Origin of the sequence: uncultured Streptomyces sp., from assembly GCF_947488945.1 — a bacterium.
In the GTDB taxonomy this organism is placed as follows: Bacteria; Actinomycetota; Actinomycetes; order Streptomycetales; family Streptomycetaceae; genus Streptomyces.
Genome location: NZ_CANLBS010000010.1, coordinates 1 through 57,671, shown reverse-complemented (window position 1 = coordinate 57,671; position 57,671 = coordinate 1). Strand labels below are relative to the sequence as shown.

Genomic DNA, 57,671 nt, shown 5'->3' with positions numbered 1-57,671 from the left:
AGAACGGCCGCTCCGAACCGAAGTCGCCGCGGCTGGAGGCGTACCAGCGGCTGCTGAACGGCTGGGCCGCGAAGTACCCCGCCCATGCCGCTCCCACCGTCCCGACCGCCGTGCCGCAGCCGGCCGCCGTGCCGCAGCCGGCCGCCGTGCCGCAGCCGGCCCCGGTGCCGGACGCCTTCGCCGGTCCCGCCGCGGCCGGGGCCGGCGACAAGGCCGCCCCGGCCCCCGCCGCCGCGCCCGCCCGTCCGGTCACGCGCCGGGCGGCGTCGCGGCGACCGGCCGAGAAGAAGGCCGCGACGACGGCCGTGAAGGCGACGGCGCTGGATCCGCGATTCCCGCACGGTCCGCTCGCCGTCCTCGATGGCGACGGTTGCGCGTACGGCGTGAACGGGATCGTCCTGGACTGCCCGGCGGCCACCGTGCCGCAACTGGTGGAGTGGACGCTCAAGGAGTCCGGTCTCGGCTCGCCCCGCCTCCACCGCAACGGCAAGGACGGCGACCCGCTGATCGTGCTCACCGCGGCTGCCGCCGTGAAGCTCGGGCTGCCCGAGCGCCTGGAGGGCCACGAGCAGCGCCGCTCCTTGCGCCTGCCGGAGGACCACCCCGCGGTCAAGCAGGTCGTGAAGGCGAAGTGGCAACTCACCCAGCGCGGGTTCGGCCCATGGGCGCGTATCTACCGTAAGGCGACCGCCGGACAGCGCCAGTGCGTGCAGCTTGCGATCCTTTCCTGGGACGCCCTCGATGCCCGTTCCTGGCCCGGCGTCACGGAGATGGAGCCGGCCGAGATCGCCCGCGTCCTCGGCGTCTACGCCCAGCGTGTCATCACCCCGCGCGGCTCCACCGCCGTGTCCGGCCTTGAGCTGATGACCGCCATGCGTCCGCCGACCCGCGCCGTCCAGGACCGCGAGAACGGCAACTGGGTCTCCGGCCACAACCCCGGCAGCCTGGGCTCCCAGCCGATGGACCCGGCTCCGCCGGAGGCCACCCCCGAACACCCCGTCGTCGTCAACAGCGGCTGGACGGGCGGCTTCCTGAACGAGGAGGCCTACCAGTGGGTGCGCGACGTCGACCTGCTGTCCGACGAGGAGTGCACCCTGCCCTTCGCGGTCGGTCTGGACCTGAACACGGCGTTCCTCGCGGCAGCGGCCCGTCTGGTCGTCGGCCTCTCGGCCCCGGACCACTTCCACGCCCCGGCGTTCAACCCGAAGATTCCCGGATCCTGGCTGGTTGACCTCTCCCACATCGACGTCGACCCGCGCCTGCCGTCCCCGTTCACGCCGGACGGCACCCGCCCGACGGGACCGGCCTGGTACGAGACGCACACCGTCGCCTACGCCCAGGAGCTCGGCCACAACGTCCACCCGATCGAGGCGTACCTGCGCCGGGAGACCGGTGCCTATCTGGACCCGTGGCACGACCGCCTCAAGACCGCCTACATCGACACCCTCGCCGACCTCGGCGTCACCAAAGACCTCACCGACACCGAGTTCCTGACGGCGATGGAGCAGCACAAGCAGAACGACCCGGCGATGGCCGCCGTCCTGTCCGCGATCAAGGCCACGGTCAAGGGCGGCGTCGGAAAGCTCCGCGAGCGCCCGCAAGGCAAGGCGTACAAGGAGGGCGAACCGTGGCCGGCCCTCGCCCGGCCGACGTGGCGCCCCGACATCCGCGCCGCCGTCATCTCCAAGGCGCGGGTCAACATGCACCGCAAACTCAACAACATGGTCAAGATGACCGGCCTGTACCCACTTGCCGTGCTCTCCGACTGCGTCGTCTACCCCAGCCCCGGCGACAGCCCGCTCGACTTCCTCCCGTACGCCGCGTCCGGCAAGCCGCAGCCCGGCGGCTTCCGGCTCGGGCCCTCGCCGGGCCTGGCGAAGCTGGAGGGCGTCCAGTCGATGCTGTGGGCGGTCGACCTGATGGAGAAGGGCCTGAACCCGGCCCGCCACATCAAGGGCGGCGACGCCGTCGTGGACGAAGGGGAGTAGAGCCGTGGGGGAGATCGAGGACGCCATCGAGCGGGCCGGCCGCGAAGCGTTCACCCGGCAGCCGCCCAAAACGTTGAAGGCTCAGATCGGCTACCTGCTCAAGCAGTTCGGCAGCGCGAAGGCCGTGGCGGCGGAACTCGGGGTCACCGCCGACTCCGTGAACCGCTACCGGCGCGGTGCCCGCAAGCACGCCCGCGCCGACGTCGCCGCGAAGATCGACAACGCCGTACGGCAGCGGTGGCAGCCCCAGGTCCGCAAGCGCCGGCAGAAGCAGGCCGCCGCCACCACCGGCATCACCGTGGAGACGCGAGCCCGGTTCGGATACTCCGCAGCGGTCGGCACGACCGACGACGGCCGTTTCCGGCGTCTCACCGTGCACCTGCCCCCCGCGTACGCGCAGCGTCTCTTCGACGCCCGCGACACCGGAGCCAACGACCAGCAGATGCGCGGAATCATCGCCGACGGACTGAAAGAAGTCTATTTCCAGGACGGCGGCGGCCGCGCCATGGGGCTTTCGGACGTAGAGATCAACGACATTGATTATCTCGATCTCGACTACTGAGCGTTTTCGGAGTGGCCACCGACGGCGAGGAGCGTTTCGCTCAACTCGTCGACCGGGGTGTCGAGCGGCTGCGGCCGACCCGGGGCCGACTCGGGGACGCGCTCATCGGCGTGGCCGCGTAGTCGCGGTTTCCCGGTGCCCGGAACGGTCATCGTGATCGGCCACCTGCCCGCGATGCCTGGGAGGTGACAACATGCGGTCCTGGAAACGCCGTTGGGGGGAAGAAAGGCGGCCGGACGCCTACCGGGCCGCGGCCCGGGCCGCCACAATCCCGGTATGAGGATCACGCCGGCCCCTGCGAGCGCACTGCCGACGCGCCGCACCCTCCTCGACCTCGCCCGCGGGATCCTCACGGGCGCGGTGATCGGGAGCTCGCTCGCCGCACTCGTCGTCGGCACTGTCCTCGAACGCGTTCCCCTGCTGGTCGGCGGCTTGGCCGTCCCCATCGCCTACGGACTGCTGGTCCTCGCCGCTGGGGCGCCCGAGCGCGCACGCGAGGCGGCCATCGTCCCCCGTACCACGCTTGCCAAGATCGAGAGTCTGCGTGCCACCGGCGGGGAGACCAGCGACGTGCCCGTCCGCTTCGACCTCACCGTCGCACCGGACGGCGGACCGGCGTACCGCGTCGAGTCCACCCAGTCCGTCAATCTCGTCGACCTGCCCGACTACGAACCAGGCGGCATCGTCGTCGTCCGGTACCCACCGCACCAGCCGTGGGCGGTGAAGCTGGTGAAGCGCCCGACACCGGAATGGGAGGACCGCGCGAGCGCGGCCCGCATCGATTCAGCACCCGGCCCGGCCCTGACCGACGAGCGGCCCCCGGACAGCACCGTCGGCGGCTACCTCACCCTCCTCGCCCTGCTGCTCGGCGCGGCCGGCGTGGTCTTCTTCTTCCGGGCCGACCTCTTCGGCCCGGAAGACCTTACCGACCGGCCCCCCTCGGCCGGTGGGCCCGCCGACCCCGGCGCCCCGTCCACCACGATCGTCTCGGCCGCGTCCGGCACCGTCGCCCTCGGCCCCGGGCAGTCGCTGTTCGACGAGGGCCGGCTGCGTTCGGCGGTCGATTCGCTCGCCGAGGGCGACGACGGAGAGCGCCAGGCCCTCACCGTCGTCGTGCAGGACCGCCTGCTCACCGTCGTCTTCACTCCTGCGGGCTCGCAGGCACCCGGCTTCGACCTGGACGCGCTGCCCTACCCGCGCATCCCCGCCCTCGTCCGGGAGGCCAGAGCCACTCTCGGCGTCCACTCCCCGCAGACCTGGCAGCTCACCGCCGAGAGCCTGTCCGGCGCCCTCACCCTCAGAGTCGGGGTGGCGGGCGCCGACGGCGCCGCCTCGTTGGAGGCGAACGGCCACGGCGAGATCGTGCGGCGCGTCCCGGCGCGCTGACAGACGGACGGGACGGGCGCCCGAGGGGAACGGGTGAGCCGGGCGGGGCAGGCTATGAGGACCAGGAGGAGCATGGATGGGCCGGCATGGATATCTGGCGTTGTGGTGCATCGTCCTCGGCGCCGTCGCGCTCGTCGGATACGGACGGTCGCTGGCCGGGGTGACCCGCGGCCAGCGGGCGGTCCGCGTCATGGGCCGGATCGAACGGGTCACGGAGCCCCGGCACGGGAGCTCGGGACGCGACGGGATCGCCGTAGTCGTCACCTTCCGCGATCCCGCCACCGGGCAGGAGTTCACCGTCACCAACGACGGCGAGTGCGGCGACCGAATCAGCACGGCCTGGACGGGCCGGGAGATCGGCATCCGCTACCCTCCCGGCCGCCCGCACGCCTACCGCTTCACCACCGACCCGGACGCCGGCCGGAGCGGCCTCGGCCGGCCCAACTTCGCGGTCTTCCTCATCTACGTCGGATGGGTCGTCGTCGCCTCGATCGACTGGGGCTGGCCGTGGGCCCTCATCGGCTTCGGCGTGCCCTGGACACTGCTGGGCGCGACCTACCTGCCCGGGGCCGTACGCGATTCACGTCTACGGATCGAGGGCCTCGCCTCCGGCGCCCCGGTCCCGGGCCGCGTCATCGCCGTACTGAAGGACGTCACCGTCGACGAGGACGGCGAAACCGCCACCAGCCACACCCCGGTCGTCGCCTTCACCACCCACGACGGCACCGCCGTCATCGCCTACCGCACCGTAGGGCTGAGCGATCCCGCCCGTTCGCGCGGCCGGGACCTCACGATCCACTACCACCCCGACAACCCGGTCGTCTTCACCACAGACCTCGCCGCCGAACACCGCTCCCACGTCGGCGAGATCGCGTTCGCGGTCGGGGCCCTTCTCGTGGGGGTCGCTGCGGCCGTGGCGGGAGGGATCTTGATCGCGGGCTGACGCCCACCGCCCCTGACGAGCCGGTCCCGCGACCGGCACGACGTCAGACGACATCCGCCGCCGAATCGCCGGTCACTTGCTCGTCGCGCCGCACAGCAGACGCACGGCCCGGGCACCCGTCGAACGACGCATGGCGCGGCTGAGGTCCTGGCGGCTCTTGCGTAGATCCCGCATCGTCTCCCACCGCATGAGCGTCATCACCGAAGCCGTCCTCACCCTGGAGAGGCACCACTGAAAACGCTCCCTGAACGGGGGAACGAGCAGTGTGAGCACGTCAACTCCGTTGAGCCGAAGCAAGATAGCTGTCGCATGGGCAGGCTTCTTGTCACCGGCGGGGCCTACTGTGCTGGGCGGCTGGTCGCGCGTGCGTGAGTGCGCTCCACCGCTCCCGTTCGTCCACGTGGTTATCGACTGCTGTTGCCCGGGCCACCTCTTCGGCTTCCTTCGGTGCCGGCTCACCCTGGCGGGTGAGCAACTTCAGCGGCCAGGCGGGAGTGTCCGACTGTTCGCCGTCGAAGGGGTGCCAGTTCCAGGCCGCATCGAACCGCCAGGCGCGCCCGTCCCGGTCGGCAACCTCGTCACCCGGTTCGAGGAAGGCGTAGGGACGGAAGACCAGCTCGATGTGTATCGGTTCGCCGCCGGCCGGATCGATCGTGCAGCCCTGGTCCTCGAGGGAGGCATCGTGGGTCTCACCCTGCTGCAGGACCTCAAGGTAGGACGCGGGCCGTGGCAGCATCCCGGTGACCAGGGGCGGATCGAAGCGGTGGACTGCATGGACGTGCACCACGGTCGCTGGGATTCCCACCAGGCAGGTGTCGCCCGGCTTCAGTGCGGTCTCCGCCGGTTCCGTCCGGAAGATCTCCCACTCGCCGGCCGCGGGCGTGGGAAGCGCCCTCTGGCCGTTCCACCTGAAGTTCTCGGCCTGTGGGTCCACTTCCCACCACGGCCACTGCACGGACACGTGGGAACGGGTGATTTCGATGACGGCGGTCTCCGTGAACTGGCAATCCAGCGACAGCACGTCACCGGGCCTGAAGTCGTGGCTCATGAACGCATTCTGCATGCCGTCACTGACCGTGGTCGATCGCCTTGGCCAGGCGCTCGGCGTGGTCTTCGAGCAGTGGTGGGAAGGCGCCGTAGTAAGACCGGTGGTCGGTGGTGCGGAGCCAGTGGAAGACGGTGTGTCGCTCCCGGGTCCAGACGGCACGTAGTCCCCATGTGCGGTGGGCAGGGTGCGACGTCGGGCTCGCCTTCGGTGACGCGGGTCCAGATGTGGGCGCTGACGGCCAGGCGCCGCGGTCGTCGATGAGGGGCTTTCGGCGGCTGGTGAGGTCCGGTAGCCGGGTGAGCATGTGCTGCCGGTTCTCGGGTTCCAGCGTCCAGGTGGCGAGAACCTCGCGTCGGTGTTGGTGGTCGACGGCCGGGCCTTCGGGGGGGTCGGCGGTGATGGCGTCTAGGGCCTGTTCGCATGCGCGGGCCGTGCCGCCGGTGCGGAGGCGGCGGTTCGGCAACTGCGTGTAGCCGAGCCTCTTGTTCTCGGGCTCGACCCCGAGGAACTGGAGGCTGATCGCGGAGGTGCGCCGATCGCGTACGAGAACCCACCGGCCGAGACGTTCGAGTGACGTGCCCCACAGTGGGACGAACGTGCGAACACGCAGCGGACTGCGGGCCATACTGACGGTCATGACACCGACGGCACATCCGTGGGCGCCTGCTGTTCGCTGCCGAGCGCAGGCCCCGAGCGCCCGGCCGAGATGTCGCGTTCGTCCGGCCTCCCGGTGCTCGTCGACGCCGGGGGCGGGCTGGTGGACCGTGTCCGTGCCGTCCTCGCCGACGCGGAACTCGCCCACCAGGAGCGGACCCGTGCGTCGGCCCGGTTCCGCGCCCGTCCCGACTCGTGCCCACACTGCCGCACCCTGCGTCGCCGTGCCGCTCGCTCCTCGCCCCGCGGTCGCACCCGTACCGGCCACGGTGGGTCCTGCGGCCTGGCCGACGGGCTGGTGAGCCCGCCACAGTCGGACCATCCCGAGTCGTCGGGCACCACCGCGAGGGATCCGGTCGAGGCGCTGGACATCGCATCGTCACCCCTGGACCTCCGGGCCCCCGGACGATCCGGAGCCGGTCCCGCTGCGGGAACCGCCCAAAGACACGGTCTGGTGCCGGACGCGCTGTCCGGCGACCATGCTCGGGGGACGGTCGTCGTCGGCCGGGTGCGCGAGCGGAAGTGGAAGCACCGCGGCAAGCCCGCTCCGAGCGGGCTCGGGCAGGGCCCCGGCGTTCGCCCGCGATCTTCTGCCACTGCGTCATGCCTGGCCGGTGTGGCAGGAAGGAATCCGTCATGAACCTCCACACGCTCGCCCGCATGTATGCCGACGGCGAGATATCGACGACGGGGATACTGACCGAGCTCGGCAGACGCGTGGACATTCCCCTCTCCGAGGGGCAGCGCGGCCTGTGGGCGCTCGCCACGATGGAACCGGAGACGTACGCGTACAACGTTCCCGTGTGCTTGTCGTTCGCGGAGGTGGATACCGCGGCGCTGCAGTCCGCATTCCGCGACACGCTTTCCCGGCATCCCCTTCTCTCGGCCCGGGTGCGCGAGACGGATGACGGGCCCGTTCTGTCCCACGGAGATACGGACGGTTTCCTCGTCGAGCACGTGGACATCTCCGACGTGCCGTCCGGCCGGGTGCTGAGCCTGTTGAGGGAAAGGGCGAGGTTACCGTTCGACCTGGCCGGTGATTCCCTGATCAGGCTGGCTGTCCTGCGTCGCTCCGCCTCCGAGGCGTACGTTCTGCTGGTCGTCCATCACCTCGTGATCGACGGGGTGTCGGGGCGTCTCGTCATCGACACGCTGCTCCGTTCGTACCGGGCGCGGGTCGAAGGGCGGGACGTGCCGATCGAGGTGGGCTCCGCCTCGTTCGGTGAGTTCGTCGCATGGGAGCGGGACGGACTCACCGGCGAGCGCGCTCACCAGGACCGCGACTTCTGGGTGCGGGAGCTCGCCGGTGCGGACGTCCTCACAGGGTTGCCCTCGCAGGTGGCTCTGCCGCCGGACGCGCCGCACGTGGGCGAGGTACACACCAGCCGGCTGTCGAAGGAGCGGGCCGCCGCCATCGCGGCCTTCACCGCCGCACAGGGAATCAGCCCGGGAATCTTCTTCCTGACGGCCTTCCTGACTCTGCTGCACCGGTACACCGACAACGAGGACCTCGTCATCGGGATGCCGGTGGCCGGGCGCCCGACGGAACACTTCGACCCGGTCGTCGGCTACTTCGTCAACACACTGCCCGTCCGGAGCAGACCGGACGCCTCCGAGGAGTTCACGTCCTTCGCCCGGCGCGTACGGTCCACGGTGCTCGACGTACTCGAGCACGGGAGCTACCCGTTCCACCGCATCGTGGACGATCTCGGTGCCCGGGGCGTCAATCCGCGGTCACCTCTCTATCAGATCGTGTACAACTACCAGGATTCCGCTCTCTCCGGCTACCTGGGCGAGCGGGCCCGCGCCACCGGCGAGACGGACTTCGAGCTCGTCGACGGGCTGTACCAGCTGGGTGAGTACGACCTCACGGTGGACGTGGCTCCCGGTGACGGGTTCCTGGTGAACTGGAAGTACCATCCCGACGCCTTCTCGGCCCGGGCCGTCGCGGGCATGGCGGAACACTTCGCCACCCTGGTGGACAGCATCCTCGACTCGGACGGGCAGGCGCCGACAGGCAGTCTGAACCTGCTCGGTGACGAGGAACGGCACCTCGTCACCGAGGCGTGGAACCGCACCGAGGCCGACTTTCCCGCGGATCGGACGTGCTGGCATCTCTTCGCTGAGCAGGCGGAGGCGAACCCGGACGCCCCGGCGGTCACCTGCGGGGAGGGGACGCTCACCTATCGCGAACTCGCCGACCGGAGCTCGGCGCTGGCGCAGGCGTTGACGCGTCGGGGCATCGGCCCCGGGGACGTGGTGGGGGTCTGCTACGAACGGTCGCTCGACCTTGTCGTGGCCCTTCTCGCCGTGATGAAACTCGGCGCGGTGTACCTGCCCCTGGACGGCCGGCTGCCCGCCGACCGCCTCTCCTCCATGGTCGAGGACAGCGGTGCGCAACTCGTCCTCTGCCACGAGGCGGTGATGGACGGGCTGGCGGCCCTGGCCACGCCGGAGGCGAGACTGTACCCGACGGACCGCCCGGATGATCAGGCCGGCGGGGCGGGGCCGGCGACGGGGGAGACGAGCGCCGATACGCCGGACTCGCGTGCCTCGGCACCGTCGGCCGCCTACATCATCTACACCTCGGGCAGCACGGGGAAGCCCAAGGGTGTCGTGGTTCCGCACACGGCACTGACCAACTTCCTGCTGGCCATGGCGCACACGCTGGGAGTGACCTCCAGTGACCGGCTGCTGGCCATCACCACGCACAGCTTCGACATCGCCGCCCTGGAGCTCTACCTCCCCCTGATCACCGGCGGGCAGGTCTACGTCTGTGAATCGGCCACGGCCGCCGACGCGACCCTGCTGGCCGACAAGGTCGCCGAATGGCGGCCCACCCTCCTGCAGGCCACGCCGGCGACCTGGGCCATGCTGGTACGCGTCGGCTGGCAGAACACCGAGGGCGTCACGATGCTGTGCGGCGGCGAGGCGTTGCCCGACGGCCTGAAGGACCAACTCGTGGCGCGCGGCGAGGCATGGAACCTGTACGGGCCCACGGAGACGACCATCTGGTCGGCGGCCAAGCGGCTGCGCCGTGAGGAGCCGGTGACCATCGGCAGCCCCCTCGCGAACACCCAACTGTACGTCCTCGACCAGAACGTGAGCCCTCTGCCCATCGGCGTGACCGGCGAGCTGCACATCGCCGGCGACGGGGTCGCCCTCGGCTACCACCGGAAGCCGGAGCTGACGGCCGAACGCTTCCTGGACAACCCGTTCGGGCCGGGACGGCTCTACCGGACCGGCGACCGCGCGCGCCGGCTGCCGAACGGCGAGATCGTCGTCCTGGGCCGGACGGACAACCAGGTCAAACTGCGCGGCCACCGCATCGAACCCGGTGAGATCGAGGCGGTCCTGGAGGCACGTCCGGACATCGGCCGAAGTGTCGTCCTGCTCGAACACGCCGGCCTGTCGGACCGCCTCACCGCCTACTACACCAGGAACGGGGACGCGCCGGTCGACTCCGCGCTGCTGCGCGCGGAACTCGCCAAGACCCTCCCCGCCTACATGCTGCCCGCCGCATTCGTGGCCCTGGACGCCTTTCCGCTCACGCCGCACGGCAAGGTCGACCGGGCGAAGCTGGCCGGTGCCGCCCGGACGGCACCGCTCGCGGCCACCGAAGGTCCGGTGGCCGCGCCCGACATCGAGCGGACGGTGCGCGGGATCTTCGAAGAGGTGCTGGGCGCGCGCGACATCGACCGCGCCGCAGGCTTCTTCGACATCGGCGGGGACTCCTTCGCGGCCATCGAAGCGGTGGCGCGGATCAACCGCGAGTTCGGCTGCTCACTGCGACCCACCAGCGTTTTCGCGCACCCCTCCGTCGCGGCGATGGCCCGGCACCTGACGGGCCTGCTGCCTGCCGGGCACACACCTGCGGCGCAGCCGGTCGGGCCCGAGCAGCACCCTGATCCGCACCAGACTTCTCCGGCATCCGACGACGCCTCGCTCGACGCCTCGTTCGACGACTCGATCGCGGTCATCGGCATCTCCTGCCGGTTCCCGGGAGCCATCGACCACCGGGCCTTCTGGTCCGCCCTCGTGGAAGGACGCAGCGGTGGCACGTCGTGGTCGGCCGAGGAACTGCGTGCGCTCGGAGTGCCGGAAGAACTGATCACCCGGCCCGGCTATGTGCCGCAGCGGTCGGTCGTGGACGGCAGGGCGGAATTCGACGCGGCGTTCTTCGACATCTCCCCCCGTGACGCCGAGTTCATGGACCCCCAGGCACGCCTGCTGCTGCAGCACGCCTGGCAGGCGCTGGAGGACGCCGGTTACCGCCCGGAGGACGTTCCCGATACCAGCGTCACCACGTCCACGAGCACGAACTTCTACCAGGCACTGCTCCCCGCTCTGATGGCCAACGCGTCGGGCCCCCGAGTCCTGGCCGACTCCGAAACCTACGCCGCGTGGCTGTTCGCCCAAGGCGGCACGGTGCCCACGATGATCTCCACCAAGCTGGGCCTGCACGGTCCCAGCATGGCGGTGAGCACCAACTGCTCTTCGGCGCTGAGCGCGGTGCACGTCGCCTGCCAGGGACTCCTGGCCGGCGATGCCCAGCAGGCGATCGTCGGCGCGGCCAGCCTGTTCTCCGCGGGGGAACTGGGCTACGTGCACCAGCCCGGCCTGAACTTCTCGAGCGACGGGCGCAGCCGTGCGTTCGCCGACGGCGCCGACGGCATGTCCGGCGGTGAAGGTGTCGGAGTGGTCGTCCTCAAGCGCGCCAGTGAGGCGATCGCTGCCGGCGATCACATCTACTGCCTGATCCGCGGTATCGCGGTGAACAACGACGGCGGAGACAAAGCGGGCTTCTACGCGCCCGGTGTGCGCGGCCAGGCCGAAGTGATCCGCAAGGCGCTGGACAAGGCGGGCACGGACCCGTCGACGATCAGCTACGTCGAAGCCCACGGCACGGGCACGAGGCTCGGCGATCCCATCGAGGTCGCGGCCCTGACCGAGGCGTACCGCCACTACACGGAACGCAGCCAGTACTGCGGCATCGGCTCGGTCAAGAGCAACATAGGCCACCTGGACGCGGCTGCCGGCATCGCCGGCCTCATCAAGGTGGCACTGGCTCTTCAGCACGGAGAGGTGCCGCGGACCCTGCACTGCGACGCGCCGAGCTCGGAGATCGACTGGGAGGAGTCGCCGTTCTTCGTGGCCGACCGGAATCTTCCGCTGGACGGCGACGGGCCCGCGCGGGCGGGACTGAGCTCCTTCGGGATCGGCGGCACCAACGTGCACGCGGTACTGGAGCAGGCGCCGACCGGTGCGCGCGCCGCCGGACGTCCCGGCCCCCACGCCGTGATCCTCTCGGCCCGCGACGGGGAGCGGCTCGGCGCCCTCGTCCGGCAGCTTCTGGAATTCCTGCCGGGATACCGGGACGCGCACGGCGATCTCGCGTCGCTCGCCCACACGCTGCAGGTCGGGCGGCGGCCGATGGCCGAACGAGTGGTCTTCCTGGCGAACGACGTCGACGGGCTGATCGCCACCCTCCAGGCGTACGTCGAGCGCGGGGCGCGCGGAACGGTGTTCGAAGGTACGGCCCGCCGGCCCGAGGACGAGCTGCTCGGCCTCTTCGCCCGCCCCGGGGAGCTGCGGGACCTGGCCGCCCGGTGGGTCGAACGCGGGGAGTGGGACAAGGTCGCGCCGCTCTGGGTCAACGGCGTCGACATCGAGTGGCACGCCCACCGCGGCTCGAATCCGCCGGTGCGGGTGAGTCTGCCGACGTATCCGTTCGCCGGAAAGCGGTACTGGCCGGCGGCCGGGGCGGCGTCGGCCGCTCGCACCGCCGACCCGCTCGACGCGACGTCGTTGCTCGTGGCCGCGGCCGGGCCCGGGAGCGTCGAGACGTACCTGTCCGGTCGCACGTCCGCCGCGGACGAGATGGACAGCCTCTCGCGCCCACTCGTGCTCGCACAGCTCGTGGCGGCGGGACTCTTCGACGCGCCCGTTCGCCGCGACCTGATCGGGCAGGGGATCACGCCGTCCTTCGCCCAGTGGCTCGACCACACGGTGACCGTGCTGCTGAGCCACGGAGAACTCGTTCGTGAGGGCGGTTTCGTGGCGCCCAGGAGGAACGCGCCGGGCCTCGAACAGGCGTGGCGTGCCTGGCGCGCGTGGAAGGACGCCCATGCCGACGATCGGGAGCTGGCGGCCAAGACCGGCCTGACCGAGCGCATGGTCGATGCCCTGCCCGCGATCCTGTCCGGGCGGACGAAGGCCACGGCGGTCATGTTCCCGGGCGGCTCGTTCGAGCTGGTCGAACCGGCGTACCGGGGGAACGCGACGGCCGACTACTTCAACGACGTGACCGCCGGCGTGGTGCGCGCGGAGGTGGACGCCCGGCGCGGCACGGTCCGGCTGCTGGAGATCGGCGCGGGCACCGGCAGCACGAGCGAACGCGTTTTCGACCGGCTGAAGGGCCGCGACCTCGCCGAGTACTGCTATACCGACGTGTCGAAGGCGTTCCTGATCGAGGCGGAGCGGCGGTTCGCCGGCCACGTGCCGTACGTGTCCTTCACGACCTTCGACGTGGAGCGGGAACCCGGCGCACAGGGACTCGCCGAGGGCCACTACGACATCGTCGTCGCCAACAACGTCCTGCACGCCACCAAGGACATCGTGCAGGCGGTGCGTCATGCCGGAGCACTGCTGCGGCCCGGCGGAGTCCTCGTACTCAACGAACTGGCCCGCAACGACTGGTGGTCGCACCTGACCTTCGGGCTCCTCGAAGGGTGGTGGCGGTTCGCGGACGGAAGGCGCATCCGGGGCGGACCGGCGCTGTCCCCGGACACCTGGCGCGAGGTGTTGCGGGAGTGCGGATTCGACACGGTGGAGCTGCTGGCGGAGCCCGCGCGCGACCTGGGCCAGCAGGTACTGCTGGCGCGCGCCGGTTCGCCCGTCCCGCGCCGGGATCCGGGGCCCGCCGCGTCCCGTTCGCCCGAGGAGCACGTCCGCGCGACCGTCGAGCGGACCCTCGCCGAAACCCTGAAGCTGACCGCGGACGAACTCGCGGGCGACAAACCCTTCGCCGACTACGGACTGGACTCGCTCACCGGCGTCTCCCTGGTGCACCGGCTCAACGAGTCGCTGAACACCGACCTCGATCCGAGCGTGCTGTTCGAGAACCCGTCGATCAGGCGGCTGACGCGTTTCATCGTCGACGAGGAAGGTACCGCCCTCGTGACCGCGGTACCCGAGCTGCCTGTGACAGTGCCCGAGCCGCCCGTCGCCTCCGAGCTGCCCGTCGCCTCCGGGCCGTCCGTCACCTCCCCGCCGTCCGCGGTGTCCGGGCCGTCGGGCGGTGGCCGGGAGCCCGTCGCGATCGTCGGCATGAGCGGCCGGTTCCCGGGCGCCCGTGATGCCGACGAGTTCTGGGACCTGCTGGTCTCCGGCCGTGACGCCGTCTCGAAGGTGTCGCGCTGGGACCTCGCGTCGCTGGGCAGCGTCTGCCTGGACGGAGGTCTCCTGGACGGCGTCGACGAGTTCGACCCGCTCTTCTTCGGGATCTCCGGTGCGGAAGCCCTCTACATGGAGCCGCAGCAGCGGTTGTTCCTCCAGGAAGCGTGGCGGGCGCTCGAGGACGCGGGCCACGCGGGTGAGTCGCTCGACCGCGACCGGTGCGGCGTCTACGTGGGCTGCGCCGCGGGCGACTACCTGGACCTGACGGGGCCGGCCCACTACCCGGGCCAGGCGCTGTGGGGCAACATGAACTCGCTGGTGCCGTCCCGCATCGCCTACTACCTGGATCTGCACGGGCCGGCGATCGCGGTCGACACCGCCTGCTCCAGCTCGCTGGTCTCCCTCTACCTCGCGTGTCAGGCGCTGTGGGCGGGCGAGGTCACCACGGCGATCGCGGGCGGGGTCTACGTCCAGAACTCGCCCCGGCTGTATCTGGCGGCGTCGCGGGCCGGGATGCTCTCCCCGACGGGCCGGTGCCGTTCGTTCGACCAGGCGGCCGACGGATTCGTGCCGGCCGAGGGGGTCGGTGCGCTGGTCCTCAAACGGCTCTCGGACGCCGAGGCGGACGGCGACCACATCCATGGCGTGATCCGTGGAATCGGGATCAACCAGAACGGCACCACGAACGGCATCGCCGCGCCGAACGGGACGGCGCAGGAACGGCTGATCCGGCAGATCTACCGGGACTTCGCCATAGACCCCGCGGGGATCAGGCTGGTCGAGGCACACGGCACCGGCACCAAGCTCGGCGACCCGGTGGAATTCCGGGCGCTCGACCGGGCGTTCCGCGGCTTCACGGACGCCGAGCGGTTCTGCTCGCTCGGCTCGACCAAGGCATCCATCGGCCACGCGCAGGCCGCGGCCGGCGTGATCGGCGTCATCAAGGCACTGCTGGCGATGAGGCACGAGGTGATTCCCGGTCTTCCCCACCACACCGCGACGAACCCCAGCGTCACGCTGGCCGGCAGCCCGTTCTTCGTGCACACGGAGCCGAAGCGGTGGGACGCGCCCGACGGCGGCAGCCGGCGCGCCGCGGTCACGTCGCTCGGCGCGAGCGGAACCAACGCCCACGCCGTCATCGAGCAGCCGTCGGTGCCGCGCACACCGCCGCGGGACAGGCAGGACGGGGCCCGGTTGGTCGTGCTGTCCGCGGCGACGGAGCACGCCCTGCGCGAACAGGTGACCCGGCTCGCGCGCCACTGCGGCGAGCATCCGGACCTCGACATCGGCGACGTGAGCCACACACTTCTGCTCGGCCGCAGGCACCTGCGGCATCGATGGGCGAGTGTGGTCCGGGACGTCGCTGAACTGGAGAGCCGGTGCACCACCTGGCTTTCGGGTCCGGAGATCCCGGCACCGAGCGCGGACTCGGCATCGCGGGACTCCGCGCTGCGGGCACTCGCCCAGCGGTTCCTCGACGGCGAGGTACCCGACTTCGCCGGGTTGTTCCGCGACAGCCGCTACCGCCGCGTCCCGCTGCCCGGCTACCCCTTCGAAGCCGAACGCTACGCACTGCCGGACCGCGCGGCGGCGGACGACGGGCCGCGGCGCGACGGAGAAGTCCTCACCGATCACGAGCTCTACCTGCGTGAACACCAGGTACGGGGAACCGGGATCGTCCCGGGGGCCCTGTACCTGCAGTGGGTCGCGGCGGCGGCGGGGGAGAACGCGGGCGACGCGGTTCGCCTGCACGACATCGCCTTCCTGCGGCCCCTCTCGGTGTCGGGGGCGCCGCGTGCGGTGCGGGTGGTTCTCCGCGCCGACGGCGACGTCACCCGGTTCACGGTGTCCTCCACGGAGTCCGCCGGGGACGAGCCCGTTCTCCACTGTCAGGGCGAGGTGTCCACCGCGAGGCCGACGGCTGCACGGGCGCTCGATCTGCCCGCGTTGCTCCGGGACTTCCGGTCCACGGCGTTCGACCCCCAGCGGTTCTACGCCGAGTGGCGGGACCGCGGCATCACCTACGGCCCCACGTTCCAGGGGGTCGTGGCCGTGCACCGCGGCGACGACGCGGTGCTCGCCCAACTGCGTCTGCCCGGCGGGTCGTCGGGAATCCCGGACGGACCCGCGCCGCACCCGGCGCTGGTGGACTCGGCGATGCAGTGCATGCGACTGCTCGACGGTGACGAACGGGGCGGGTTGGTGTTCGGCATCAAGTCGGCCGAGATCCTCGCCCCCGGCGCGAGCACGATGTGGGCCCTGGTCCGCCGTGCCGAGGACGCGCGCGGCGCGGACCGGATCGACATCGACCTCGCGACCGACGACGGCACGGTGTGCCTGCGTCTGCGAGGCATCGCAGGCCGTCGAACCGAGCAGAGGCCCGATCCGGTGGACGGTGCCGCCACGCTGGTGCCGGTCTGGGATCCCCTTCCGCGGACGGCATCCACGACATGGCCGCGAAGTTCCGAGTCCGTGGGCGTCATCGCCTCGCCGGGTCAGGCGCGGGACGCTCTCCTCGCGCGACTGCCGGGCGCGCACGTGGTAGCGGACCCGTCGCAGGGTTCTCACGACGAGCTGGGGAGGTCCGTCCGGTCGGCCCCGCGACTCGACCATCTGATCTGGGTGGCGCCCGGCGCCGTGGACGACCGGTCCGGTGCGAGCGTCGTCGAAGGCCAGTCCACCGGATCGCTGCACGCCTTCCGCACGGTGAAAGCACTTCTGGCCGCAGGGTACGGCGATCGCTCCCTGGGCCTGACCCTGATCACCGAACGGGCGCACGCCGCCCATGAGGGCGAGGCCGTCGATCCGGCGCACGCCGGTGTCGCCGGCCTGGCGGGGTCGGTCGCGAAGGAGTACCCGAACTGGCGGGTCCGGGTGGCGGACGTCGAGGACTACGGAGCGCCGTCCCTCGCCGCCGTGCTCGGCCTGGCCGCGGACCCGGACGGCAACCTGCGCGTCCACCGCGACGGCCGGTGGCACGAGCAGCGGCTGATGACCGTTCAGCCGGCCGCGCCGACGTCGTCCCGGCTGCGGCAGGGCGGCACCTACGTCATCATCGGCGGGGCGGGCGCCCTGGGCACGGTCATCAGCGAGTACATGATCCGCAGGTACCGCGCCCAGGTGGTGTGGCTCGGACGCAGGCCGCAGGACGCCCGCATCGAAGCCGCTGTCGCCCGGGCGGCCGGCGCGGACGGGCCCCCGCCGCTGTACCTGCGGTGCGACGCCACCGACCTCGCGTCCCTGCGGGCGGCGAAGGACGGGATCGTCCGACGGTTCGGCGCGGTGCACGGCGTCATCCACGCGGGCCTGGTGTTCTCGGGGGCGAGCGTGGCCCGGATGAGCGAGGCGCAGTTCGAGGACGTGCTGCGCGGCAAGGTCGACGCAAGCGTCCGGTGCATGCAGGTGTTCGGCGGTGAAGCGCTCGACTTCGCACTGTTCCTGTCCTCGATCAACTCCTACCTCAAAGCCATCAAGCAGGCGAACTACGCGGCCGCCTGCACCTTCCTCGATTCGTTCGCCCTGACGGTGCGACGCCGCTACGGCGCCGCCGGGAAAGTGCTGAACCTGGGCTACTGCTTCAACAACGCGCCCACCGAAGGGGAACGGGGCGCCGTGGTCGGAGCGCAGGCGCCGCTCATCCAGCCGGACGAGCTGACGGCGACGATCGAACGACTGTGCGCGGCGCCGGTCAGCAGGCTGACGGTGATGAAATTCAGTCCCGCGCTGAGCAACCGGGGCATCGTTCTGGGCGACGACGAAGTGGTCCTGCCCACGGCCGTGCCGCCCGACACCGTCCCCACCGACGTCCAGGAACCGGCGGCCGCGCCGGCCGGCGAACTGGAGCGGCTGCGCGCCCGCACCGCAGAGCTGACCGCGCTCGCGATCTGACCGCGGCCTTCGAAGGGACTCCCCGTGAAACAGCTCCTGCTCGACTTCCTCTGGTCCCATCTGCGCACACTCGGCGCGTTCCGTGAATCCGGGCAGACTCCCGAGGCCGCACGGGAGTCCGCCGGCCTCGCGCCGGGATACGGCGCCTGGTTCGAAGAATGCCTGCGCCTGTTCGAGGCAGCCGGCCACCTCGACCGGCGGGACGGCAGGATCCTGCTCGACGACGCCACGCGCCATCGTCCGATCGAGCAGTTGTGGCGCGAGTGGGAGACGGAAAAGCCCCGGTGGCGGGAGAACCCCGACCTCGCGGCCACCCACCTCCTGGTGGAGACCGCCCTGCGTGCCTTACCCGACATTCTCACCGGACGGCGACCGGCCACCGAGGTCATCTTCCCCGGAGGATCGCTGGAACTGGTGCAGAACGCCTACGCGACCAACCCGGCATCAGCGTTCTTCAACCAGGTGCTGGCGGCCGACCTGGTGACCCGACTGCGAAGGCGGGCACGGTCCCTGACGGCGGACGCCGCGCGGATCCTGGAGATCGGCGCCGGCACGGGTGCCACGAGCGCCGTCGTCCTGGAGGCGCTGCGGTCCGCGCGACTGGACGTGCGCGAGTACTGCTACACCGACATATCAAAAGCCTTCCTGCACCACGCGGAGCGTTCGTTCGCCGCAGAGAATCCTTCACTGACCTGCAGAATCCTGGACATCGAGCGTCCGGTCACGGATCAGGGCCTCGCCCTCGGCGGGTACGACGCCGTGGTGGCCGCCAATGTCCTGCACGCCACCCGGGACATCCGCCACACCCTGCGCAACGCCAAGGCGCTGCTCAGGCCCGGCGGACTGCTCGTCCTGAACGAGCTGACCGCGAACAACCTGCTCAGCCAGTTCTCGTTCGGCCTCCTGGACGGATGGTGGCGCTACGAGGACCCGCACCTGCGCATCCAGGGCAGCCCGCTGCTCTCCACGGCCCGCTGGCGGCACGTCCTGACGCAGGAGGGGTTCCGCGCGATCGCCCTGCCCGCGCAGGATGCCGAGGATCTGGGACAGCAGATCATCGTGGCCGAGAGCGACGGCGTCGTACGGCGCACGACGGCCCTGCCGCGTCCGCCCGCGACGCAGACCGAGCCGGTGCGCGAGAGTCCGGCGCGGGCCGTGGCCGGTCACAGCTCCCGGAGCGGGCCCGCGGACCGGCTGCGCGCCCGAACCGAGGCCGTCGCGCTCGACGTACTGGCAGAGGCGTTGGACATCCCGCGGACGAGAATCGGGCGGGACGAGCCCTTCTCGGACTACGGGCTCGATTCGATCTTCGCGGTGAACGTGGCCCGGACCCTCGGCGGGACGCTCGGCATCGACCTCGACATCACGGTGCTGTTCGAGCACAACACCCTGGCCGAGCTGTCCGAGTTCATCGTCTCCGCATACGCCGAGGAGCTGCGGGAGACGCTCGTGCCGGAGCCCGCACCGCCGGACCGGGCGCCCGATACCGCCCAGCCGCACCCGCGGCCGCAGCCCGAGCCGGACGAGGCCGCACTCGACGCCATGGCGATCGTCGGCATGTCCGCGCGCTTCCCCGGGGCCGACGACACCGATGAGTTCTGGCGGGTCGTCGAGGAAGGCCGACGGTGCATCACCGCACCGCCGCAGAAGCGTGCCGACTGGGCGTGCCACGGCGACGAGGCAGCCGCATTACGAGGCGGATTCCTCGACGGGGCGCATGAATTCGACCCTCTCTTCTTCCGCATGTCGATGACCGAGGCGCGCCAGGTGACGCCGGAGCTGCGCCTGCTGCTGATGACGTCGTGGAACGCCGTCGAGGACGCGGGCTACCGGCCGGCCGAACTGCGCAAGCGGCCCACGGGCGTGTTCGTCGCCACGACGCAGAGCGAATACCGGCCCGCGGCCACGGACCTGATGAGCCTGCCGTCGCCCGCGATGGTGCCCAACCGGATCTCGTACCTGCTCGACCTCAACGGCCCCAGCGAGCAGAGCGACACGACGTGCTCGTCCTCCTTCGTCGCCCTGCACCGGGCGATCCGGTCCATCCGCGACGGCGAGTGCGAGCAGGCGCTCGTCGGCGGCGTGAACCTGGTGATGTCGCCCGCGGGTTTCGACGGGATGCGGGCCGCGGGAATGCTCAGCCCGAGCGGCGACGTCCGGCCGTTTCAGCAGGGTGCCGACGGAACGGCGCGCAGCGAGGGCGTCGCCGCCGTCCTGATCAAACCACTGAGGCGGGCCATCGAGGACGGGGACTTCGTCCACTGCGTCGTGCGCGGCACCGGCGTGGCCCACGGCGGCAGAGGCGTGTCCTTCACGGCACCGAACATCAAGGGCATGAAGGCGGCCGTCGCGCACGCCTACGCCGACGCCGCGATCGATCCGGGCGCCGTGGACTACATCGAGACCCACGGCATGAGCTCGATGCTGGCGGACAGCGCGGAACTGGCGGCGCTCGGCGCCGGACTCCGCAGCGAGGACGACAGCGAAGACGTGACGTACCTGGGCAGCGTGAAGCCCTGCATCGGGCACACGGAGGTGGTCTCCGGCCTGGCCGCGCTGGTGAAGACCGCGCAGGCCATGCGGCACGGCGTGATCCCGGCGCTCCCGGGCTTCGGGCGGCTGCACCCCGACCTCTCCCTCACGGGGACGCGCCTGCGCATCACCGCACAGAACCTGCCCTGGCCCGAGCGCACCGACGACGCCGGCCGGCCGCTGCCGCGCCGCGCCGGCATGCACAGCTTCGGGATCGGCGGCGTGAACGCCCATGTCGTACTGGAGCACCACCTCGCCTCCCCGACCCCGGACGAGGACCCGGGTGCCCAGGTCCTCGTGCTCTCGGCGCAGAGCGTCGACGCTCTCCGCGAGCGGGCGCGACGGCTGATCCATCGGCTGGCCGAGGCGGACCCGCGCTCCTGGGCGGACATCGCGTACACGTTGCAGGTCGGCCGCGAGGCGATGAGCTGCCGGCTGGCCTTCGTGGCGCGGAGCACGGACGAGGCCGCCCGCCTTCTGGGCGGTTGGCTCGGCGGAGACCCGGACCCGCTCGCCCGCGTGGCGTTCGCCGACGGCATCGATCCCGCGGCAGCCGCCGCCGAGTACGACGGGGAGCCGACCCAGCTCGACCACGTCGCACAACAGTGGGCTTCGGGCACGTCCATCGACTGGGATTCGATGCACCGCGGCGCCCGACGCCGGCGGATCGCCCTGCCCGGGTACCCCTTCGCACGCCGGGAGTGCTTCGCCGAGCAGGCCCCGCGGCCGGACCGGACCCCGCACACGGGCGTCGGCGCTCCGGACGGCGAAGCCTTCGTCGCCGACCTCGTCGCCTCGGTGCTGGGCCTGCCGCGCCACGAGATCGACGCCACGAGGTCGCTCGCCGACTACGGTCTCAACTCCCTGCTCCTGGTCGCGATGCTGGGCCGGATCAGCAACGCGTTTCCGGGGTTCCGGCCCGAATGGTGGCAGCCGCACGACACCTTGAACGACGTGGTGGCACGGCTGCCCGAGGCGGCGGCCCACCCCACCCGCGTGCCGCCCCCGGAGCTGGTGCGCCTCAACGGAGCGACCCGGGGCAGGCCGGTCTTCTGGATCCACGGCGCCCTCGCCGGCGTCGAGTCCTACCGCACGATCGCCGAGCGCATCGACCGCCCGTTCTACGGCATCCAGGCCCGTGGCCTGCTGACCGACAACGCGCCCGTCGAGGGCGTCACGGCCATGGCCGAGTACTACACCGAGGTCATCCGTTCGGTGCAGCCCGAAGGGCCGTACGACGTCGGCGGGTTCTGCCTCGGCGGCATCGTCGCCTACGAGGTGACCCGGCTGCTCCAGACACAGGACCAGGACGTGGCCTCGCTGACGATGGTCGACTCACCCGACGCGACCGGCCTGGCGAAATCGAACGCGAACGGGTTCCAGTCCGCGCGGAGCGCGGCTCTCCAGGTCGTCAATTCCCTGCTCTGGCCGACGGGGGAGAAGGACCCGGCGGTCCTGCGTGCTCGTCTCGTCCACCGGGACGAGGTCGCGGAGCACCTGGACGAGGACGCGTTCGTACAGCAGCTCGCGGAGCTGGCGGCCGGGCGCGGACTCGCCATGAGCCCCGCCCAGACCGCTCGGTTCGTCCGGCGCAACATGGCCATCCAGCTCGCCTACCAGCTCGGCGAGCACACCATCAGCCCTCTGCCACGTCCGGAAGCCGTGGTCGCCACCTACTTCCGCAACCGGCGCGGGCTCTTCCTGGGCGAGGCCGAACCCTACTTCCAGGTCACCGGCGAGACCTTCTCCCTCGACCACGTGAACTACCAGCAGGACTGGCGACGAGAACTGCCGGGCCTGCGCCTGGTGGACATCGACGCCGCGAACCACATGACGATCCTGAACGACGCGGAACCGCTCGCCGCGATCGAGCAGACATGCCTGGCGCTCTACGCGTCCGACGAGATCGGGGCTTCCCGTGACTGACCAGACTCCCGCCCGGACCGACGACCGCCACGAGCCGGTGGCGATCGTCGGCATCGGCTGCCGACTGCCGGCCCTGATCGAGGATCCGACCGCACTCTGGCAGGCTCTGCTCCAGGGGGTCGACGCGGTACGGCAGGTGCCGGCCGACCGGTGGAACGCCACCGCGTGGGCCGACGCGGAGGCGTCCGGCCGGGCGGCGAACCGCCGAGGCGGATTCCTCGACGACGTCACCGGATTCGACGCGGAGTACTTCGGCATCCCACCGGCCGAGGCCCGGCAGATGGACCCGCAGCAGCGCATCGCCCTGGAGGTGGCGTGCGCCGCGGTCGAGGACGCGCGGCGTTCCACCGCGAGTCTCGCGGGCACACGCACCGGCGTCTTCATGGGCGCGATGTGGCAGGAGTACCCGCTGTTCACGCAGGGCGCCGCCGAGGCGATCCACGCCCACTCGGCCATCGGCTGGGACAACTCGGTGATCCCGTCCCGCATCGCCTACGCGCTCGGGCTGCGCGGCCCCGCGATGGGCGTGGCGACCGCGTCGAGCTCCTCCCTGGTCGCCGTCCACCTCGCCGTGCAGAGCCTGCGCTCCGGCGAGTCGGACTTCGCACTGGCCGGCGGCGTCAACCTGATGCTGCACCCGAACACCTCGGTGGCCTTGACGAAACTCGGCACGCAGAGCCCCGCCGGCCTCAGCCGGGCCTTCGACGGCGACGGCGACGGTTACGCCCGAGGCGAGGGCTGCGCGGTCGTCGTGCTGCGCCGGCTGTCCGACGCGCTCGCCGACGGCGACCGCGTCTACGCGCTGGTGCACGGCAGCGCCGTCAACAACGACGGCGCGACGGACGGACTGACCGCCCCCAGCCGCGAGGCGCAGACGGAGGTGCTGCGGTCGGCGTGGCAGGACGCAGGCGTCGCGCCGCGTGCGGTGTCGTACGTCGAGGCGCACGGCACGGGCACGTCGCTGGGCGACGTGACGGAGGCGGGCGCGCTCGGCGCCGTGTTCGGGCCCGACCGGCCAGCGCCGCTGCGCATCGGCTCGGCGAAGACGAACTTCGGCCATCTCGAACCGGCGGCCGGCGTGCTCGGGCTCGTCAAGACCGCGCTGGCGGTGCACCACGGCGTCATCCCGCCGAGCCTGCACTTCCACACACCGAACCCGCGCATCGACTTCTCCGCCGAACGCCTGGACGTGGTCACCGAGGCGGCCGCGTGGCCCGCCGGGCCGCGGTTCGCCGGAGTGAGCAGCTTCGGATACGGCGGCACCAACGCGCACGTCGCCCTCGGCGAGGCACCCGGGGGCACGCCGGAACGGGACGCACCGGGCGCGGACGGTGCCGTCTGCCTGACGGTGTCCGGCACGAGCACGCAGTCGCTCGCGCGCAACGCCGAACGGCTGGCGACCCATCTCGGACAGGCACCCGGGACGAGACTGTCCGACGTCGCCCACTCGCTGGCGACGACCCGCACACAGCACCCCGTGCGCGGCGCGGTGATCGCCGGCACGACCGACGAGGCGGTGGCCGGCCTGCGGGCGCTCGCCGCGGACGAGAGCCACGACGCGGTGGTGACGGGTGCGGTGGCCGATCGCGGCCGCGTCGCGTTCGTCTTCCCCGGTCAGGGGGCCCAGTGGTGGGGGATGGGCCGGTCCCTGTGGGAGCAGAACGACGCGTTCCGCGAGGCCGTTGCCGCCTGCGACGAGGCACTCTCCCCGCACACCGGGTTCTCGGTCGCCGCCGTCGTGCGGGGGCAGGACGGTCTCGCGCCGACGTTCACGCGCACGGACGTGGTGCAGCCCGCGTTGTTCGCCATGTACGTCGGTCTCGCCGCGATGTGGCGCGCCTGGGGCGTCGAACCCTCGGCGGTCGTCGGCCACAGCCAGGGCGAGGTCGCCGCGGCGGTCGTCAGCGGGGCGTTGAGCCTGGCGGACGGCGCTCGCATCGTGGCGTTGCGCGCCCGCGCCGTGCACGACCGTGCGCCGGACGGGGCGATGGGACTGGTGGAACGCCCGGTGGGTGAAGTCGTCGAGGAACTGGCGGCCTACGGCGAGGCGCTGTCCGTCGCCGTGGTGAACACCCCGCGCTCGACCGTCGTGGCCGGCGACAGCGGGGCGGTGGACCGCTTCCTCGCGCAGATGGAGGCCACCGGCGCGTACTGCCAGCGCGTGGATGTGGACTACGCCTCGCACAGCCCGCACATGGACGTGCTGCTGCCCGAACTGCGCGAACAGCTCACGGGTCTTGTCCCCGCGGAGGCGGGGATCGCCTTCTACTCGAGCGTGACGGGGGAGCGGGCGACCGGGCCGGAGCTCGACGCGGACTACTGGTGCCGCAACCTGCGCGAGCCGGTGCGCTTCGACCGCGCGCTCGAACGCCTGAGAGCGGACGGGTTCGGAACCTTCGTCGAGGTGAGCCCGCATCCGGTGCTCCAGATAGCACTGGCGCAGGGGACCGGATCCGACGGGGCCGCCGTCGTGGTCGGCAGCCTGCGCCGCGGCCACGGAGGGCTCGAACAGGCGCTGCGAGGACCGGCGGAGCTGCACACCCAAGGGGTCCCGATCCCCTGGCAGCGTGTGTTCGCCCCGGACACACGCAGGGCGGACCTTCCGGCGTACGCCTTCGACCGCCGCAGTTACTGGCTGGACGAACACGACGACGCGATCCCGGTCCTCGCCGGTGCTTCGTGGCGCACGGACGTGAGGGCACTGCCCGAACCCGAACGTCCCGGAGCAGTGGTCGCACTCGTCACCAAGGAGGCCGCGGCCCTGCTCGGCCGGCCCGCGGCCGACGTGCGCCCCGACCTCCCCCTGCGCGAACAGGGTTTCGACTCCCTGATGGTGGTCGAGCTGCGAAACCGGCTCAGCGCACGGACACGGGTCCCGCTGCCCACCGTGCTCGCCTTCGACTACCCCACACCGCGGGCGATCGCGACCCTGCTGCTGACACACGTCGACGCGCAGCACGAGGCCCCGCACGCGCCGCCCGCCACCGACGCGGTGCCCGCGCGGCCCGACGACGACGACCCCGTCGTGATCGTGTCCATGGCCTGCCGGCTTCCGGACGGAATCGACACGCCCGAAGCGTTCTGGAGACTGCTCGTCGACGGCCGCGAAGCCTCCTCCCCGTTCCCACGCCGCTGGGACGGGTGGGACCTCAGCACGATCGAGGAGGCGGAGCACGCCGCCACCGGCAGGCGCTTCGCGCGCAAGGGCGGCTTCGTACGCGACGTCGAGGACTTCGACGCGGCGTTCTTCGGGCTCAGCCCGCGCGAAGCGCTGTCCCTGGACCCGCAGCAGCGACTCGTCCTGGAAGTCGTGTGGGAGGCACTCGAGCGGGCCAATCTGCGCACCGCTTCCCTCGAAGGCAGCAACACGGGCGTCTACCTCGGCGCCATGAGCTCGGACTACGACGTCGCCCGGCGCTGGGACGTCGGAAGCAGCGACGGCTACAAGATCACCGGCAACGGATCGAGCCTGATCTCCGGCCGGGTGTCCTACACCCTCGGCCTCTCCGGGCCGGCGCTCACCATCGACACCGCGTGCAGCTCCTCACTCGTGGCCCTGCGCCTGGCGTGCGAGGCGCTGCGCAGCGGCGAGTGCGATCTGGCGCTCGCCGGCGGAGTGACCGTGATGAGCACCCCGCAGATCTTCGTCGAGTTCAGCCGCCTCGACGGGCTCGCGGCCGACGGCCGCTGCAAGAGCTTCGCCGACGACGCCGACGGGACGAGCTGGGCGGAAGGCTGCGGCGTCCTGGTGCTCAAGCGGCTCTCGGACGCGACGCGCGACGGCGACCGTGTGCTGGCCGTCGTGCGGGGCACCGCCATGAACCAGGACGGCCGCAGCCAGGGGCTCACCGCGCCGAACGGCCTCGCGCAGCAGCGCGTGCTCCGCAGTGCCCTCGCCGACGGGGGACTGACCCCGGCCGACATCGACGCCGTCGAAGCGCACGCCACCGGCACCGTGCTCGGCGATCCCATCGAGGCCGGCGCCCTCGCCGCGGTCTTCTCGGGCCGCGTGCGGCCCCTGCACCTGGGATCGGCCAAGTCCAACATCGGCCACGCCCAGGCGGCCTCCGGCGTCATCGGCGTCATCAAGATGGTGATGGCGCTTCAGCACGAGTGGCTGCCCCGCACGCTCCACGCGGAGAAGCCGAACACCCGCATCAAGTGGACCGGCGGCGAACTGGAGCTCCTGCGGCAGGCGAGGCCGTGGCCGCGGACACGGCGGGTGCGCCGCGCCGGCATCAGCTCATTCGGCATCAGCGGCACGAACACGCACGTCATCATCGAAGAAGCACCACAGGCCGCGCCCGCGGACCGGCCCGGCGACGATCCGGTCCACCCGCCGGCCCACCCGCTGGTCGTCTCGGGCCCCGACGCGGACGCGCTGCGCGCGCAGGCCCGGCACTGGGCCGAATGGCTCGACGCACGGCCCACCGGGTCGATGCGGGACATCGCCCACACCTCCGCCGTCGGCCGTACGCACTTCGACGCGCGCGCCGTGGTCTTCGCGGACAACGCCGTCGATGCCGCCCGAGCCCTGCGGGCGATCTCCCCCGGCTCCGGCACGGCGCTGGGGGAGATCGCCTTCGTGTTCGCCGACCAGGACCCGCGGCCACCAGGCACCGACGGTCAACTGCTGGAGCAGAGCGCGGTGTTCCACGACGCCGTGGCGGAGTGCGACGCGGTCCTCTCGCCCCTGACCGGCTGGTCCGTGCTGAAGGTGCTGCGCGGTGAGGAGGACGTGGACAGCCCCGATGTGCTGCCGTGCACACGGTTCGCGGCCCACCTCGGACGTGCGGCGCTGTGGCGCAGCTGGGGTGTGGAGCCGGCTGCGGTGGTGGGCGACGCACAGGGCGAGGTCGCCGCCGCCGTCGTGAGCGGGGCGTTGAGCTTGGAGGACGGCGCCCGCGTCGTCGCCCTCCGGGCACGCGCGCGCTCGGGGGACACGATTCCCGGTGCGCTTTCGGGGATCGTCCCCGCCCGGACCTCCATCCCCTTCCGTTCGCGTCTGACGGGCGAGACCGTGCCGGGCCCGGAGCTCGGCGGCGACTTCTGGCTCCGCGACCTGCCGGAGACGGAACCCACGAGGCCCGACCGCGCGTTGGAGCGGCTGCGCCACGAGGGGATCGGAGCGTTCGTCGAGCTCGGCACACCGCCCGAGGGGGCCTCGGGCGGCCTGGACCAGCTCTGGCGAGCGGCCGCCACACTGTTCGAGCAGGGCTTCCCGCTGGACTGGGAACGCGTCCTCGGGTCCTGCGGCGCCGGCAAGACCGACGTCCCGACGTACGCGTTCCAGCGCCAACGCTTCTGGCTCGGCGACCTTCCGGCCGGGCCCGCCGCGGTGACGGCAGACCGGTCCGCCGACGGGCACCCGTGGTTCGACGCGGTCACGACGCTCGCCGCCGGCGGCGGTCACCTGTTCACCGGCCGGCTGTCCCTCGACGACGGCCCGTGGCTGGCCGATCACGTCGTCGGCGGGCAGGTCTACGTGCCGGGCGCGGGCCTGGCCGACGCGGCGCTCTTCGCCGCCCGGATTGCGGGTGCCGACGCCGTGGCAGACCTGACACTGCTGGAGCCGGTCGTCCTCCTCCCGGGCCGCGCGCTGCGGATCCAGGCCACCGTCGGCGATCCGGACGCGCACGGGCGGCGCGCTTACGCGTTCCACAGCCAGCCCGAGGACACCGGCGAGCCGCTGGTCTGGCAGCAGCACGTGACCGCAGAGTGCGTGACCCGCGCGGGCGCCGGAGCCACGATGCCGCCGGACCTCGCCGACCGGCCGGTGCGCGGGGCCCGGACCCTCGACGTCGAAGCCTTCTACGGACGCGCCCTCGCCAACGGCCTCGACTACGGCCCGGCCTTCCGCGGACTGCGCGAACTCGCCCGCCACGACGGCGTCTACCACGCGCGGGTATCACTCCCGGAGGCGCTGGATCCGGCCGGCCACGGCCTGCATCCGTCGCTGTTCGACGCGGCACTGCAGGTCGTCGTCGCGGGCCTGATGGAAGCGGGCGCCGCTCCTGGGCCGCTCGTCCCGTTCATCTGGTCGGACGTCGAGCTGTTCCGTGCCGCGGGCAGAGAACTGACCGTTCGCGTGTCGTTCGAATCCGGCGGCGACGAGGATCTCGCGCCGGCCACCGTGTGGCTGGCCGACCCGGCAGGCCACCCGGTGGCCCGGATCGGCGGGTTGCGGTTCCAGCCCGGCAGGCGTCGCGGACACCCGTTCGCCGAGCACCTCTACCGCGTCGCCTTCGAACCCGTACACCCCGCGGCCGAAGCCCTCGACCCCGCGGGCACCCTCGTGGTCGGCGACGCGGAGTGGGGCGCGGGGCTCGGCGCCGACGTCGTACCCGACCTGGACGCCCTCGTGAAGCGGCTCGACATCGGGGCGGACACGCCTCGGCGACTGCTGTTCGCGCCGCCCGACCGCGCGTCCGACCAGTGGTACGACGCGGAACGGAGCGCGGCCGAAGCGCTGCGGGCCCTCCAGACGTGCTTCGGCGAGGCCCGGCTCCAGGACGCGGAACTCCTCTGGATCACCCGTGACGCCGTGTCAGCGAGCCCCGACGACCAGGTGGGGAACTGGGCCCAGGCCGCGGTGTGGGGCATGGTGCGCACGGCCCGCACGGAACAGCCCGAGCGGGTCCTGCGCCTGATCGACCTCGATCCCGGCACCCCGGACTTCCGGCTCCTGGCGCACGTCATCGAGACCACCGGCGAGCCGGAGTGCGTGCTGCGCGACGGGACCGCCCACGTGCCACGGGCGAAACCGACCGTCGAGGAGGCCGATGCGCTCGTCCTGCCGGACGAAGACGGCTGGCACCTGCACCAGGGGGAGGACGGCCACCTGGGCGTCATCGCCGCCACGCACGACGGGGGCGCCCCGGAGCCGGTCGCACCGGGTGAGGTCCGCGTCGAGGTGCGCGCCGCCGGGATGCCCCCGGAGCACGCTGAGGTACTGGCGTTCGCCGGGACCGTCGTGGAGACCGGCAGCGCCGTCACCTCCGTACACGCGGGCGACCGGGTCATGGGCCATGCGGCAGTCGCGCTCGCCCCTCACGTCCGCGTCGAGGGCGCCACCCTCGGGCCGATGCCCGCCGGGCTCACCTTCGCACAGGCGGCCGCTGATCCGTCCGCCCCCGACGCGGGGCAGGACACGGTGCCGTTCACCGCCTTCGACGTACGCGACGCGCCGTACGCCCTGCACCACGCGCGGCAGAACGCCGGGCACAGGACCGTGCTGACCCTCCCACGCGCCCTCGACCCGGACGGCACGGTGCTGATCACCGGCGGTTCCGGCGAACTCGGCAGCGTGCTTGCCGCACACCTGGTCCGCGCGCACGGGGCGCGGCGGTTCGTGCTGCTGTCGCGGCGGGGTGACGGCACCCCCGGAGCCGGCCCGTTCCTGCGGGGACTCGAAACCGCGGGCGCGGAGCAGGTGGACCTGGTCGCGGGCGACGTCACGGACCGGGCCGCGGTGGCCGCGGTACTCGAAGGGATCGACCCGGACCATCCCCTCACGGCCGTCTTCCACCTCGCCGGCGTGCTCGACGACGGCCTGGTGGAGGGCTTCACCGCGGAGCGGCTGCACCGGGTGATGGCACCCAAGGTCCAAGGGGCGCGCCTGCTCGACGAGTTGACCGAGCACCTGGACCTGGCCGCGTTCGTACTCTTCTCCTCGGCGGCCGGAACACTGGGCACCGCGGGACAAGGCGGGTACGCCGCGGCGAACGCGACGCTGGACGCCCTGGCGGCGAACCGACGCAAGCGGGGCCTGACCGGACTCAGCCTCGCTTTCGGGCTCTGGGAACAGGCCGGAGTGGGTATGACCGCCCACCTCGGCAAGGCCGAGCTGGGACGCCTGCGGCGCCAGGGGGTCGGTGCCCTGACCCTGACGGAGGGCTTGCACGCCCTGGACGTCGCACTCGCGCGGCCCGAGCCCCAGTTGCTGCCCGTGCACCTGGAACTGGGATCGTTGCGACACGCGCTCGGCGCCGCGCAAGCCCCGCCCTTGCTGCGCGGCCTGCTGCGACGCACCACCACGGAGCACAGCACCGAGGCTTCCGGGACCGCGCAGTCCCTCGACACGCGGATGGCGGGCGCCTCCGAAGCCGAGCGGCCGGCTCTGCTGCTGGAACTCGTCCGCAGCGAAGTCGCCGACGTCCTCGGCCTGCCCGGGCCCGACAGCGTGCCGTCCGACCGAGCACTGCGTTCCCTCGGGATCGACTCGCTCACCATGGTCCAGTTGCGCAAGCGCCTCGCCCAGCGGCTGAACACCACGCTGCCCGCCACCCTGGTGTTCGACTACCCGACCGCCCAGGCCATCGCCGGGCACCTGCTCCACGACGCCACCACCCTGAGAGGGAACGAGAAGTGAAGACAGAGGCCCTGTTCATCGCGGGTACCGCGACCTACCTGCCCCCGGCGACCAAGGTCGAACAAGCCGTAGCCGACGGCCGGTTCGACGCCCAGGACGCCGAGGACACGCAGCTCGAGTCGGTCTGCGAGGCCACGGACGAAGCTCCGCCCGAGATGGCCGTGGCCGCTGCCCGAGCAGCCCTGCACAGGTCGGGCCACCGGGCCGAGGACATCGCGCTGCTGCTGCACGCCTGCGTGTACTTCCAAGGCCTCGAGCTCTACCCCACGGCCTCCTACATCCACCGCGAAGTACTCGGGGACCACTCGGCGCTCGCCTTCGAGGTCAAGAACGCGTCCAACGGCTGCATGACCGCGCTGGACATCGCGGCGCGCTCCCTCGTGGCCACCGACGACGTGGCGGCGCTGGTGACCACCGCCGACAAGGTCGGTCCGCCGGCGATCGACCGCTGGAACAGCGACATCGGCATCGTCCCCGGCGACGGTGCGTCGGCGATGGTGCTCAGCAGGAGGTCCGGGTTCGCCCAGGTGCTGAGCACCTCCACGGTGTCGGACCCGACCCTGGAGCGTCTGCACCGCGGCGACGCGCCCTTCACGCCTCACCACGACCCCACGGTCCCCATCGACCTGCGTCTGCGCAAACTGCAGTACCTGGGAGACGTGGAGCTCGACGAGTTCACCCGCCGGTTCCGGGCCGGACTCAGCGCCTGCGTCGACCGGGCCCTGCACGACGCGGACATTCGCCTGGGCGACGTCGCCCGGTTCGTCGTTCCGCACTTCGGGCGCATCGTGCTCCAGCGCGAGGTCCTCACCGCGCTCGACATCGACCTCGACCTCACGACCTGGTCCTGGGGGCGCACCGTCGGCCACCTCGGCGCGGGCGACCAGATCGCCGGACTCGACCACCTCGTGGCGGAGCGCGCCGTGGACGTCGGTGACCTCTGCATGCTGCTCGGCGTCGGCGCCGGCTTCACCTGGACCAGCGCCGTGGTCCGGATCACCGAGCTGCCCGAGAGGCCCACGCCGCCGGCCGGATTCGACCTCGGGGGCGGACGGATCTGATGCGCTGCTACGTGTTCCCGGGCCAGGGCACCCAGAAGAAGGGCATGGGGCGAAGCCTGTTCGGCAGGTTCCCCGACCTCCGTCGACGCGCCGACCGGGTGCTCGGATACCCGATCGAAGAACTCTGTCTGGAAAACCCGGAACGACGGCTGTCCGAGACCGCGTACGCGCAGCCCGCGATCTACGTCGTCAACGCGCTGCACTGGGCGGCGGCCGAGGAGGACCTGCCGCCCGCGGACTTCTTCGCGGGCCACAGCCTCGGCGAGTACAGCGCCCTGTTCGCGGCCGGCGCCTTCGACTTCGAAACCGGCCTGACCCTCGTGCAGCACCGTGCGGAACTGATGAGCCAGGTCGGCGGCGGTGCGATGGCCGCGGTCGTCGGTGTCTGCGAGCAGATCGTCCAGGACACCCTGAAGCAGCACGACGCCACCGGCGTCGTCATCGCCAACCACAACGCCCCCGAGCAGTTCGTGCTCTCCGGCAGCCGCGAGGAACTGGCCCGGATCAAGCCGGTCTTCGAGAAGGTGGAGGGCGTCCGGGGCTTCGTCCCGGTCCGGGTCAGCGGACCCTTCCACTCGCCGGCGATGGCACCGGCCGCCGCGCGCTTCCGTTCCCTGCTGGCCTCGGTCGATGTGGGCGAACCACGGACGCCGGTCATCTCCAACGTGACCGGCCGGCCGTTCGGCCCCGATGCGCAGGACGTCCGCACACTGCTCGCCGAGCAGATCGTCCAGCCCGTCCGCTGGACCGACTGCATCCGGTATCTGCGGGACGCGGGCGTGTCGGACTTCACGGAACTGGGCGAATCGCAGATGCTCACCCGGCTCATCGACCGGATCACCACCGCACCGGAGCCCGCACCCGATCCGCGCCGGGACCTGATCGAGCGCATCAGGCGCGAGATCCTCCAGCCGGAGATCGGCGACGAGGCGCTGGACTTCGACGCGGACGCGTCGTTCCGGCAGCTCGGTCTGAACTCGATCATCTACGTGCGCCTGGCCCGCCGCGTCGGGACGGCCCTCGGCATTCAGGTCAAGCCGGACATCATCTTCCAGCACCGTTCCTGCGCCGCCCTGGCGGACTACCTCCTGACCCGCGAGGACGTCGCCCGAGACGCCGCGCCCGAAGCTCCGCCCATAACTCTGCGGGAATACCAGGACGAACGGGTGACGGCCCTGCTGCGCGACTGCGCGGACGGGAACCTCAGCGTGGACCGGACCCTCGAGGCCATCCGCGCCCTCGCGTGACGAGCGCCGCATGCGCCACCACTTCGTCCTGCCGTAGGGGAGGCGCAGCGCCCACCATGGGCTGCACGGGCGTCAAGGGCGCCGCGGTGGCCACCAGCCCTCTCGCGATCGCCGTCCCGGCCGTCGGCCGCGCCCCGCTCCTCCCGGACATGGCGACGGCCCTCTCGCCCTCGGCAAGACGCGGTTCCACCCGCCACTCCGGCCGCGCCCGGCGGAACTCGGCGGCGACCTCGTGGACGGCACCCACGGCGCCTGCGTCCAGGAAACACAGGCGAAGCACTCGCGCCACCCGGCCGGATGTCCGTCGTGCTCCACAACCTTGCGTTTCCGGGTTTCTGCTTCGCCACCGCCGTGGTCTCGATGGTCACGATCTTGTCCTCCTGACGGCGGCATCGGCATCGGCATCGCAGAGCGTTCGACGAACGGGAAGGGGCGGGCCGGGCCTCGCCGCGCGCCAAGGCGTTGCGGTCGAGGAGGTGCCTGGCCGGCTCGCCGGCGGGGTGCGCCCGATCAGGGTCCCGCGCAGGTCCACGGTGACGGGCCCCGCTGCGTCTACCGGTAGGTGTTGATGCCCGCCGCCGGGTGGGTCGTGACCCAGGTCCAGTGCTCGTCGACCGTTCCGTGCGCCGGACCCGTGGAGGTCGTCGCAGGCCGGCCGAGGTGGTCGGCGGGCCGGGGGACGGTCTCGGCGAGAACGGCATGCTCGGCCCCCGTGTCGTCCCAGGGGACGGTCGGGAAGATGTAGGCGTGGCCCGTGTGCAAGGGGGGATCCTCGGGCAGCTGGGTGACGGACACGGTGCCGGTGAGGTTGCCCTTGTAGGCGTGGGTGACGCGCACTTCGTAGATCTCGGACGGGACGTTCCGGATGGTGCGCGCCCCGGCGCGCCGCTCGACGGTGGCACGGAAGACGTCGCGGGCCGCGGTGGCGACCTCCTGGTCGTCGTCCGGGTTGTGGAGTGTGACCGCTTCGAACTCGGTCCGTCCTGTGGGGGAGAGGTAGGAGTAGGCGGTCCAGGCGGATGCCGCGAGAACCAGCGCGGCGGCCGAGGCGACGGCGCCGGTCCGGGTGGAATTCATGTTCAGCCCCGAGCTTGTGGTAGTCGGTCCGGTCTTGTCGGGTGGGCAGGCCGTTGCGCGGCTGGTCGACGAGCCGCTTCTTCATCAGCGACGCCGGCCCCGCGTCGGCTCTGTGGCAGAAACCCAGCGCGTGGCCGAGCTCGTGGGCGGCCACCCGGCGCCGGCCGGTCGTCGTGCCCTGCGCTTTGTCTTTTCCGAGGTAGGCGCTGTTCATGCGGATCCAGTCGGTGCCCGGTCCGCCGCTCCACGCGCCCCCGACGTTGAACCACTTGCCGCCGCTTTCCTTGATGTCCGACCACTCGAGATCCGCGATGCTCGAGGCGTCGTCCCTCGGGAATCGCACCCGGTCGAGTCCACCGGCTGTCCACGCGCGCACGGCGAACCGGCGTGCGTCGTCGTACTGCGTTTCGTCCTCCCACGCGATCTCCGAACCGTCGACCGAGGAACGGCCGCGGGAATCGGACCACCCGTCGACGCACTTCGCCGGCGACACGGCTGCTGCTGCGGAGACCACGTGGTTCATCGTCGTCGCGAGGACCAGGCACGTCGTCAGAGAGGCCCACGGCAGCACCCGGGCCCGGGAGCGCTTCCCGCGAACGCCGGCGTCATGCTGGAATTCGCATACACGCCGCCAGGTCCTGACCGAGTGCTCCGGATCGTCCGGAAGCCGAGCGGAGGACCGGCGCCCGCCGGAAACAGGCGCAGCGTCGCTTCCGGCGCGTAACCATCTCGACGCATTCATGCTGATCCCACTTCGGAGGCGCACCAGGTCACGCCCCCTTCGTACGTCTGATCTCCTCGGGGCGCTGCCGGAACACCGCGAGGTTCACCCGCAGGACGGGAAAGTCGCACAGCGGCGGACATCGCTTCTCCCTCAGGGTGGGGGATCGGCATCAGGGCTCGTCCGGCTACTGCGCCGCGCCGCAAGGAACGTGCGGATCGCCGCAGTGAGGTCGTGCACGTCCTCCCCTGTCGCGTGCACCGTGTCGGCCGCGAACTGCCGTTTCTGCGGCACAGGGTGATCAGTGGTCACTGGTCTCCGGACGTGCCACACGCCGCCTCGACCGTGTCCACGCGGGCGCCGGTGACTGCGGCGCGGTGGCCGAGGAGGTCATGGCCGCCGTCGACGACCGTGGGACGCCTCCCCGCAGGCCGGTGGCCCGGGGGTGGGTCCGATCGAGGGTCAGAACGTCTCGCCGAGGGGATACGCGCCCCGGATCTCGCGCAAGGCGTCACAGACCTCTCCCACGTTCGCGCCGACCGACAGGGCGTCCTTCATCGGGTACAGCACGCTGTCGTCCCCGGCCGGCTTCCGCACGTCGGCGAGGTGACGGTCCACCCGGTCCTGGTCCCTCCAGGCTCGGAGCTTGGCCAGACGTTAGGCCTGCCGGGTCTCGATGGACGGGGCGACGCCGAAGGATTCGTACGGTTCTTCCACGTCGAGCCGGAAGCGGTCGACGCCGACGACCCGCTCGCCGGAGTCGGTCTCCTCGGCGATGCGTCAGGCGTTGTCCTCGATCTGCGGTGCTGGCCCACCTCAACGCGTGAGTGCCGGCTGTCGCCCCGGGCCCGGAGGCGGTACGGGGTGTGGGCCGCCGGCGCCGCCGGCGGGCGGGGTGCGTTTCCGGCCTCATGTCACGGCAGGTGCATGATCAAGGTGCGATCGCGGCATGGTTCTTGCGGACCCCGGGGAGAGCGGCGAACGCCCGTCGCGGCCACTCGGCTTACTTCCCGTAGGCCGACCGCCCTCCCGCTCGTCCGGCTCCCCGTGGAGCCGACCCCCCATGAGTGAAGGGACGAACGATGCTGGATTCGAGATGGTTCAAGACGGCCGGAGTCGCCGCCGCGATCACCCTGGCCACGACGACGGCCTCGCACGCGGCTCCCGCGCCGGCCCCGACAGCGGCTGAGGGTACGGCAGCCACGGTGACGCTCCGCTACGACGACAGCCGTGCCGGCGGCTGGGAGGCGGCGATCGCCGCGGGCGTCGCTTCCTGGAACGCGAACGTCGCCAACGTCAAACTCGTCGAAGCCGCCCCCGGCACACGCGGCGAGGTACAGATCGTGGCCACCAGCGGCTGGCCGCAGGCCGCCCTCGGCCCGGTCCGCCCCGGCGGCTCGGTCAGGGTGGAACTGGGCAGCCAGGCGGTCGCCCAGGGGTACGACAAGATCCGCATCGTCGCCCATGAACTCGGCCACAGCCTGGGGCTGCCGGACACCAAGCCCGGCCCCTGCTCCCAGTTGATGTCGGGCTCCACCGGTGGCACGAGCTGCACCAACGCGGTGCCGAACGCGGTCGAGCGGTCCCGCGTGGAGTCCGCCTACGCGCGCGGTCTGGCGTTCCCCACCCCGACGGACGGCCGTGTCCTGGTGGACGCTCCGTAACCGGACGGAAAAGCGAGGGGCGGGAGCCGGGCGCCTACCGAGGATCGAGCAGCGCACCGCCGCCGAACCCCGGATCGGTCAGTTCGGCCCCGCCGCCGGAGCGGGCCGGGCGCCGGTCGGGGGCATCGCGTGGGAGCCGTGGCTGAGGCAGCTGCCGCGGTGCAGTCAGACACCTCTTCCGGGCGGCCCCGCCCGTGATCGGCTGACCGCGCCAAGAGAAGGGAGCCCGGTACCGCGCTCTCGATTATGCTCGCGCCCGGGTGGAGACGACCGGAGGAACGGGGCAGCATGACCGGGCAGCGCGGCCGTTGGGCGGAACCGACGGGGGGCCGGGCGGGGGAGGAGTACGTGCAGCGCTTCGCCCGGCTCGCCGCAGCGGGCCATGACGTCCACGGCGAACCCGCCTTCTGCGCCGCGTCGGTGGAGCCCGCCGCGAAGGTGCGGCAGCGGTACGCGGCCTGGAGCGGCGACCCCTACCGCGAAGGCGGCGGTTACGCGGTCGGCGTGCACGCCGCCCCCACCAGGTGAACCCGCGCCGTCCCGGGCGCAGCCGGACCGGGGCGGGACCTCGCCGCGGCCCCGGCCCCTCTCCCTCCTTCATCCCTCTCCCAGAGCCTGGAGACACGGCATGCCACGCGTCGTCCTTGTCGAAGACGACCCGTCCGTACGGGACGGCGTCGAGATGGGGCTCCGGCGACGCGGCCACCAGGTCCTCGCCACCGCGACCGGCGAGGACGGCCTGGAAGCACTGGACGCGTTCCGTCCCGATCTCCTGCTGCTCGACCTGATGCTGCCCGAGATGGATGGTGTCGAGGTGTGCCGCCGGGTACGCAGGACCAGCCAGTTGCCGATCATCATGCTCACCGCGCGCGGTGACGACGTGGACATCGTCGTCGGTCTGGAGGCAGGAGCGGACGACTACGTCGTCAAGCCCGCCCGCACCGAGGTCATCGAAGCCCGCATACGAGCCGTGCTGCGCAGTATCGAAGCCCCCGCCGGGGTGCGGCCCGCCGTCGAACACCACGGCGACCTCGGTATCGACCGTGCCGGACACACCGTCCTCCGAGGGGGCGAGCCGGTCGCCCTCGCGCCGTCCGAACTGAAGCTGCTGCTGTTCCTGTCCGCCGGACCGGGCCGGGTCTTCAGCCGCCAGCAACTCCTGGAAGAGGTCTGGGACCACAGCTACCACAGCGACGTACGCCTGGTGGACGCCTGCGTACGCCGACTGCGCGTCAAGATGGAGGACCGGTCCGAGAGCCCCCGGTACATCCAGACCGTGCGGGGGTTCGGCTACCGTTTCGGACCGCTGTGAAGATACCCCCAGTGGCCGCCGCGTTCGGCGTACGCACCCGGCTGGTACTCGCGTTCCTGCTGGTGGCCGCCGTCAGCGCGGTGACGACCGCCGCCCTGACCTACCGCGAGGCGCGCAGCGCCGTCCTGGAACGCGCGCAGGACACGGCCGTCGCCTCGTTCCGTGAGGAGGCCGAGCGGTTCGTACCGGGCCTGCCCCTGGACCCCGCGGCGGTCAGATGGGAGCTGTTCGACATTGCGGCACGCGCCAAACCCCATCCGTGGGTCGTGTTCGCCGAGTACGGATCGACCCGCGTCTCCTCGGGCGACCGCCCCGCTTCGGGGGTCCTGACCGCAGAACTGCGCCGTTCCACGCGCACGGCGCCGCACGGCGCCTTCCAGCGGGTCGTCAAGGACGGGGAGGCGTATCTGACGATCGGGATGCCGGTGATGACACGGGTCGTCGCGGGCGGCCGCGCGGTGCCCAGCGGTCTTGTCCTCTACGCCGTGATGCCCATGGCGGACGAGGAGACCGACATCGACGCCCTGGTGACCGCCGCCCGCGACGGCGCGCTGCCGGGGCTGGCCGTGGCCCTCGTGCCGGCGCTCTTCGCGGCACGCAGCGTGCTGCGGCCCGTCCGTGAACTGCGGCGGGCCGCGCACTCCATGGGCGGCGGGCAGCTCGACACCCGGATCGCCGTACGCGGCAGGGACGAGATGGCCGACCTCGCCCGGACGTTCAACGCCTCGGCGGCCCGGCTCGAACACTCCGTGCAGGAGCTGAAGGACGCCGGGGCGCGCGCCCGGCGCTTCGCGTCGGACGTCTCGCACGAACTGCGCACCCCGCTCGCCGGGATGCTCGCCGTCACGGACGTGCTGGACGAGGACGCCGGGAGGCTCGACCCGGACACCGCGCGGGCGGTGCGCCTGATCAGCGCTGAGACGGGCAAGCTGGCCCTGCTGGTGGAGGACCTGATGGAGATGTCCCGGTTCGACGCCCGGGTGGCTGAGCTGAACACCGACGAGGTGGACGCGGCGGAGGCCGTGCGCAGGAGCCTGTCCGGCCGGCAGTGGCACGACCGGGTCGTCACGGAGCTTCCCGAAGGCGCCCGCATCCGCCTCGACCCGCGCCGCTTCGACGTCATCGTGGCCAACCTCGTCGGCAACGCCCTGCGCCACGGCGCCGAACCGGTCACCGTACGGCTGTCGCCGCGGGCGGACACCCTGGTGATCGAGGTGCGGGACCACGGCCCCGGTATCGCGGAAGCCGCCCTGCCGCACGTCTTCGACCGCTTCTACAAGGCGGACGCTGCGCGGTCCCGCTCGTCGGGCAGCGGGCTCGGCCTGGCGATCACCCGGGAGAACGTACGCCTCCACGGCGGCACCGTCCACGCGCGGAACGCGCCCGGCGGCGGCGCGCTGTTCACCGTGGAACTGCCCCTCGACGGGCTCGCCCCCCACGCGGGGCGCTCTCAGAACGGACCGGACCGGACCGAGGTCACCGCGTGAGGGCGCGAAGGTCCCGCGCGGGCGGGGCGGCCCGGCTCGCCGTACTTCTGGCACTCGCCCACGGGCCGCTCACCGGCTGCGGCATCCAGGAGACCGAGGTCGTCGCGGCCGGGAGGCCGGCCGTCGGCGACCTGCTGCCGCCGCGGGAAACGCGGTTGCTGCTGTTCTTCTACGCCCCGGACGGTGAACTGCTGCCCGTGCCCCGCGTCCTGGACGTCCCGTGGCACGGCGGCAACACGCCCTCGAACGGCGAGGAGGAGGAAGAGGCGCTCTCTCCGCTTGCCGCCGTCACCGCCCAGCTCACCGGACCGAACAAGGACGAGCGGCGGTCCGGTCTCCGCAACGCCCCCTCCCTGCCGGGCAGGGCGTCCGCCGCGGACCGGGTCGTGACCGGTGGCTCCACCGTCGAGGTCGAACTGGACACGGATGTCCGGCCGTTGACCGCACGCGCCCGCGATCAGCTCGTCTGTACGGCCGCGTACGCGGCACACCCGCAGGGAGCCGAGCCGGTCAGCCTGGTCGGCCGCGACGGGCGCCTGCCCCCGGCCGACTGCTCCGTCCGCCCCGTACCGGCCCCGGCGCGCTGACCACCGGGTCAGCCGTCCACGACGACGCGGCAGCGGCCCGCCGGAATCGCTCTCCGGCGGGCCGCGCTCATGCCCCGCTCACTCCGGGCCGTGCCCCGCAAAGGGCGGGTTCAGCCTCGCGGACCGTGCGCTCTCACCGGCCGAAGAAGGCGTTGTGGACCGTGACCGTCGACTCGTTGCCGCCCTTGTCGGAGACGACGGCCCGCAGCGAGACCGCCCTGTCCTTTTCCGGACCGAGCACCGTGACGTTCCCCGCCACGACCGGCGCGGGCTGCCACGTCGCACCGTCGTACGAGACCAGGACACGCAGCGACTTCAGGTTGCCGCCGGCCGCCGCGCCCTGCACCCGGACCGGGAAGGTATGCACGCCGCCGGCCGGAACGGTGGAGTCCGGCGCGAGTTTCGGCAGGAACCGGACCGTGGATACCGGCAGCTGCGTCGGACTCTCAGCGGTGGCGGAAGTGAACGTCCAGGACGCGTCGATCCGGGTGCCGGTGCGGTTGACCGACGGGTCCCGGTGGACCGTGGTCTCCACCTTGTACACGGCGGACTCGGGCGTCAGCGTGAAGACATCCTGGTCGATGGCGGCCTCCTTCTGGAGGAACGGCTTGCCGTTGCGGTGGATCGTGGTCCTCGCGTCGGTGTACCGGGCGTACCCGGCGTGGTCCGCTCCGTCGCTGACCATCGGGAACGCGCCGTAGATGTCGTCGCCGTCGCGCACGATCCCCTCGTCCGCGCCCATCCGGGGCCCGTGCGCACCGACGTTGAAGGTCTCGGTGTACGTCCTGCCCGCCGCGAACCGCCGGTGCCCGCCGAGTTCGAAGGCCGAGTCGAAGGCGCGGTTGCCGTCCGCGTCCGCCGCGCCCAGAACACCCGCGACGATGTTCCAGGACGCGCCGCCCTCCGTGGACAGGTACACCTTGCGTGTCTCCGGAGCGGGACGCACGGTGTAGAGGGCGTCGACCCCGCCTCCGTAGTCGAGCAGGCCGTGCGCCGCGAGAGCGCCGTCGGCGCCCGGCACCGAGGACCCGATGGTCGCCTTCACCAGCGCCATGTCCGTGGCCGCGTAGGTCTTCGTGAAGCCCGTGGCCAGCTCACGGACCGGGCCGCCGGTGAGGACGTTGTACTCGGTGCCGTTGCGCTCCCAGTGCGCCGACCACTGCTGGGCGAGGACGCCCTCGGCCGTCTTCGGGCCCTGGTAGGCGGTGCGGAGGTTGTCGAAGCTGCTGAACTCGCTGCCCTCCATGAGGAACACGTCGTCCGTGTTCAGCGTGTACATCATCCCCGCACGGGTGAAACGCGCGTCCGGGTCCGGCACCTTGACGGCCACGGGACGGGTGGTCCGGGCGTCGAGCGTGACGGTGGTGGGCCCGGTCACCGAGAGCTCGGGAACGCTGATCAGATCGGCACCCTTCCTCGGGGCCGCCGGGTCGATCAGCATGTCCGCCGCGAGGCTGTAGGTACCGCGCGGGAGGCGGACCGTGGTGCTGCCCGACGACAGGTCGGGGAAGAACCGCAGGCCGGACGCGGAGTCACGGTAACCCTTGAGGTCGGCCTGCCAGCCGGTCGAGACGGCACCGCTGCGGTCGAGGGTATGGAACGTGACGTCGTACGACTCGCTCTCCCGTTCCACCGCGGCAGGGGTGCGGACGCTCCGGCCGGAGCCGGACGCGACGACCGTGACCGCGTACGAACCGTCGACCGTGCCGCCGAGACGGGTGTCGGCCGTCAGGCCCACCGCGGCGGTGCCGCCCGCGGGCACGGTGACACGCTGCGCGTCCAGGGAGAAGAACCCGGCCGGGGCAGGCTTTCCGTCCCCGCCGGCGGGCGCCGCCAGCTCCAGGTCCAGCGTCACCTCGGTGCTGCCGGTGTTGCGGTACGTCACCTGCCGGGTGACCGGGGTGTCGTCGGTGTGGGGCCAGGCCTGGCTGCCCAGGTTGACGGAGCCCGGCTCGGAGACGACGGTCTGGTCGATCGCCCGGCCGACGGCGAGGCGGCCCGCACCCTGCTGGAACACGGTGGGGGAGCCGCCCTCCGCCGACCCCGTCAGGGCGGCCTTGAGCTGCGCGCCGGTCCAGTCCGGGTTCTTCTGCTTGAGGATCGCGGCGGCGCCCGCGACATGCGGGGTCGCCATCGAGGTGCCGTCCTTGGTGCTGTACCCGGCGGGGTTCTGTCCGGCCGTGCCCGCCGCGGCGGCCGCCGTGATCGCCACGCCCGGCGCGGTGATGTCGGGCTTGACCGCGCCGTCCCCGATCCGGGGACCGGCGCTGGAGAAGTCGGCGATCAGGTCGCCGTCGTCCACGGCGCCCACCGTCAGCGCCGCGTCGGCGCTGCCCGGCGACGCGACCGTTCCCCGCCCCGGTCCGCTGTTGCCCGACGCCACGGCGAACAGGACGCCCTTCTCCGCGGAGACCCGGTTCACCTGGGCCTCCAGCGGATCGATTCCGGGGGAGTCGGTGTTCCCCAGGCTCATGTTGACGACGTCCGCGCCCTGGGCGACGGCCCAGTCCACCCCGGCGATGATGCCGGAGTCGTCACCGACGCCCTGGTCGTCCAGCACCTTGGCGTTGATCAGCTGGGCCCCGGGCGCCACCCCCTTGAACCGGGCGTCCTTCGCTCCCGTACCGGCCGCGGTGGAGGCCACGTGCGTGCCGTGTCCGTTGCGGTCCTTGGCGTCCGGTGATCCGCTGAAGTCCTGCTCGGCCACCACCTTGCCCGCGAGATCCGGGTGAGTGGCGTCGATCCCGGTGTCCACGATGGCGATCTTCACGCCGGAGCCGTCGTACGAACGGTCCCAGGCGGCCGGAGCGCCGACCTGCCCCGTGCTGCGGTCGAGCGTCGCCTTCCGTACGCCGTCCAGCCAGATCCGCGCGACGCCGGACGACACGGCCGCCGACCCGTCCTCGCGCGGGCGGGTCAGGGCCTCCCACAGCGCGCCCGTGCTCTCCGTCGCACTGTCGGCGCCGGTGACGGCATCGGCGTCGAGGGCCGAGAGGGTCCGGCGGAGCGTGGTGCCTTCCGAGGAACGCACCTCGGCACGCGCGGTCGTGGCGTTCGCGCCCCGGTAGCCGACGATCACCTTCAGCCCGGCCCGATGGGCCTTGCGGCTCTGTGCCGTGGCGAGTTCGGTGATGTCGAACAACCGGCGGTCCAGTGTTCCCTCGGCCACCAGCCGCCGGGCGTCGCGCGGCACCACGTAGGTGCGGCCGTTCAGGGTCTCGGTGAAGAACGGCATGTCCTCCCGGCCCTTCGCCCGCTGGACACCGCCGGCCCGGCCGCGGGAATCCACGAAGACCCGGTCGCCGGTGATCAGGGTGACGGTCTCGCCGGACCGGCCGCCCGGCCTCCCGTCCTTGGCCGTGCCCGGGAACGCCGTGCCCGGAAACGCCGTGCCCGGAAGTCCGGTGTCCGGTCCGCCGGTGCCCGCCGACGCCGGGCCGGTCATGCCCGCCGTGAGGGCGACCGTGGCCGCAGCGACGAGGGCACACGTCCTCGTTGATCGTTTTCGCAAGATGGTCCCTGCTCAGGAGTGGTTCGACGGGCGAAAGCCCAGCCGCACGGGGTGCGTTCGGATACGCGTTCGGCCCCGGGCTCCTGAGTATGCCGAGGCCGGTCCGACGCACTCAATGATCGTTGTGTAACAGCGGACCAGTGCGTCGGGCCTGCTCGCAGAGCATGCGCAACCGGATCAGGCGGTCGGCGCGGGCGGGCTCCACGGGCCGGACCACTGCTCGGCGCCGTACTCCTCGAACCGCGCGACCCCGGTGAACCCCAGCGTGTGTGCGAGGCGCAGCGACCGGGCGTCGGCGACCTGGCCGCGCGCCCGGAGCGTACGGGCCCTGCCCGCTCCCGCTCCACCGCCACGACGGCCGCGCCGGCGGTGGTGGCCGCGCCCCGGCCCCGGCGGAGCCCGCTGCGCCCGCCCACGGTCGGCAGGTTGCCGCCCGCGCGCCGCACCGGCCGTAGGCACTTGATCGGCGCTGTCCCTGTGCTCCCTCCTGGACGAGGATGCCGAGGCCCGGTCCGGAGCGTTGGCCGCTCAGTCCTTGCGCCTGCCACGTCCGAACTGGTCGAGTGGGCGCAGCACGCAGCGCTTCAGCAGCAGTGAGGGGCTGATGAGGGTGGAGCCGACCTCGTAGCTCTCCTTGACGCACGTGTACGGGGAGCTGTGCACCACCGTGTCGCTGCCGATTGCCGTCACCTGGGCGGCCAGCGCGGATTTTTTCGCGCAGACGACCGCGGGGCCCAGGACCTCGTCCGTGAGCCGTCCCGCCCGCGCACGGCGGATCCACAGCAGTTCGAGGACCAGCAGCCCGTTCACCGAGTAGCCGCCGACGGGAGTGCCCAGTAACCAGCCGTCGCCCATCTGCCGCAGGAGTTCCGGCGATGAGTACGGCCCCGGCTCGACCTCCAGCACACTGCATCGGGGCACCGCGGTCCCGGCCGCGCCCCGGCCGTGCCCCGTGCTCTGCCCTCCGCTCAGTCGACGGGTGGCTCGGTGGGTCAGCAGGCCCGTCCAGCGGCCCTCCGTCAGCAGGGTGACCGTGCGGGACGGGGTTCCCTCGTCGTCCTCGTCGTAGCTGCCCGCATAGGGACGGGCTCGGGGAAGGTCCCGGACCGTCACCGGGGCCGTGGTCCAGCGATCCCCGAGGACCCGGTCGGCCGAGGTTTCCCGGGCCAGGTAGTTGTCGGCCTCGCTGGTGTGGCCGAAGCACTCGTGGACGAACACCCCGGCTGCGGCGGGCGAGAGGAGGGCCGCGCCCGACAGCGGACGCGTGAGCGGTGCGCGTCCGGCCAGCAGAGCCCGGTCGGTCTGCAACTGGCTGACCCCGCGACGCAGTTCCGCGAGCACGAAACCGCGGTCGTAGGCCGCGACCCCCCACTGGGGGGTGTGGCCGTGGCGCGCGGGACCGAGCGTCACATGGACCCGTACCAGCCCGTCGTCCCCTTCTCCCCAGGAGACTCTGGCGGTCGGGCCGAGTGCCTGCCTCGTCTCCGCGAGCGCCTCGGCGAGCGCGTCACTCACGGTTCAGCCTGCTGATCGCCTCTCGGCAGCCCGCGATGAGCCGTTCACCGGCCGGCGTCGGCTCGGCCACCTCCAACAGGTTCTTCTCAGCGGTCCGCAGTTGTCCCGTCTTCCGGAGCAGGTAGCGTTCCAGTCGGGCGAGTTCGACGGGGTCGCTCTCCGTCGACTCGTAACGCCGGGCGGCGTACGTGTCGTTGATGAACGACAGGATGCCGTGGAGGATGTGGCCGAGGGGCCGTTCGGCGTCGACGAATGGCGAGTAGTGGGTGGCCTTGGGATTGCGTACGAGTGACACGCAGTCCAGCACTCCGCTGAAGCGCTGGTGGGTGGCCTCGTGCACGAGCGTCTGCGCGAGCATGTACGCGGGGCGTTCGCTGGTCAGGACGAGTCCGCGGAGCCCGTGGACACTGAAGTTCAGGGGTTGCAGCCCGCGGTGGCCGCCCAGCGCGGCGAACGCACGGATGTCGGTCGCCGCCATGGCCAGACCTTCGGGCCACACGGCGGCCAGGATGTCGGCCGCTTCCTGCAGTCGGGATGCGAACGCGTGTGCATGCGCCGGGTCGAGCCGGAGGGCCTTCTCGTCGCCTTCCGAAGCCCACTGGAGCAGGAGCGAGCCCTGGTCGGGGCCGGTGCCGGTGATCACCGGCACCGGGGCACCGGGGGATCGCCGGCCGGCTGCTGTCTTCGGTCCGTCCAGCCGTACCGAAGCGGCTGCCGCGGCGGGGTCGTACGCCGTGATGTCGGCGAGCAGGCGCAGGAGCCGCGCGGGATCCGCCGTGGCCGCCTCGCTGCGCCATGTCCAGCCGGTCACCTCGGGCCGCAGCGCCCAGCGCAGGGCGGCATCCACGTCCATGCTGTCCAGCAGGTCCCGGACGGCTGCCGGCGCCGGATCCTGCGGGTGCTCCTTGCTCAGCTTCTGGACGGCGCGCAGGGTGCGCACCAGGTACTGCCTGGCGACGACCCGGTTCAACTGCTCGTTGGCCGCCACGGCTTCGGGGTCCTGGGCGAGGACGATCAGCGAAAGGTCCGGCAGTCCCGCCGCCGACCGGTCCGATGCCAGATCCTTCACGCGCATGGTTCTCCCTCCGAGGCCACGTCCCGCAACGCCCGAAGGAGCGTCTCTTCCAGCACCTTGAGGTCGCCACCACCGGCCGGCAGCGGTTCCCACCAGGTTTCCTCCTGCGACAGCCGGCGCAGCAGCGGCCGGACGTACCGCGTCAAGGCGCTCTCCGCGTTGTACGAGAAGGACACACTCACCGATCCGCCGTCCCGCGCCCCCTCGCTCCCCTCGTGCGGGGCGAAGATGGGGAGGTACAGCACGTCGCCCGGCATCAGTTCGACCCGGAACGGTGTCTCCGGCAGGCGGCCCGAGGGCACGAAACCCTTCGTCTCCAGCATCCGCTTGCGCCGGCGCTCCCGCGAGGTGTGCGCCGGAAGGCCGACCAGCCAGTCCTTGGACCCCTGCTGCTGGACGACGAAGTTGTCGCTGTGATCGAAGTGGCAGCCGATCCCCGCTCCCTGACCCCGGGTCACGGAGAGGTCGGCGGAGCACTGGTCCCAGCCGAACCGTTTGGCCAGAGTTGCGCATGCCTCGGTGAGTTCGGGCATCACACGCTGTGCCTGGTTGACGAACAGCACCTGACCGTCCTCGCGCCGGTGGACGTCCGCCGCCTGCTGAGGCGTGTCCGCCAGCTTCCGCTCCAGGGCCTCGATATCGGTCCAGTCGAGGGCGGGGGAGAGGAAGGCGTCCGCGCATCCCCGCCACACCACGGGCCGGCGGCGCCAGAACTCGCGGTGGAACAGCTCGATGTCCAGCTCCCGGAGTTCCACGAGACCGACCGCCGTCTCCTCATTCCCGCTCATCGCAACCCCCACGTGCGCAACCGGTCGCCGAGCGACTCACGGACCTGCGGCGTCAGCCCGGAGTCTTCTCCGGCGAGTACCGCGACGAGGGCGTCGAAGACCGCCCGGCTGCCGCGGCCGACCACACAGCGGCCGGGTGCGGCGAGGTACATCGTGGGCACCAGATCCCATGCGGCGGGAGCCTCGGCGTAGTCCCGGAACGTGCACACCACCCCGCCGTGCACCGACGAGCCGGTCAGCCCCACGTCGAAGGTCGCCCCGGCCCCGGTGGCGATCGCCTGGGCCACGGCCACGGCGGCTTCGTGGTGGACGAGCGGCTCCACCTCGGCTGCCTCGCCCAGTTCGCCGCCGGGTCCGAACACCGGGGATGCGGACACGAACCGGTGGAAGCACTCCGGAAGCAGCCGCCCACGTCCGGCCTGTGAGAAGGGCACGTCCCTGAAATCCTGGAACTGCGGCGAGGCCACGAAGAGTTCGGCGACTTCATTGGGCGTACGGCCGGTCCGGTCGCGGACGGCCTCCAGCGAGCGGGAGAAGATCCGGCCCAGTCCGAGCCCCGTCCCGGTGCCGCCGCTGACCACCTTGGAGCGGATGTTCCGCCCCACCAGCACGAGTTCACGTACGTCCACCCGCTCGAACGCGGTGATCAGGTCGGCGTCGAGGGCGAGCTGCGGATGGGACGGTCCGCCTTCGACGAAGGCGGTACGCGCGGTCTTGTCGTGCAGCAGCCGGTCCAGTACGTGCAGGATCCGCTCGTGCCGCTCGGCTTCCGTCAGGTGTTCCCGCAGGCCGGGCGGCGAGCCGGGTGTGAGGTCAGGCGGCATGGGCCTCTTCCTTCCAGGCGCGGACAAGGGCGAAGAGCCGCTCGGCATTCGGCCGCGACTTCGGAACGAGCATCCCGGCCGCGTCGAAGTTCGGGTCCTCGTAGGTGACACCGGCCAGCCGGGGCATCCTGGGCAGCAGATGTTCCAGCAGGGTCAGTTGTTCGTCGAGCAGTACCCCGTGGTGCAGGTCGCGGAAGCGTCCGTCCACGATCTGGCAACCCGACAGGTGCACCTCGTGGCAGTGCTCCAGCGGCAGGGCCTCCAGTCCTTCGAACATGCGGTCTCCGGTGCGCCCCATGAGCCACTGGTAGGCGAGGATGTGACCGATGTCGATCGTCGCGAGTGCACCCGTCTCCCGGATCACCGTGTCGAAGAACGCGAACGCGTCCATGGTCCCCACCAGGAAGCTGCCGCCCTCGGTGAAACCCGGGAACTCCACCGACAGCGGTGCGTCCAGCCGCTCGACCCACTCGCCGACATGGCTGACGCAGCGCCGCAGCCCTTCGGCGGTCAGTACGGGCGGCATGGGATACGGCAGACTCCTGCCGCCCAGGGACCAGATGCCGAGGTCTTCGATGACCCAGCGGAATCCGTAGCGCTCGATCAGAGCGTTGGTGAAGTCGGCCACGGCGGCCTTCTCGTAGTCCTCAGGGCTGCCGGTGTTGAGCATGGTGTGGTGGAACGCACGCGGGCGGTCCGCTCCGAACAGCCCGAAGAGCCGGTCGTACGCCGGGAAGTAGCGTTCCGGTTCAAGGGGCCCGTAATCGATGGGCTGGAAGGCGACGAACATGTAGTCGTACTCCTGCGCGCTCCGCCCCAGGAACGCCGACACCTGCTCGGTGGGGCGTCCCTCGTCCGCCTTGTCGAAGCCGATCCGTTCGCCCCAGACGAGGTCCATTCCCAGACCCAGCCCCAGTTTCTCCATCAGGTAGCCCTCTCCAGTCCCGGTTGCTCCCATACGAGCAGTCGTTTTTCCACCATGCGTGAGAGCCAGCTGCGGGCCTGCGGGTCCTCTGCGGTGAGCCGGCCGTCGGCGGTGCGCTCCACCCCCGGAGGCAGGACCGCCATCCGGGGCCACACGACGTCGACCAGGAACCACTGGGCCTTCACCGCGTCCAGGGCGACACCGAACCGCGGCCTCGCTCGCGCGCCGGCCGTCACCGGGGCGGCCGCGGGGGCGCTCACGCCCGTCGCCCCGGGGCGCAGCGCGAGGTCGGGCCGGGTCGAGCGTTCCGCGTCGGGGACGGCCTCGACCGTCATCCGCAGCAGCCGCTGCCGGGCCTCCTCGGTCGCCGGCTCGTCGAGCAGGGCGCCGCCCACGCGCCCGGCGGCGAAGGCGAGGCCCTCGTTGGTGATCAGGTACTCGCCGCCGGACTGCCGGCGCCGGCTCTCCCACAGGTGGCTTCCCGGCTCGGCGACGAGCAATTGCATGGTGTCGAGACCCATGTGCTCCGCGTGCCGCTGGATCACCTCGACGGTGTCGCGGTGGCCCTCGGCGGCGGCCGGATGGGCATAACCATCCATGAAGGACAGGTTGGTGGTGATGCCGGCCGCGGTCATGTTGCGCACCGCCAGTTCCGCGTGCCGCGAGTCCTGGCCCTTGCGGAGGGAGTCGAGGATGTCCTGCTGGGCCGTCTCGTATCCGGCCGACACCTGCACACAGCCCAGTTCGTACAGCTGCTCGCAGAACTCGGGATCGGCCAGCTCGGGTTCGAGCCGGGCCCGGACACGGAAGGTCAACGATGCGCCCCGCTCGCGTACCGCCCGCATCACCCGGAGCAGATGCCGCAGTCCGGTGTTCTCGTCCGCGACCGCCACGTCCGTGATGCCCAGCCGGGACGCGAGCGCGACCAGGTGCGTGGCGGCGACCTCGGGGGAGATCTGCTGGAACGCACGGGCGTCGTAGTAGCGGTTGCCGTACGAGCAGAACGTGCATTTTCCCCAGAAGCAGCCCACCGTCAGCCGGTAGGGGAACTGGTGCGCCTGGTTGCTGTAGTCGGCGAAGTCGAACGGGCCGAAATCCGGCATCGGCTGCTCGCTCAGGACGAAGCCGTCCGAGAGCCCCGCCGCCTCGGCGGCGCGAGCCGGGCCGCGTTGCCGTTCCGAGGGCGGTGGCCGCAGACCGGGGGCCGCCGGTCCGTCGAGAATTTCCCGGAGACGGTCCTCCCCGTGCCCGAGGCACCAGTGGTCCACGAACCGTGCCGCTGCGACCTCGGCGCGCAGGGTCTTCTCCCACATCTGCACCGTGGGTCCGCCGACCGCGATGCGCAGTCCGGGGCGCCGCTGCTTGAGCAGCCGGCACAGGACGAGCGTCGGGACGAGCTGGCTGAAGAAGGGTATGGAGAACGCCAGCACCCTGGGGCGGTGTTCGTTCAGCAGCGCGTCGAGGCGCTCGGCGCCCCAGTGGGCCGACCAGCCTGTGGAACCGGCCAGGACCAGGTCGTCCAGGCGGGACATCGGGACGGGGCCGGGCAGCGCCCAGCCGTCCTGGGTGGCCTGCTGGGTGACGTAGCGGACCATCGCCCGGATCGCCACCTCCTGGTCGAAGCCGGAGGTGCGGTCGCGGGACCGTTCCAGCAGCCGTCGGCCGTGCGTCTGCCGGTAGTGTTCCGAGACATGGCGGAAGACCTCCTTGGCCACGGGCCGCTGTCCTGCGCCGCCGTGCCCGGACCGCTCGGGGCGCTCACGGTCCCCGACGGGTGCGTCCGCCCGGACTCCGGCGGCCGGCTGCCGGCGCAGGACCGCGGTGACGTACTCGAGGTTCAGGTCGGAGCAGACCACCCGGTAGCCCTGAGCCGTCCATGCCGCGGTGAGCTGCGGCAGCGAAAGGTACGGGAACTGCACGGCCTCGCTCACCGGCGGCATCACCAGCAGTACGTCGCTGCCCGGCCCGGCCGTCATACCTGCCCCCCACCCGGCCCCGCCGCGTGCGGGACACCGGGGCGCGGAGCCGTCAGCCCCTGGATCAACTCCAGCTGCCGCCGGGCCCCGGCCGCGACCTCCCGGTCGCCCGTGTGCTCCGCGAGCAGTCGCATCGTGCGCCACACCCCGGCCCGCAGGGGCAATTGGGCCGCGATGCCGTGGAGTTCCTCCAGAGCCGTCCGGGGACCTTCGAGCCGTGTGGTGGCACGTACGGACATGATGCGCGCGTGCATCGCCAAGGTGTCCCGGCCGTCGATGCCGATCGCCTCGCGGAGCCAGTCCCGCGCGATCCGGTGCCCGCCCCGCGCGTAGTGCGCGATACCGATCTTGTACGCGAGCCAGCTCGACCGGTATCCGCGGGCGGCCGCCCGCTCGTAGCACTCCTGGGCCGCGCCGGGGCTGTCCTGGGCAAGTGACAGGCCACGCAGTGCGACGACCACACCGGGCGCAGCCGTCCCGTCGGCATCGTCGTCCGCCTGCAGCGCGCGGCCCCGGTGAACGTTGAGCAGGAGGTCCTCCGGCCACGGAGTCGAGGGAAGGAAGGAGGAGGTGCGGGCGCGCATACCCAGCCGCGCGGCGACGTCGGCGCCGACCCGGCGGAACTCGTGGGGCAGGAAACCCGACCGGGTCGACCAGGTCATCGCCGACAGCTCGCCCCCGCACGCGCCGACCAGCCCGGCCAGTTCGTCCACCGTGTGGTCCGCCCGCCCGTGCTCGTCCATCAGCCAGTCCAGGTCGATGTCGACCACGACCTCGCCGGACACGTGCGCCGTGAGATGACGGGAGAGCAGATCGGCGGGTACGACGGCCAGCCGCACCCCGCACAGCCGAACGGTCAGGCAGCAGTCACTCACGCAGGGGTCGGCCGCCGTGCCGCCGGTGGCGATGAGCGAGACGCAGTCCACGGCTGTCGCCTGCCAGCCCGGGTGGGAGGTCCAGCTGGGCACCCACACCAGTTCCGTCAGCTCCGCGGCGATCGCGGCAGCCGACCAGAAATCGTCCAGCCCGAAGGCACCGGGAACTCCCCGCACCGGGAGTTCCCGCAGCAGTCCGGCCGGGTTCTCACCCCGTGCGGCCGACAGGCTCAGGGCCTCCTCGCCGCCCGGGGCGAGCGGCTTGAGGTCGAGGTGGCGGTCGAAGCAGACGACCGTGCGGCCCCGGTACGGGCCCTCGGGCCAGAGGGCCGCCACCTCGCCGTGCTCCTCGAAGAGGTCAACGTGTCCGGACATCTTGCGCCCGTTCCGCGGAGATCGTCTCCGCTGAGTCCTCTGGCTGTTTCCGCTCCCCGTGCCCGTCCGAGCGGTCGTCCGCAGCCGGGATCGCACCGGAGGCGAAGCGGCGGGTGTCCTGGCTCAGCATCGCGAGAGCGGTGGTCACCAGGACCAGCACGCCGCCCCACAACATGATCGTTTCGACGGCGAGGAACCGGAGCAGCGCCGCGCCCAGCAGCTGGCCGAGCGGCAGGGAGGCGAAGGAGAAGAAGAAGTCCGCGGAGAACGCGCGGCCGTGCAGCCGCTCGGGCACCTCCCGGCGCAGCCCGGCCATCTTCACGACGTCGAACGCCTGCTGGCCGACCCCGCCGACCACGAAGGCGGCCATCAGCAGCAGCACCGAGTCCGTCACTACGGGTGCCAGGACGGTCAGGCCGAACAGGCCGAGCAGCCCCAGCGCGTACAGGCCGCGCCTGCGTCCACGGACGCGGCCGCCCAGGAAGGCGCCGACGACCGTACCGACGGCGAAGGAGCCGAGGACGAAGGCGTAGACGCCGGCGCTGTGTCCCCGCTCGATGAGGAGCACCGGCAGTGCCACCATCCACGGTCCGACGGCGAACAGGACGTGCACCACGGCCAGTACCTGGACATTGCGCAGCCACTGCACCCGCCACAGCACCGCCAGGCCGCCGAGCGCGGAGCGCAGCAGCGGCTCCTGACGCTTCTCCTCGTCCGACTCGTCCGACTGGTGCTGCTCGTCCGACTTGCCCGGTGCTGTGTCGGCCTTCGGTGTGCTGGAGTGCGACGCCGCGTACCGGCCGCCGGCCCAGCGCGTGGCGCACGCGGAGAGGCCGAAGGCCAGGGCGGCGGCCACGGCGCCCGCCGACGGGCTGATCAGAGAGACGAGCGCGGCCGCCAAGGTGGGGCCCGCGATGCCCGAGGTGTTCCGCATGCCTTCGAGCAGCCCGTAGACGGCGGTGATCCGGCTCTCCGCCGCCTCTTCGTCCGCCGCGGAGCCCGGATGCGGAGCCGCGACGACACGAGGGGCGATGACGAGCAGTGCCGGCTCGCTCACCGCTTCGCAGAGTCCGACGACGATGGCGACGGCCAGGACGACCGCGTCCAGGTTCCCGTCCCAGAACAGAGCCAGGCCGATCAGGGCCAGCACGCGTGTGGCGTCGGCGCCCACAGCGGCGATGACCGGATTGATACGGTCCAGAAGTGCGCCGCTGAAGAGGACCACGCCGCCCAGCGCGAGAAAACGAGCAGCGAATGCGGCCCCGATCGTCTCCGCCGGAGTTCCCGCCTGTGCGGCGGATACCACGATGATGATGGGGAAAAGTGCATCGCCCAGCAGGGAGACCGCCTGCCCGAAACAGAGTGCCGCAAACCGTTTCTGGCCGAGCAATTGGAGATAGATTCTCACGGGCGGCAGGAAGCCTTTCTCACGCAGAAGGCGGCCGCCGGCCCCGGCGGCCTGAACGGCGAACAGCGACGTCAGGTCCGTTACGGGGCCGACGGGTTGATCAGGCTGTCGCGAAGCGGAACGCGTGGAACGCGACGCCCTCGTCCAGGTCCTCCGCCTCGAGCACCTCGAGGCTGTCGAGGGACTCGATGTCCTCGACGAGATTCTGTTCGTTCACGGACTCGCCCATAATTCCTCCAAATAAGGAAGATGGAATCGATAAGCGGATGCCTATCGCATGGAGCAGTCCTGATTCTATGGAGCCCGGCTTCGCGCCAGGAAGAGGGCAAGGTCAAATTGGCCGGAAACGCGTCACAAGCGTTGTTCCAACCTTCACATACGGGTCTGACCTGCGCCGACGATCAACGGGATCGAAGTATTCTTTTCGGACCGGCAGTGTGGGTTGGCTCGTTCGCTCTAGTGCACCGAGGGCTCGGGCGTCTGAATCTCGGTCACTCGGCTTCCGTGTGCCGCGGGCTCAGGGGTCCGGTTCACGGGTTGCAGAGGGCCGCTCGCCGGGCTACCTCAGCTGGAACGGGTCTCGGCGTCGGCCCGGCTGCGAGTGGCGTGGGGCCGGTCCCGTGACTGCGGCAGTGGTTGTCCCCGTGGCAGCGGGCCCAGGTCGAGCAGGACGCGGAAGCGGAACCCGGTCGGCTCGGGGGCTGGGCGGGTCAGCGAGCCGCCGCCAGTCCGTCGAGGAGGACCGTGCCGCCACCCGCGGGCGGTCAGAGCTGGCGCGCCCGGGCCGTCGCGCCCCCCGCTGCCGCGACGAGGATCTCCACCACCACGCGAGACCGTGTCGCGATGCAGGGCGGCCGACCGTGCCTGTCCGCCCGCCGTTCCCAGGCCTGCTTCCCAGTCCGGGAGGCCCGCCCCCTGTTTTCCCTGAGTACGTCGGTATCCGGTTCCGAGCCCGTCTACTTCCGGGGTCCGGGGGCGGGAACGGGTGAAGGCTCCCTCGCGGGGGGCGAGGGAGCCTTCCGGGGGAGCGGTGGGATGTCAGACGGTGGCGGCGAGCCGGCCGATGGACTCGGTGGTGTGCTTGCCGTCGCTCTCGGCCGTGCCGGCGTCCACCTCGTTCAGGCGGATGAGAGAACGGTGTTCATGACGTCGTGGATGCGGATGCCGGGCGTTTCCGGGCCGTTGAAGGTCTGGGTCAGCGGGAGGACCACGACGCGAACATCGCGCCTCAAGCCGCCTTCCAGCTTGGTCCGAGCTTCCGCACAGGGGGCGCGGGATGTGACGCGGGGGCGTGGGCCGGTGATGTACGCAGCACGGTCAGGTGTCCTCTCAGCGGAAGTACAGATCCGCCTTCTCCAGCACGTGTCTGGTGAACAGGCCGCCCACGGAGGCCTGACCCCGGTACATCGTGACGCGCACTCCGCCCGGCCGGGTCTCGACCGTGACGGGCCGGCCGATCAGTGTCGCGCCGACGGCCCGGGCGTCCTGGGCGGCCCACCGAGCCGCTTCCGGCTGGACGCGCGCGCTGATCAGGGCGGGGAGCACCATGGCCGCGTTGCGGGCCCCCGGAATGCCTCTGCGCAGGCTCTTGGCGTGGGCCATGGACCACGCGGTGAAGTCCGCCAGGGTCGATAAGTCGATCTCGGGCACGGCTGCCGCGAAGACGAACAGCTCGGTCTTCGTCCCGAACCAGCGGGCCTTTCGGTCGGCGCGGTGGCCGATCACCACCGAGCGGTCCTTCCTCTGCGGCGAGGTCACCGCGCAGCCGTCACGGGTCAGTCGTTCCTGGAGTGCTGTCAGGTATGCGGTCGCCGCGTCTGCGGTCGGCCCGGTTGCGTTCGGATTCATGCGTGCATCGTCCAGCACTCCCGCCGCACGGAGGAAGAGGCGGCACCGCCCGCGTCACCGTGCCGGGCCCGCGTCGGCCGCGTCCCGCCGCCTGCTCCCGCACCGGCCCTCCGCAGCGACGCGTTCCGGCGCCGGCTGCTTGGCCTGGGTGGCCCGGGGTGCGCGGTCGCCGGCGTGGTGGAGCGCACCGCTGTTGTCCAGCGGAGGATGAGGGACCAGCGTGCTGGTCTCGGCTCGTCAGCAGGCATCGGGGAGCGATCATGTGCTGACTGGGCTGCCTCTGGAAACGGAACCCGCAGTTCAACGGGCGCGAGGGCGTGAACCGCAGCACCTCGTCGCTACGGGTCGGCAGAGCATGTGGTCACGGGGGAGCGCGGACTGCTGTGCACCCAGCAGCCGGCGCACAGGCACGCCTCCGCCTCCCATCCTCTGTCGAAGGCCCGCAGCTCAGCAGCAAGGCCGGGTATGGGGGACCGCGACGGGTGGGGGGCGCACGGCCGACCGGAGGGCCTCCACCCGTGCGCGCGGAATCCCTACCGGATGTTCACACCCGCCTCACGAATGCGGTTCGTGATTCTGTGCGCCTCTGGCGGCGGTGCGGTGTCACATCCACGATGGCTCCCGGTTCAGACCGCCCGTACCTGGCGGCGTACACGGGCCGGGGTCCACCCGGTCTTCTTCGCGCGCCAGGTCTGCCGTCGGCGGCCCTGGGCGCTCCTGTGGAAGGACGTCCATGTTCGGCAGACCCAGAGCCCTGCTCCGCCTGTTAGTACCGGCGTTGCTCGCCGCCGGCGTCATCGTGCCGCTGTCGGCAGGCACCGCCTCCGCCGCGTCCCCGATCTGCGCCAGCGGCACGCTGCAGTTCGACTACCAGTCCGCCGAGGCGGGCACCACGAAACCGACCCTGACCCGGGGCGCCCGCAATGCCTCGGTCGAACTCTGGGGCCGGGAGCTGGCGACCGACACCGACCACAAGCTGAACACCGGCACACAGCTCACCGGTGCGGCCGACGGCTCGTTCAACCTCTGCTACACCCCCGTCAACACCACCTCGCTCAACCACCTGTTCGTGCGGTTCGCCACCCGCAGCAACCAGGTGTGGCAGGTCGCCAACTCCTCCGGAACCGTCTACACCCACGACACGCCGACGCTGACGAACGTATCGGCGAACGTCGCTCTCGGCGCCGTCAACCCCACCGTTTCGGACCGGGCCTGGCACGCCTTCGACACCGTCAACCTGCTCTGGTCGCAACGCGCCAACTCGACCACACCGTGCTGGACGACCGCCGAGATCAACGCCGCGACGTGCACCACACTGACGCTGCGCTGGCAGACCGGCTCCAACAGCGGCCCGTACTACAACCTGGCCAACACCATTTACCTGGCCGAAGACAATCCTGACTCCGAGCACACCGTGCTGCACGAGGCGGGACACTTCTTCCAGCACCGGCTCTACAACAGCACCTGGCCCCTCGCCACCAACTGCAACCCGCACTACATCCATCTGGCGTCGTCCGCCACCTGCGCCTGGACCGAGGGCTTCGGTGACGCGGTGGCCGCCTACCTCCTGGGCGACCAGCGCTACGTGTTCCCGAACGGCGACTCCACCTCGTTCACCCACAGCGCGGGCTGGCAGACCGGCGACCATGTGCAGGGGAACGTGGCCGCCTCGCTGCTCCAGCTGTGGAACCAGGTGGACGGCAGCTGGAACCGCAGCATCGCCACCCTGGCCGCGAACACACCCTCCACCTTCGCCGACTGGTTCAAAAACGTCCGCCCGACGGCCGTACCGCCGCTGTCCACCACCGGCACCGCGCTGACCGCCGTGGACTCTCACGCCATCAACTACGGTCCCACGGTCGTCGGCGACAACGCCTACCACGCGCTCAGCAACGGCGGGGGAGTCGCCCTCCAGCGAGGAACCGGCTGCAGCGTCGCACTCTCCGCAGTGGCCCAGTTCGCCGCCCTGGACACCTCCCGGGCATCCCAACGCTGGAAGTTCACCGCCAACAGCGACGGCACCGTACGCGTCTTCGACAGCTGCCCGATCCCGCTGACCCTGACCGCACCTACCACGGCCGGCGGTCAGATCTCCCTCCAGGCCGTCAGCCTCGGTGCCAACAACCAGCGCTGGCAGGTGACGCAGAACGCGGTCGGCACCTACACCCTGACCAACCCGGCCACCGGCTTCGTCCTGGACGGCACCGCGACCGCGGGCCAGGCGGTCACCGCCAACACCGCATCCGCCGGCTCGGCCAGCCAGAAGTGGGCGTCGGTCTACTCCATCTCCTGACACCGGCCACACCCTGGTGACCCCGACCACCGGACCGGGTAGCCGCCGTACGGTGTGTGTCCGTTGGCCGGTTCGCTCGTCCGAGGTGTTGCCGGACCCGGTCCGGACGCGCGGTGTTGTGCGGTTGCCCGGCCTCTCCCTTGCGGGGCCGGGCTGCTCCGGTCACCGCCCGCACGTCGCCGGGCCAGCCCGCCGCTTCCGCCCCCGTGCCGGTCGCGGCGGTGCCGTCCCTGGTCGGGGTGGTGCCGGCAACTGACCGTTGCCTGTGGCGCGTCGCCCTTGGCTTCCGGGCACGCCCGGTGCGTCGCCGGTCTGTCCGGCGGTGAGGACTAGGGCGTGTCCGGCGGATCATGGGCGGAGCCATAAGCGGACTGCCGCTGCGGTGACCGTGCCGTGGAAGACGTAG

27 protein-coding genes and 5 pseudogenes (1 of these 32 running past the window's edge) are annotated in these 57,671 nt (G+C 71.7%); 16 read left to right on the top strand and 16 right to left on the bottom strand.

From position 1 onward, the window contains the following. The 5 genes and pseudogenes from Q0994_RS17800 to Q0994_RS17780 all read left to right on the top strand — a co-directional run. A protein-coding gene (locus Q0994_RS17800; protein ID WP_299535828.1) for a telomere-associated protein Tap crosses the window boundary here: on the top strand, nucleotides 1-1,988 show its 3' portion. It extends 166 nt beyond the left edge of the window; 1,988 of the gene's 2,154 nt are visible here — the last part of the coding sequence; its start codon lies beyond the left edge, outside the window; the stop codon is at nucleotides 1,986-1,988. Nucleotides 1,989-1,992: 4 nt separating this feature from the next. Next, a complete protein-coding gene (locus Q0994_RS17795; RefSeq protein WP_299535826.1) occupies nucleotides 1,993-2,550 on the top strand; it encodes a telomere-protecting terminal protein Tpg in 558 nt (185 codons plus the stop codon). A gap of 276 nt (nucleotides 2,551-2,826) precedes the next feature. Then, nucleotides 2,827-3,936, top strand: coding sequence for a hypothetical protein (locus Q0994_RS17790; protein WP_299535824.1), 1,110 nt, complete (start codon nucleotides 2,827-2,829; stop codon nucleotides 3,934-3,936). 76 nt (nucleotides 3,937-4,012) lie between these two features. Then, entirely contained in the window at nucleotides 4,013-4,879 is an 867-nt protein-coding gene (locus Q0994_RS17785; protein ID WP_299535821.1) for a DUF3592 domain-containing protein, read from the top strand. Nucleotides 4,880-4,985: 106 nt separating this feature from the next. Further along, nucleotides 4,986-5,114 (top strand): annotated as a pseudogene (locus Q0994_RS17780) (IS5/IS1182 family transposase); the annotation flags it as partial. A gap of 90 nt (nucleotides 5,115-5,204) precedes the next feature. Here Q0994_RS17780 and Q0994_RS17775 read toward each other — a convergent pair. Further along, on the bottom strand, nucleotides 5,205-5,927 hold the full coding sequence (locus tag Q0994_RS17775) for a hypothetical protein (RefSeq protein ID WP_299535819.1): 723 nt from the start codon (nucleotides 5,925-5,927) through the stop codon (nucleotides 5,205-5,207). Nucleotides 5,928-5,946: 19 nt separating this feature from the next. Next, nucleotides 5,947-6,564, bottom strand: a complete 618-nt coding sequence (locus Q0994_RS17770) for a hypothetical protein (protein ID WP_299535817.1) — start codon at nucleotides 6,562-6,564, stop codon at nucleotides 5,947-5,949. A 653-nt stretch (nucleotides 6,565-7,217) separates the two neighbouring features. On the opposite strand from Q0994_RS17770, the gene Q0994_RS17765 reads away from it, so the two are divergent. Genes Q0994_RS17765 through fabD form a run of 5 tightly spaced genes read left to right on the top strand, consistent with a single transcriptional unit; the run spans nucleotide 7,218 to nucleotide 33,004 of the window. Beyond that, nucleotides 7,218-17,867 (top strand): non-ribosomal peptide synthetase, encoded by a 10,650-nt coding sequence (locus tag Q0994_RS17765; RefSeq protein ID WP_299535815.1) that lies wholly within the window; start codon nucleotides 7,218-7,220, stop codon nucleotides 17,865-17,867. 24 nt (nucleotides 17,868-17,891) lie between these two features. Continuing rightward, nucleotides 17,892-22,325, top strand: coding sequence for a beta-ketoacyl synthase N-terminal-like domain-containing protein (locus tag Q0994_RS17760; protein WP_299535812.1), 4,434 nt, complete (start codon nucleotides 17,892-17,894; stop codon nucleotides 22,323-22,325). Beyond that, nucleotides 22,318-30,696 carry a type I polyketide synthase gene (locus Q0994_RS17755; RefSeq protein ID WP_299535809.1) on the top strand — a complete coding sequence of 2,793 codons (8,379 nt, stop codon included), beginning with the start codon at nucleotides 22,318-22,320 and terminating at the stop codon, nucleotides 30,694-30,696. Before Q0994_RS17760 ends, Q0994_RS17755 begins: the two co-directional genes overlap by 8 nt. After that, nucleotides 30,693-31,757, top strand: coding sequence for a ketoacyl-ACP synthase III family protein (locus Q0994_RS17750; RefSeq protein ID WP_299535807.1), 1,065 nt, complete (start codon nucleotides 30,693-30,695; stop codon nucleotides 31,755-31,757). The genes Q0994_RS17755 and Q0994_RS17750 overlap by 4 nt, the downstream gene beginning before the upstream one ends. After that, complete coding sequence (gene fabD / locus Q0994_RS17745) at nucleotides 31,757-33,004, top strand: ACP S-malonyltransferase (RefSeq protein WP_299535804.1); 1,248 nt, start codon at nucleotides 31,757-31,759, stop codon at nucleotides 33,002-33,004. Before Q0994_RS17750 ends, fabD begins: the two co-directional genes overlap by 1 nt. A gap of 552 nt (nucleotides 33,005-33,556) precedes the next feature. On the opposite strand, the gene Q0994_RS17740 is transcribed toward fabD, so the two are convergent. Further along, nucleotides 33,557-34,081 (bottom strand): hypothetical protein, encoded by a 525-nt coding sequence (locus tag Q0994_RS17740; protein WP_299535801.1) that lies wholly within the window; start codon nucleotides 34,079-34,081, stop codon nucleotides 33,557-33,559. A 1,183-nt stretch (nucleotides 34,082-35,264) separates the two neighbouring features. Beyond that, nucleotides 35,265-35,603 (bottom strand): annotated as a pseudogene (locus Q0994_RS17735) (methylmalonyl-CoA mutase family protein); the annotation flags it as partial. A gap of 281 nt (nucleotides 35,604-35,884) precedes the next feature. Here Q0994_RS17735 and Q0994_RS17730 point away from each other — a divergent pair. Next, complete coding sequence (locus tag Q0994_RS17730) at nucleotides 35,885-36,466, top strand: snapalysin family zinc-dependent metalloprotease (protein WP_299535799.1); 582 nt, start codon at nucleotides 35,885-35,887, stop codon at nucleotides 36,464-36,466. Between the two features lie 40 nt (nucleotides 36,467-36,506). On the opposite strand, the pseudogene Q0994_RS17725 reads toward Q0994_RS17730, so the two are convergent. Next, nucleotides 36,507-36,652, bottom strand: a pseudogene (locus tag Q0994_RS17725) (lipase); the annotation flags it as partial. Between the two features lie 102 nt (nucleotides 36,653-36,754). Here Q0994_RS17725 and Q0994_RS17720 point away from each other — a divergent pair. From Q0994_RS17720 to Q0994_RS17705, 4 genes and pseudogenes are all read left to right on the top strand, one after another. Then, nucleotides 36,755-36,907: pseudogene (locus tag Q0994_RS17720) on the top strand (SAM-dependent methyltransferase); the annotation flags it as partial. A 187-nt stretch (nucleotides 36,908-37,094) separates the two neighbouring features. Beyond that, the gene (locus tag Q0994_RS17715) at nucleotides 37,095-37,778 is read left to right on the top strand and encodes a response regulator transcription factor (RefSeq protein WP_299535797.1); all 684 of its coding nucleotides are present in this window, start codon (nucleotides 37,095-37,097) and stop codon (nucleotides 37,776-37,778) included. Then, complete coding sequence (locus Q0994_RS17710) at nucleotides 37,775-39,265, top strand: HAMP domain-containing sensor histidine kinase (protein WP_299535795.1); 1,491 nt, start codon at nucleotides 37,775-37,777, stop codon at nucleotides 39,263-39,265. The genes Q0994_RS17715 and Q0994_RS17710 overlap by 4 nt, the downstream gene beginning before the upstream one ends. Further along, nucleotides 39,262-39,852, top strand: coding sequence for a hypothetical protein (locus Q0994_RS17705; RefSeq protein WP_299535793.1), 591 nt, complete (start codon nucleotides 39,262-39,264; stop codon nucleotides 39,850-39,852). Before Q0994_RS17710 ends, Q0994_RS17705 begins: the two co-directional genes overlap by 4 nt. Nucleotides 39,853-39,985: 133 nt before the next feature. Here Q0994_RS17705 and Q0994_RS17700 read toward each other — a convergent pair whose 3' ends face one another. The 11 genes and pseudogenes from Q0994_RS17700 to Q0994_RS17650 all read right to left on the bottom strand — a co-directional run bounded on the left by Q0994_RS17700 (nucleotide 39,986) and on the right by Q0994_RS17650 (nucleotide 54,972). After that, complete coding sequence (locus tag Q0994_RS17700) at nucleotides 39,986-43,363, bottom strand: S8 family serine peptidase (protein ID WP_299535791.1); 3,378 nt, start codon at nucleotides 43,361-43,363, stop codon at nucleotides 39,986-39,988. 177 nt (nucleotides 43,364-43,540) lie between these two features. Beyond that, nucleotides 43,541-43,666, bottom strand: a pseudogene (locus tag Q0994_RS17695) (GNAT family N-acetyltransferase); the annotation flags it as partial. Nucleotides 43,667-43,891: 225 nt separating this feature from the next. After that, nucleotides 43,892-44,878 (bottom strand): metallopeptidase TldD-related protein, encoded by a 987-nt coding sequence (locus Q0994_RS17690; protein ID WP_299535789.1) that lies wholly within the window; start codon nucleotides 44,876-44,878, stop codon nucleotides 43,892-43,894. After that, entirely contained in the window at nucleotides 44,871-45,947 is a 1,077-nt protein-coding gene (locus tag Q0994_RS17685) for an aKG-HExxH-type peptide beta-hydroxylase (protein WP_299535787.1), read from the bottom strand. Before Q0994_RS17685 ends, Q0994_RS17690 begins: the two co-directional genes overlap by 8 nt. Next, nucleotides 45,944-46,741 carry a JmjC domain-containing protein gene (locus Q0994_RS17680; protein WP_299535784.1) on the bottom strand — a complete coding sequence of 266 codons (798 nt, stop codon included), beginning with the start codon at nucleotides 46,739-46,741 and terminating at the stop codon, nucleotides 45,944-45,946. The genes Q0994_RS17685 and Q0994_RS17680 overlap by 4 nt, the downstream gene beginning before the upstream one ends. Further along, nucleotides 46,738-47,565, bottom strand: a complete 828-nt coding sequence (locus tag Q0994_RS17675) for a hypothetical protein (protein ID WP_299535781.1) — start codon at nucleotides 47,563-47,565, stop codon at nucleotides 46,738-46,740. Before Q0994_RS17675 ends, Q0994_RS17680 begins: the two co-directional genes overlap by 4 nt. Next, nucleotides 47,555-48,523: a DUF692 family multinuclear iron-containing protein gene (locus tag Q0994_RS17670; RefSeq protein WP_299535778.1), complete on the bottom strand. Its 969-nt coding sequence runs from the start codon at nucleotides 48,521-48,523 to the stop codon at nucleotides 47,555-47,557. Before Q0994_RS17670 ends, Q0994_RS17675 begins: the two co-directional genes overlap by 11 nt. After that, the gene (locus Q0994_RS17665) at nucleotides 48,490-50,466 is read right to left on the bottom strand and encodes a B12-binding domain-containing radical SAM protein (RefSeq protein WP_299535775.1); all 1,977 of its coding nucleotides are present in this window, start codon (nucleotides 50,464-50,466) and stop codon (nucleotides 48,490-48,492) included. Before Q0994_RS17665 ends, Q0994_RS17670 begins: the two co-directional genes overlap by 34 nt. After that, nucleotides 50,463-51,716, bottom strand: coding sequence for a hypothetical protein (locus Q0994_RS17660; protein ID WP_299535772.1), 1,254 nt, complete (start codon nucleotides 51,714-51,716; stop codon nucleotides 50,463-50,465). The genes Q0994_RS17665 and Q0994_RS17660 overlap by 4 nt, the downstream gene beginning before the upstream one ends. Beyond that, nucleotides 51,700-53,124 (bottom strand): MFS transporter, encoded by a 1,425-nt coding sequence (locus Q0994_RS17655; protein ID WP_299535769.1) that lies wholly within the window; start codon nucleotides 53,122-53,124, stop codon nucleotides 51,700-51,702. Before Q0994_RS17655 ends, Q0994_RS17660 begins: the two co-directional genes overlap by 17 nt. 1,329 nt (nucleotides 53,125-54,453) lie before the next feature. Beyond that, on the bottom strand, nucleotides 54,454-54,972 hold the full coding sequence (locus Q0994_RS17650) for a hypothetical protein (protein WP_299535766.1): 519 nt from the start codon (nucleotides 54,970-54,972) through the stop codon (nucleotides 54,454-54,456). Between the two features lie 733 nt (nucleotides 54,973-55,705). Here Q0994_RS17650 and Q0994_RS17645 point away from each other — a divergent pair. Then, complete coding sequence (locus tag Q0994_RS17645; protein ID WP_299535763.1) at nucleotides 55,706-57,265, top strand: RICIN domain-containing protein; 1,560 nt, start codon at nucleotides 55,706-55,708, stop codon at nucleotides 57,263-57,265. Nucleotides 57,266-57,671: the final 406 nt, after the last annotated feature.

Excerpts from the sequence above, each read along its gene's own strand:
- Q0994_RS17665 (WP_299535775.1), bottom strand. The coding sequence starts at position 50,466 with ATGACGGCCGGGCCGGGCAGCGACGTACTGCTGGTGATGCCGCCGGTG.
- Q0994_RS17650 (WP_299535766.1), bottom strand. The coding sequence starts at position 54,972 with ATGAATCCGAACGCAACCGGGCCGACCGCAGACGCGGCGACCGCATAC.
- Q0994_RS17790 (WP_299535824.1), top strand. The coding sequence starts at position 2,827 with ATGAGGATCACGCCGGCCCCTGCGAGCGCACTGCCGACGCGCCGCACC.
- Q0994_RS17740 (WP_299535801.1), bottom strand. The coding sequence starts at position 34,081 with ATGAATTCCACCCGGACCGGCGCCGTCGCCTCGGCCGCCGCGCTGGTT.
- Q0994_RS17680 (WP_299535784.1), bottom strand. The coding sequence starts at position 46,741 with ATGAGCGGGAATGAGGAGACGGCGGTCGGTCTCGTGGAACTCCGGGAG.
- Q0994_RS17645 (WP_299535763.1), top strand. The coding sequence starts at position 55,706 with ATGTTCGGCAGACCCAGAGCCCTGCTCCGCCTGTTAGTACCGGCGTTG.
- fabD (WP_299535804.1), top strand. The coding sequence starts at position 31,757 with ATGCGCTGCTACGTGTTCCCGGGCCAGGGCACCCAGAAGAAGGGCATG.
- Q0994_RS17675 (WP_299535781.1), bottom strand. The coding sequence starts at position 47,565 with ATGCCGCCTGACCTCACACCCGGCTCGCCGCCCGGCCTGCGGGAACAC.
- Q0994_RS17775 (WP_299535819.1), bottom strand. The coding sequence starts at position 5,927 with ATGAGCCACGACTTCAGGCCCGGTGACGTGCTGTCGCTGGATTGCCAG.
- Q0994_RS17770 (WP_299535817.1), bottom strand. The coding sequence starts at position 6,564 with ATGACCGTCAGTATGGCCCGCAGTCCGCTGCGTGTTCGCACGTTCGTC.
- Q0994_RS17765 (WP_299535815.1), top strand. The coding sequence starts at position 7,218 with ATGAACCTCCACACGCTCGCCCGCATGTATGCCGACGGCGAGATATCG.
- Q0994_RS17670 (WP_299535778.1), bottom strand. The coding sequence starts at position 48,523 with ATGGGAGCAACCGGGACTGGAGAGGGCTACCTGATGGAGAAACTGGGG.
- Q0994_RS17730 (WP_299535799.1), top strand. The coding sequence starts at position 35,885 with ATGCTGGATTCGAGATGGTTCAAGACGGCCGGAGTCGCCGCCGCGATC.
- Q0994_RS17660 (WP_299535772.1), bottom strand. The coding sequence starts at position 51,716 with ATGTCCGGACACGTTGACCTCTTCGAGGAGCACGGCGAGGTGGCGGCC.
- Q0994_RS17785 (WP_299535821.1), top strand. The coding sequence starts at position 4,013 with ATGGGCCGGCATGGATATCTGGCGTTGTGGTGCATCGTCCTCGGCGCC.
- Q0994_RS17715 (WP_299535797.1), top strand. The coding sequence starts at position 37,095 with ATGCCACGCGTCGTCCTTGTCGAAGACGACCCGTCCGTACGGGACGGC.